Origin of the sequence: Aeromicrobium sp. (assembly GCF_047606445.1) — a bacterium.
Classification (GTDB): Bacteria; Actinomycetota; Actinomycetes; order Propionibacteriales; family Nocardioidaceae; genus Aeromicrobium.
Window position 1 is genome coordinate 1 of sequence record NZ_JASGEK010000063.1, and the last position, 56,174, is coordinate 56,174.

General features: G+C 70.1%; 58 protein-coding genes and 1 tRNA gene (1 of these 59 running past the window's edge). 25 read left to right on the top strand and 34 right to left on the bottom strand.

The genetic code is table 11. The features are described from left to right. Window positions 1-78: 78 nt before the first annotated feature. Window positions 79-810, bottom strand: coding sequence for a hypothetical protein (locus tag QM621_RS11865; RefSeq protein WP_414990596.1), 732 nt, complete (start codon window positions 808-810; stop codon window positions 79-81). Between the two features lie 136 nt (window positions 811-946). On the opposite strand from QM621_RS11865, the gene QM621_RS11870 reads away from it, so the two are divergent. Together QM621_RS11870 and QM621_RS11875 are read left to right on the top strand one after the other, a co-directional pair. Further along, window positions 947-1,357, top strand: a complete 411-nt coding sequence (locus QM621_RS11870; RefSeq protein WP_414990597.1) for a hypothetical protein — start codon at window positions 947-949, stop codon at window positions 1,355-1,357. A gap of 24 nt (window positions 1,358-1,381) precedes the next feature. Beyond that, complete coding sequence (locus tag QM621_RS11875; protein WP_414990598.1) at window positions 1,382-1,963, top strand: hypothetical protein; 582 nt, start codon at window positions 1,382-1,384, stop codon at window positions 1,961-1,963. Between the two features lie 39 nt (window positions 1,964-2,002). Here QM621_RS11875 and QM621_RS11880 read toward each other — a convergent pair whose 3' ends face one another. The 3 genes from QM621_RS11880 to QM621_RS11890 are packed head-to-tail and all read right to left on the bottom strand — an operon-like array spanning window position 2,003 to window position 4,217. Next, on the bottom strand, window positions 2,003-2,827 hold the full coding sequence (locus tag QM621_RS11880) for a metallophosphoesterase (protein WP_414990599.1): 825 nt from the start codon (window positions 2,825-2,827) through the stop codon (window positions 2,003-2,005). After that, window positions 2,824-3,591: a histidine phosphatase family protein gene (locus tag QM621_RS11885; RefSeq protein ID WP_414990600.1), complete on the bottom strand. Its 768-nt coding sequence runs from the start codon at window positions 3,589-3,591 to the stop codon at window positions 2,824-2,826. Before QM621_RS11885 ends, QM621_RS11880 begins: the two co-directional genes overlap by 4 nt. After that, on the bottom strand, window positions 3,588-4,217 hold the full coding sequence (locus QM621_RS11890; protein WP_414990601.1) for a hypothetical protein: 630 nt from the start codon (window positions 4,215-4,217) through the stop codon (window positions 3,588-3,590). Before QM621_RS11890 ends, QM621_RS11885 begins: the two co-directional genes overlap by 4 nt. A gap of 111 nt (window positions 4,218-4,328) precedes the next feature. Here QM621_RS11890 and QM621_RS11895 point away from each other — a divergent pair, with 111 nt between their 5' ends. Together QM621_RS11895 and QM621_RS11900 are read left to right on the top strand one after the other, a co-directional pair. Then, entirely contained in the window at window positions 4,329-4,757 is a 429-nt protein-coding gene (locus QM621_RS11895) for a hypothetical protein (protein ID WP_414990602.1), read from the top strand. An 82-nt stretch (window positions 4,758-4,839) separates the two neighbouring features. Next, entirely contained in the window at window positions 4,840-5,052 is a 213-nt protein-coding gene (locus QM621_RS11900) for a hypothetical protein (RefSeq protein ID WP_414990603.1), read from the top strand. Between the two features lie 90 nt (window positions 5,053-5,142). Here QM621_RS11900 and QM621_RS11905 read toward each other — a convergent pair whose 3' ends face one another. The 4 genes from QM621_RS11905 to QM621_RS11920 are packed head-to-tail and all read right to left on the bottom strand — an operon-like array spanning window position 5,143 to window position 8,892. After that, window positions 5,143-6,036, bottom strand: a complete 894-nt coding sequence (locus tag QM621_RS11905; RefSeq protein WP_414990604.1) for a formylglycine-generating enzyme family protein — start codon at window positions 6,034-6,036, stop codon at window positions 5,143-5,145. Further along, on the bottom strand, window positions 6,033-6,962 hold the full coding sequence (locus tag QM621_RS11910) for an ABC transporter permease (RefSeq protein WP_414990605.1): 930 nt from the start codon (window positions 6,960-6,962) through the stop codon (window positions 6,033-6,035). The genes QM621_RS11905 and QM621_RS11910 overlap by 4 nt, the downstream gene beginning before the upstream one ends. Beyond that, window positions 6,959-7,951 carry a betaine/proline/choline family ABC transporter ATP-binding protein gene (locus tag QM621_RS11915; protein WP_414990606.1) on the bottom strand — a complete coding sequence of 331 codons (993 nt, stop codon included), beginning with the start codon at window positions 7,949-7,951 and terminating at the stop codon, window positions 6,959-6,961. The genes QM621_RS11910 and QM621_RS11915 overlap by 4 nt, the downstream gene beginning before the upstream one ends. Then, window positions 7,939-8,892 carry a glycine betaine ABC transporter substrate-binding protein gene (locus QM621_RS11920; protein WP_414990607.1) on the bottom strand — a complete coding sequence of 318 codons (954 nt, stop codon included), beginning with the start codon at window positions 8,890-8,892 and terminating at the stop codon, window positions 7,939-7,941. Before QM621_RS11920 ends, QM621_RS11915 begins: the two co-directional genes overlap by 13 nt. 130 nt (window positions 8,893-9,022) lie before the next feature. Between QM621_RS11920 and QM621_RS11925 the strand changes: the two genes are divergently transcribed. Beyond that, window positions 9,023-9,760, top strand: a complete 738-nt coding sequence (locus tag QM621_RS11925; protein WP_414990608.1) for an IclR family transcriptional regulator — start codon at window positions 9,023-9,025, stop codon at window positions 9,758-9,760. Further along, window positions 9,757-11,265, top strand: a complete 1,509-nt coding sequence (betC, locus tag QM621_RS11930; protein WP_414990609.1) for a choline-sulfatase — start codon at window positions 9,757-9,759, stop codon at window positions 11,263-11,265. The genes QM621_RS11925 and betC overlap by 4 nt, the downstream gene beginning before the upstream one ends. A gap of 59 nt (window positions 11,266-11,324) precedes the next feature. Here betC and QM621_RS11935 read toward each other — a convergent pair whose 3' ends face one another. From QM621_RS11935 to QM621_RS11950, 4 genes are read right to left on the bottom strand one after another with little or no spacing between them, the layout of a single operon-like run. Next, the gene (locus QM621_RS11935) at window positions 11,325-12,125 is read right to left on the bottom strand and encodes a metallophosphoesterase (protein WP_414990610.1); all 801 of its coding nucleotides are present in this window, start codon (window positions 12,123-12,125) and stop codon (window positions 11,325-11,327) included. A gap of 20 nt (window positions 12,126-12,145) precedes the next feature. Beyond that, window positions 12,146-12,697 carry a hypothetical protein gene (locus QM621_RS11940; RefSeq protein WP_414990611.1) on the bottom strand — a complete coding sequence of 184 codons (552 nt, stop codon included), beginning with the start codon at window positions 12,695-12,697 and terminating at the stop codon, window positions 12,146-12,148. 10 nt (window positions 12,698-12,707) lie between these two features. Next, complete coding sequence (locus QM621_RS11945; RefSeq protein ID WP_414990612.1) at window positions 12,708-14,981, bottom strand: DNA internalization-related competence protein ComEC/Rec2; 2,274 nt, start codon at window positions 14,979-14,981, stop codon at window positions 12,708-12,710. Window positions 14,982-14,989: 8 nt separating this feature from the next. Next, complete coding sequence (locus QM621_RS11950; protein WP_414990679.1) at window positions 14,990-15,508, bottom strand: helix-hairpin-helix domain-containing protein; 519 nt, start codon at window positions 15,506-15,508, stop codon at window positions 14,990-14,992. Window positions 15,509-15,876: 368 nt separating this feature from the next. On the opposite strand from QM621_RS11950, the gene QM621_RS11955 reads away from it, so the two are divergent. Together QM621_RS11955 and QM621_RS11960 are read left to right on the top strand one after the other, a co-directional pair. Continuing rightward, entirely contained in the window at window positions 15,877-16,446 is a 570-nt protein-coding gene (locus tag QM621_RS11955; protein WP_414990613.1) for a hypothetical protein, read from the top strand. A 77-nt stretch (window positions 16,447-16,523) separates the two neighbouring features. Beyond that, window positions 16,524-16,676, top strand: coding sequence for a hypothetical protein (locus QM621_RS11960; protein ID WP_414990614.1), 153 nt, complete (start codon window positions 16,524-16,526; stop codon window positions 16,674-16,676). Between the two features lies 1 nt (window position 16,677). Here the strand turns inward: QM621_RS11960 and QM621_RS11965 are convergent, their stop codons facing one another. Genes QM621_RS11965 through glf form a run of 3 tightly spaced genes read right to left on the bottom strand, consistent with a single transcriptional unit; the run spans window position 16,678 to window position 21,436 of the window. Next, window positions 16,678-17,550: a DegV family protein gene (locus QM621_RS11965; RefSeq protein WP_414990615.1), complete on the bottom strand. Its 873-nt coding sequence runs from the start codon at window positions 17,548-17,550 to the stop codon at window positions 16,678-16,680. Window positions 17,551-17,579: 29 nt separating this feature from the next. After that, window positions 17,580-20,273: a leucine--tRNA ligase gene (gene leuS, locus QM621_RS11970; protein ID WP_414990616.1), complete on the bottom strand. Its 2,694-nt coding sequence runs from the start codon at window positions 20,271-20,273 to the stop codon at window positions 17,580-17,582. Further along, complete coding sequence (glf, locus tag QM621_RS11975) at window positions 20,270-21,436, bottom strand: UDP-galactopyranose mutase (protein ID WP_414990680.1); 1,167 nt, start codon at window positions 21,434-21,436, stop codon at window positions 20,270-20,272. Before glf ends, leuS begins: the two co-directional genes overlap by 4 nt. A gap of 154 nt (window positions 21,437-21,590) precedes the next feature. Here glf and QM621_RS11980 point away from each other — a divergent pair, with 154 nt between their 5' ends. Together QM621_RS11980 and QM621_RS11985 are read left to right on the top strand one after the other, a co-directional pair. Then, a complete protein-coding gene (locus QM621_RS11980; RefSeq protein WP_414990617.1) occupies window positions 21,591-22,457 on the top strand; it encodes an ABC transporter permease in 867 nt (288 codons plus the stop codon). Next, a complete protein-coding gene (locus QM621_RS11985; protein WP_414990618.1) occupies window positions 22,441-23,772 on the top strand; it encodes an ATP-binding cassette domain-containing protein in 1,332 nt (443 codons plus the stop codon). The genes QM621_RS11980 and QM621_RS11985 overlap by 17 nt, the downstream gene beginning before the upstream one ends. A gap of 117 nt (window positions 23,773-23,889) precedes the next feature. On the opposite strand, the gene QM621_RS11990 is transcribed toward QM621_RS11985, so the two are convergent. Next, entirely contained in the window at window positions 23,890-24,672 is a 783-nt protein-coding gene (locus QM621_RS11990) for a phosphotransferase (RefSeq protein ID WP_414990619.1), read from the bottom strand. 9 nt (window positions 24,673-24,681) lie between these two features. Here QM621_RS11990 and QM621_RS11995 point away from each other — a divergent pair, with 9 nt between their 5' ends. Together QM621_RS11995 and QM621_RS12000 are read left to right on the top strand one after the other, a co-directional pair. Then, entirely contained in the window at window positions 24,682-25,923 is a 1,242-nt protein-coding gene (locus QM621_RS11995) for a YibE/F family protein (RefSeq protein ID WP_414990620.1), read from the top strand. Window positions 25,924-25,932: 9 nt separating this feature from the next. Further along, the gene (locus QM621_RS12000; protein ID WP_414990621.1) at window positions 25,933-26,244 is read left to right on the top strand and encodes a hypothetical protein; all 312 of its coding nucleotides are present in this window, start codon (window positions 25,933-25,935) and stop codon (window positions 26,242-26,244) included. A gap of 3 nt (window positions 26,245-26,247) precedes the next feature. On the opposite strand, the gene QM621_RS12005 is transcribed toward QM621_RS12000, so the two are convergent. After that, window positions 26,248-26,769, bottom strand: coding sequence for a hypothetical protein (locus QM621_RS12005; RefSeq protein ID WP_414990622.1), 522 nt, complete (start codon window positions 26,767-26,769; stop codon window positions 26,248-26,250). A 279-nt stretch (window positions 26,770-27,048) separates the two neighbouring features. Between QM621_RS12005 and QM621_RS12010 the strand changes: the two genes are divergently transcribed. After that, window positions 27,049-27,288 carry a hypothetical protein gene (locus tag QM621_RS12010; protein ID WP_414990623.1) on the top strand — a complete coding sequence of 80 codons (240 nt, stop codon included), beginning with the start codon at window positions 27,049-27,051 and terminating at the stop codon, window positions 27,286-27,288. Window positions 27,289-27,546: 258 nt separating this feature from the next. On the opposite strand, the gene QM621_RS12015 is transcribed toward QM621_RS12010, so the two are convergent. The 6 genes from QM621_RS12015 to QM621_RS12040 all read right to left on the bottom strand — a co-directional run bounded on the left by QM621_RS12015 (window position 27,547) and on the right by QM621_RS12040 (window position 35,196). Continuing rightward, window positions 27,547-27,903 carry a zinc ribbon domain-containing protein YjdM gene (locus QM621_RS12015; protein WP_414990624.1) on the bottom strand — a complete coding sequence of 119 codons (357 nt, stop codon included), beginning with the start codon at window positions 27,901-27,903 and terminating at the stop codon, window positions 27,547-27,549. A 255-nt stretch (window positions 27,904-28,158) separates the two neighbouring features. Continuing rightward, window positions 28,159-29,877 (bottom strand): choice-of-anchor G family protein, encoded by a 1,719-nt coding sequence (locus QM621_RS12020; RefSeq protein WP_414990625.1) that lies wholly within the window; start codon window positions 29,875-29,877, stop codon window positions 28,159-28,161. 137 nt (window positions 29,878-30,014) lie between these two features. Then, on the bottom strand, window positions 30,015-31,010 hold the full coding sequence (locus QM621_RS12025; RefSeq protein WP_414990626.1) for an HTTM domain-containing protein: 996 nt from the start codon (window positions 31,008-31,010) through the stop codon (window positions 30,015-30,017). Further along, window positions 31,007-31,777 (bottom strand): DUF5819 family protein, encoded by a 771-nt coding sequence (locus QM621_RS12030; protein ID WP_414990627.1) that lies wholly within the window; start codon window positions 31,775-31,777, stop codon window positions 31,007-31,009. The genes QM621_RS12025 and QM621_RS12030 overlap by 4 nt, the downstream gene beginning before the upstream one ends. A 47-nt stretch (window positions 31,778-31,824) precedes the next feature. Next, complete coding sequence (locus QM621_RS12035) at window positions 31,825-33,048, bottom strand: ATP-binding protein (protein WP_414990628.1); 1,224 nt, start codon at window positions 33,046-33,048, stop codon at window positions 31,825-31,827. 147 nt (window positions 33,049-33,195) lie between these two features. Further along, the gene (locus tag QM621_RS12040) at window positions 33,196-35,196 is read right to left on the bottom strand and encodes a TIGR03767 family metallophosphoesterase (protein WP_414990629.1); all 2,001 of its coding nucleotides are present in this window, start codon (window positions 35,194-35,196) and stop codon (window positions 33,196-33,198) included. 353 nt (window positions 35,197-35,549) lie between these two features. On the opposite strand from QM621_RS12040, the gene QM621_RS12045 reads away from it, so the two are divergent. Together QM621_RS12045 and QM621_RS12050 are read left to right on the top strand one after the other, a co-directional pair. Continuing rightward, window positions 35,550-36,146: a hypothetical protein gene (locus QM621_RS12045; RefSeq protein WP_414990630.1), complete on the top strand. Its 597-nt coding sequence runs from the start codon at window positions 35,550-35,552 to the stop codon at window positions 36,144-36,146. Window positions 36,147-36,284: 138 nt separating this feature from the next. Next, window positions 36,285-37,886 (top strand): ABC-F family ATP-binding cassette domain-containing protein, encoded by a 1,602-nt coding sequence (locus tag QM621_RS12050; RefSeq protein ID WP_414990631.1) that lies wholly within the window; start codon window positions 36,285-36,287, stop codon window positions 37,884-37,886. A gap of 5 nt (window positions 37,887-37,891) precedes the next feature. Here QM621_RS12050 and QM621_RS12055 read toward each other — a convergent pair whose 3' ends face one another. Both QM621_RS12055 and QM621_RS12060 read right to left on the bottom strand, forming a co-directional pair. Beyond that, entirely contained in the window at window positions 37,892-38,185 is a 294-nt protein-coding gene (locus QM621_RS12055; protein ID WP_414990632.1) for a ribbon-helix-helix protein, CopG family, read from the bottom strand. Beyond that, window positions 38,182-38,472 (bottom strand): hypothetical protein, encoded by a 291-nt coding sequence (locus tag QM621_RS12060; RefSeq protein ID WP_414990633.1) that lies wholly within the window; start codon window positions 38,470-38,472, stop codon window positions 38,182-38,184. The genes QM621_RS12055 and QM621_RS12060 overlap by 4 nt, the downstream gene beginning before the upstream one ends. A 103-nt stretch (window positions 38,473-38,575) precedes the next feature. Between QM621_RS12060 and nemA the strand changes: the two genes are divergently transcribed. After that, on the top strand, window positions 38,576-39,664 hold the full coding sequence (gene nemA / locus QM621_RS12065) for an N-ethylmaleimide reductase (RefSeq protein WP_414990634.1): 1,089 nt from the start codon (window positions 38,576-38,578) through the stop codon (window positions 39,662-39,664). Between the two features lie 67 nt (window positions 39,665-39,731). On the opposite strand, the gene katG is transcribed toward nemA, so the two are convergent. From katG to QM621_RS12085, 4 genes are all read right to left on the bottom strand, one after another. Beyond that, window positions 39,732-41,969 carry a catalase/peroxidase HPI gene (gene katG, locus QM621_RS12070; protein ID WP_414990635.1) on the bottom strand — a complete coding sequence of 746 codons (2,238 nt, stop codon included), beginning with the start codon at window positions 41,967-41,969 and terminating at the stop codon, window positions 39,732-39,734. 35 nt (window positions 41,970-42,004) lie between these two features. After that, on the bottom strand, window positions 42,005-42,427 hold the full coding sequence (locus tag QM621_RS12075; protein WP_414990681.1) for a Fur family transcriptional regulator: 423 nt from the start codon (window positions 42,425-42,427) through the stop codon (window positions 42,005-42,007). A gap of 77 nt (window positions 42,428-42,504) precedes the next feature. After that, window positions 42,505-43,404 carry a diacylglycerol/lipid kinase family protein gene (locus QM621_RS12080; RefSeq protein ID WP_414990636.1) on the bottom strand — a complete coding sequence of 300 codons (900 nt, stop codon included), beginning with the start codon at window positions 43,402-43,404 and terminating at the stop codon, window positions 42,505-42,507. Further along, entirely contained in the window at window positions 43,401-44,969 is a 1,569-nt protein-coding gene (locus tag QM621_RS12085; RefSeq protein WP_414990637.1) for an FAD-binding oxidoreductase, read from the bottom strand. The genes QM621_RS12080 and QM621_RS12085 overlap by 4 nt, the downstream gene beginning before the upstream one ends. A gap of 17 nt (window positions 44,970-44,986) precedes the next feature. On the opposite strand from QM621_RS12085, the gene QM621_RS12090 reads away from it, so the two are divergent. The 3 genes from QM621_RS12090 to QM621_RS12100 all read left to right on the top strand — a co-directional run bounded on the left by QM621_RS12090 (window position 44,987) and on the right by QM621_RS12100 (window position 49,214). Next, complete coding sequence (locus QM621_RS12090; protein ID WP_414990638.1) at window positions 44,987-46,522, top strand: glycerol-3-phosphate dehydrogenase/oxidase; 1,536 nt, start codon at window positions 44,987-44,989, stop codon at window positions 46,520-46,522. Between the two features lie 63 nt (window positions 46,523-46,585). Beyond that, a complete protein-coding gene (locus QM621_RS12095; RefSeq protein ID WP_414990639.1) occupies window positions 46,586-49,102 on the top strand; it encodes a hypothetical protein in 2,517 nt (838 codons plus the stop codon). Window positions 49,103-49,141: 39 nt separating this feature from the next. After that, window positions 49,142-49,214, top strand: a tRNA-Lys gene (locus QM621_RS12100). On the opposite strand, the gene QM621_RS12105 is transcribed toward QM621_RS12100, so the two are convergent. After that, on the bottom strand, window positions 49,176-49,553 hold the full coding sequence (locus QM621_RS12105) for a helix-turn-helix domain-containing protein (protein ID WP_414990682.1): 378 nt from the start codon (window positions 49,551-49,553) through the stop codon (window positions 49,176-49,178). The two genes, QM621_RS12100 and QM621_RS12105, sit on opposite strands and share 39 nt — an antisense overlap. Window positions 49,554-49,601: 48 nt before the next feature. Here QM621_RS12105 and QM621_RS12110 point away from each other — a divergent pair, with 48 nt between their 5' ends. Next, on the top strand, window positions 49,602-49,772 hold the full coding sequence (locus QM621_RS12110; RefSeq protein WP_414990640.1) for a helix-turn-helix domain-containing protein: 171 nt from the start codon (window positions 49,602-49,604) through the stop codon (window positions 49,770-49,772). Window positions 49,773-49,853: 81 nt separating this feature from the next. On the opposite strand, the gene QM621_RS12115 is transcribed toward QM621_RS12110, so the two are convergent. Beyond that, on the bottom strand, window positions 49,854-50,066 hold the full coding sequence (locus QM621_RS12115) for a type II toxin-antitoxin system prevent-host-death family antitoxin (RefSeq protein WP_414990641.1): 213 nt from the start codon (window positions 50,064-50,066) through the stop codon (window positions 49,854-49,856). Between the two features lie 529 nt (window positions 50,067-50,595). Between QM621_RS12115 and QM621_RS12120 the strand changes: the two genes are divergently transcribed. Together QM621_RS12120 and QM621_RS12125 are read left to right on the top strand one after the other, a co-directional pair. Next, entirely contained in the window at window positions 50,596-52,083 is a 1,488-nt protein-coding gene (locus tag QM621_RS12120) for an ABC transporter permease (RefSeq protein WP_414990642.1), read from the top strand. Window positions 52,084-52,094: 11 nt separating this feature from the next. Further along, a complete protein-coding gene (locus QM621_RS12125) occupies window positions 52,095-52,778 on the top strand; it encodes an ABC transporter ATP-binding protein (protein WP_414990643.1) in 684 nt (227 codons plus the stop codon). A gap of 95 nt (window positions 52,779-52,873) precedes the next feature. Here QM621_RS12125 and QM621_RS12130 read toward each other — a convergent pair whose 3' ends face one another. Continuing rightward, window positions 52,874-53,284 carry a CoA-binding protein gene (locus QM621_RS12130; protein WP_414990644.1) on the bottom strand — a complete coding sequence of 137 codons (411 nt, stop codon included), beginning with the start codon at window positions 53,282-53,284 and terminating at the stop codon, window positions 52,874-52,876. 73 nt (window positions 53,285-53,357) lie between these two features. On the opposite strand from QM621_RS12130, the gene QM621_RS12135 reads away from it, so the two are divergent. Continuing rightward, window positions 53,358-53,642: a zf-TFIIB domain-containing protein gene (locus tag QM621_RS12135; RefSeq protein WP_414990645.1), complete on the top strand. Its 285-nt coding sequence runs from the start codon at window positions 53,358-53,360 to the stop codon at window positions 53,640-53,642. 33 nt (window positions 53,643-53,675) lie between these two features. Next, complete coding sequence (guaA, locus tag QM621_RS12140) at window positions 53,676-55,253, top strand: glutamine-hydrolyzing GMP synthase (protein WP_414990646.1); 1,578 nt, start codon at window positions 53,676-53,678, stop codon at window positions 55,251-55,253. A gap of 10 nt (window positions 55,254-55,263) precedes the next feature. Here the strand turns inward: guaA and QM621_RS12145 are convergent, their stop codons facing one another. Next, window positions 55,264-55,596, bottom strand: a complete 333-nt coding sequence (locus QM621_RS12145) for an ArsR/SmtB family transcription factor (protein ID WP_414990647.1) — start codon at window positions 55,594-55,596, stop codon at window positions 55,264-55,266. A 37-nt stretch (window positions 55,597-55,633) separates the two neighbouring features. Next, window positions 55,634-55,930: a hypothetical protein gene (locus QM621_RS12150; protein ID WP_414990648.1), complete on the bottom strand. Its 297-nt coding sequence runs from the start codon at window positions 55,928-55,930 to the stop codon at window positions 55,634-55,636. A gap of 113 nt (window positions 55,931-56,043) precedes the next feature. Between QM621_RS12150 and QM621_RS12155 the strand changes: the two genes are divergently transcribed. After that, window positions 56,044-56,174, top strand: the 5' end (the start) of a protein-coding gene (locus tag QM621_RS12155; RefSeq protein ID WP_414990649.1) for a class I SAM-dependent methyltransferase. Its footprint extends 199 nt past the window's final position; the window shows 131 of its 330 coding nt (coding positions 1-131); the start codon lies at window positions 56,044-56,046; the stop codon falls past the right edge of the window.

Sequence of the window (56,174 nt, forward strand, 5' to 3'; positions counted from 1 at the left end):
CCCCGTCGGGGGGCTCCTGGGCCGCGGTCTCCCGGGGGGGGCCCCCCCCCCCGGGGGGGTGTCCACCCCCCCCGACGCTCAACCGCGCAGGTCCGAGGAGTAGACCATCTTGCCGCCCCGACGAGCGGAACGTGGAACAAGCCGCATTCCTTTGACACCACGGGGATCGTCTTGCTCCGGGTCACACAGCGGGAAAACGTCACCATCGGGGCCGTAACTCCCCGCTGGATCGACGTCCCAATCGCCCAAGATGACGTCCGATCCGGAGAGAACCGCGATCAATCGCGTGATCCGGGGCTGCTTGGCGGTGCCGACGCTCCACCACTGACGAGCGCGCTCCGAGAAACTCGCGGCCGACACTCCACCGTAGGGAGCGGGTCGGTCGTCCATCGACTCCGACTTGATCGTGACGATGGCCGTGCCCCGCAGGTCGCTGTAGTCGACCTCGCCTTCACGCAAGAACACCGCCGGGCCCAGCTCCTTCGTGCTCTCGACACCCGCTCGGTTGACCGTGAAGACCGCCCCTTCCTCGCTGATCTCCGAGGACGCGCGCCCCTCGTCGTCCTCCACGATGACCGTCTTGCCCATGCGGGCCGCGATATGGATGGCGATGGCCTCCGCCTTGCGCGCGTCTGCCCGCTTCGAGAACGGCGTGACCGTCTGCAGGATCGTGGTTCCCGGCACGTCCCGCAGCGCCTCGGCCTCCGGATTGTGCGACTGCCAGACGCGGTCCATCGAGTCCCCGATCCCGATGTAGACCTTGTTCAACTCCAGGTTGTCGTACAGGTACAAGTACGTCTCTTGTGCCATTTCTGCTCCTTCATTCTCGGTGTTCAACGTCGTCGATCACTCTACGGACCTCATCTTGCACTTTGTAAAGATAGACCCATTGAGCACTATCTGCTAGTCTCCCCAGAGAGATAGATCGCCACGGAGAAGGAGAGCAATGGTCGACGCGAGCACTGTCTACGCCCTGCGCCTCATGCGGGGCTTCGGCGTTCCCGACGCCAAGGAACAAGACCCGTATGAGGACGACGCTCCCGTACGAGCGCTCATCCTGGGCGACTACGCGCCCTACCCCGACTGCGGCGTCACCGAAGACGGCCAGGTGATCCACGGCGAACCCGCCCTCCCCTTCACCGAAGCCCGATTTCTCGTGGGAGCCACGTCACCCAACGGTTTCGTCCATGGCTTTTTGAACATCGATCCGCCATGGCGCAGCGAGATCGGCACTATCCATCTCGAACACATCCGTAAGCCCGGCAGCATCCTCCCCGTGTCGACCACCGCGCGTGAGGCGGTGAAGGCCATGCGCCTCGACGGACACGACTTTCGCGAATGGTTCCACCAGCATTGAGAGCCCATCGGCTAGAAAGGTGCGGTGGAGTTCTCTGAGCTGATGCGCCCTCCCGACACCCTTTACTCGATTCGCGAGGTGGCGGACCGGCTCGGCATGTCCAAGATGAGCGCGGCCCTGCTCGTCGTGTCCGGCGTCGGAGGCCCCTGCTTCCATCGCCACGACCGGCGTGACATCGAGTCCGTGCTGACACCGTCGGCGACCCTCGAGAAGCTCGCGAACACGCCATGGCTCACCGAACACCCCGAAGCGCTCGTCGTGCGCGTCCGCCCCGCCCGCCGCGACCCGAACGACGCCGAACGCAGCCACATGGGTTGGCTCCCTGGAGCCAGCTGGGAGGACCACGAAGCCGCCGTCGGCCGTTGGTGGCGGATCAAGGACCCCGACCAGTGGCACGGCAAGACCCTGGTGGCGGCGGTCGTCGGCTATGTCGCGCACGTCGCCACAATCACCGACCACGAGACGACCCCCGGCGGGGCCGTCGCCTTCCAGTTGACACCACCGGAAGATCGCACGCTCGCCGCCTTCGAGGGCCGACGCATGACGATCACACAGGGCGGCGTCACCCTCCACCTTCCAGCCAGTCCCGACTGGAACGCCGCCTGAGAACTACTGCGGCAAGGAGTCGAGGGGGGTCATATCGACTCACTTTCCCTCATGACGCGGCACGGGCGCGACCGTCAGCGCCTCGACGTCGAGCAGCATGAGGTTGCCGGGACGGCCTTCACAGTCGAGGGAGACGTAAAGCGTCTGGCCTCGCTGTTCGACGTCGTGGACGTGGTAGTGGCCGTGGGCGTAGAACTTCGGTCTGACCTCGGCGCAGACCCGGTTCAGCTGGGCCCGGCCTGCGGCGGCGTAGGTCAGGCCCTTCCTCGACCAGCCGGACGGGCGGGCGATGATGTGCCGGACCGCCGCCGTGGAGTCGTCGGGCGCGTCGTGGGCCAGCAGCACGTCGACGGACCCGCCCGTGACGGCGCGGTCGACATCCTCGTCGGTGATGGCCTCGCCCGGCCACCAGTCGGCGCCTTCCACCCGTAGGTCGAGGTCGATGCTCGGCGCGCCGCCGACCGACAACACGCTCCGCGTCGCCCCCGACGACGTCGTCACGTCGAACCGGTAGCCCGGCGGCAGGAAGGCGATCCGCGGACGCACCATGACGGGCTCGGCGTAGTCCGAGGCGGCGAAGGCCTCCCGCAAGAACGCCCACCACTCGTGGTTGCCGGGCGTGACCAGCAGGCCGAGGCCGTGTCGCTCCAACGCCTCGTCGATCACGTTCAGATAGCGCGCCCCGACGTTCCCCGGCCACAGACCGAAGTCGCCCAGGTGGCAGATCCAGCGAAGCCCCCACGAGCGTTCCTCGCTCAACCTGGCCAGGCGCTCGATGGCGACGACCGCCTTCGTCGTCGCGCCATGCCAGTCTCCGGCCAGCGCGAGGACGTCGGCGTCCAGCACCGCCCGAGGCTCGCTCACAGCTCCGCCAGGCGCGCGAGGTCGGCGTTGCTGTAGGTCGTCAGCTCGAACGACGTCACCTCGCCGACCTCGACCTCCCAGCCGTCCTCGACCTGCTGCGGCCGAGCGCTCTGGAACGTGTCGAGGAAGCGTCCGCCGTCGCTGATCGAGTAGACCCATGCCTCCGCGTTCGACGGGAACCGTCGCTGCTCCACGAGCGAGACGATCTCCTGGTCCGCCAGTCGCTCCAGCACGCACTTGGTCCCGAACATGAAGTAGCCGTGCGACACCGCGAGCACCTGCTGTCCGGCGCACTCGCGGTGCAACGTGTCGAGGAAGTTGCGCACCCGATGCTCCATCACGTCGGCCAGCGACTCGGCGTTGGGCAGCGCTCCATAGAGGCCGTCGTAGTGTCCGCCACGCTGACGCACGGCCTCCTCGCGCTTGGCCGGACTCAACGCCGACAGCGGACCGAACTCGCGCTCACGGAGCGAGCGGTTGAGCCGCCAGCGGGCGTCGGGCAGGTCCAACGCGACCGCCGTCTGCAAGGTGCGCCGGTACGGCGAGACGTAGTAGCGGTCGAAACCATCGAAATGCTCGGCCAGCCACACGCCCGTCGCCCGCGCCTGCTCACGCCCCAGCTCGGTCAGCGACCAGTTGCGATCGTGCGACGAGGCGAACTCCTCGGTGTAGTGCGACTCGTCGCCCTCGTGATAGGCGGCCTTGGCCGCGGCGTTGCCCTCCGACTCGCCGTGGCGCACCAGGACCAAGGTCTTCGGCATCATGACTCTTCTCCTCCGTGTCGGTCGTCGGCGCCCAGCGCGCCCTCGCCGGCGGCGAAGTAGCGGATGGCGCCACCGCGCGGCGAGGCGATCCGGCGGCCCCAGAAGTCCCGCGTGATCCGCGCGTCGGAGGTGTCGAGCGCATAGGCGACCTGTCCACGGTCCTCGTGGACATCCTCGATGCGCCCGCAATGGACGATGAAACCGCTCACCGAGGCGACGAAAACCCGCCCCACCGGATCGTCTTTGGGCACCGGCCACCAGCGCGTGACGGCGAGCTCGACCTCCTCGGGCGTGAGTCGCGCGTGCCATCCCATGTACGAGCGGTCGGAGTCGTCCACCGCGCGCACCGAGCGCACACGAGCACAGACCAGCGGCTCGTGATCGGCCGGAATCGACGGGGCGACCCTCAACCGGTCGAGCCCCTCCTGCGAGACGACGAGCGAGTCACGACGGTTGACGAAGGTCGTCGCGTCCCCGTCGCCCAACGCCGCCGCCACATCGGCAGCCAAGAGATTCTCCGTCGCCCGCCAGGACAATCCCAGCGCATCGGCCACCACCGCAGGGGGCGCGGGCTCAGGGAACGGCTGGGGCGCGAAGCGCTCCTCGAACTCAGAGATGTCGGCCATGCGGATCATCATAAACCCCACCCACCAAAAGCAATCCCTCACCCCACTTAAATGATGAGTCACTTCTCATATGCTATGGTTTCTTCACCGCACTACGGAAGGAAGCCCGCCATGTACTCCATCCACCTCGCCGCCGAGCAGGCCACGAACCCCGTCCAGACCCAGCGCGCCCTCGACCAGGTCCGCGCCACGCTGCCCGTCTACTTCGGCGAGCGCTACCTCTCGACCATCCTCGGCGCCGACCCCACGGTCTCGCTGCCGAGCGTCACGACCTCGATCACTCTCGCCGACACCGAGCAGGCCACGACGGAGACCTTCACCGCCGAGATCACCGCGACCGCCTGGATGCGGACCAGCGGTCACGAGACCCTCCTCGTCCTGCCGGCCAACCCCGACGACCAGGACATGCCGATCAGCCGTGACGAGGAGCCGGCTCTCCTCGCGGCCGCGCTCCGCTTGCGCGCCATGCCCTGCTACGCCGTCGTGAGCCGATGCGGCACACGTGTCACGATCCACCCAGTGCCTCGCAAGAAGAAGTAACGACAACCGTGAGGGTGGGGCTCCTCACTGACCGGGCCCCACCCTCACCTCGTCACCATCCACCACACAGAAAGGCCTCCCCATGGCCCATCAGCCCGGAACCCGCATCATCAGGACCATCAACCTCTACTGCGACACCTGCCAGCGGACCACCGACTTCCCTCCAGGACGACTGACCGAGGACGGCACCGGCGAGATCCGCCAGTGCGACGAGTGCGGGAACGAGACAGTCGACACGACGTGGTACTACGCTCGTCCGAGCGAGGCAGACCTTCCGAGCGACGGATTCCGCTGACGTCCGACGGCCTCGGTCGGCCGACCCGGCGACCTCCACCGCCGGGTCGTCACCGCCTGTGCACGGCGGGAAGCCCCAACCAGGCGAAATTCACACCGAGCGCGCTAGGCGGAAACCGGTGTGAGACAGGGACGAGTCAGGGGTGTTGGCGATGCGGGCGGAGACGCGGTAGCGGCGGCAGTAGGAGTCGTGGCACAGGAAAGATCCGCCGCGCAGCACCGGCTGCGGGTCGCGGGCGCTGAACGGGCTCGACGTCCACTCCCACACGTTGCCGGTCATGTTGAACAGACCGTAGCCGTTCGGGGCGAAGGAGCGGGCCGGCGTCGTGCCGACCGGACGCGACGGGGCCGAGGGGAAACGTCCCTCGAAGGTGTTCATCCGGCGCTCGCCGTCCGGCTCGCGCTCGCCGCCCCACGGGTACGGCTGCTGGACGAGTCCGCCGCGCGCCGCGAACTCCCACTCCCGCTCGGTCGGCAACCGACCGCCGACCCACCGCGCATAGGCCAGCGCGTCGCGCTGCGACACATGCGTCACCGGATGGTCGGCCCGGTCCTCGACCGTCGACCCCGGCCCCTCGGGAGCCCGCCAGGAGGCGCCGGGGACCACTCGCCACCACTGGGTCGAGGCGATGGCCCGCGTGGGTGGCGCGTCGTCGGGCAGCGACCCGACGAAGACGAGCGAGTCGCCGAACCGCTCGGCGTCGCTCACATGCCCGGTCGCCTCCACGAACTGGGCGAACTCGGCCACCGTCACGGTGGTCGCGCCGATCTCGAAGGGCTCCACCGTCACCTCGCGCACCGGCCCCTCGCCGTCGCCGGGATAGGCGAGCGCGTCGTCGGCGCCCATCAGGAACGTCCCGCCGTCGAGCCGGACCCACCCCGACGGCTCCCCTCGCGCGCCGCCGCACGCGACCTCGACGACCGGCGCCGCCGCGGACCGGCCGTCGGCGGCCGGTCCGCAGCAGCACTCCTTCTCCTGCGTCACGCGGCGACCAACCGCAACCCCGGCTCCTCGTCGGCGGCAGGCGCCTTCCCCGACGAACGGCCGACGAGACGCCGCCAGATCGGCCGGGGCTCCACGAGCGCCGCCGTCACCCGGTCGAGATAGATCGCGAGGATCACCACCGCGAGACCGCCTTGGATACCCGAGGCGACGTCGAGCTGGGTGACCGCCCGCGTGACGATCGCGCCGAGCCCCCCGGCCCCGGCCAGCCCCGCGACGACCACCATCGACAGCGACAGCATGATCACCTGGTTGACGCCCGCCGCGATGGTCGGCAGCGCCAGCGGCAGCTGCACCTCGCGCAACAGCTGGCCCGGCCGGGCGCCGAAGGCGTGCGCGGCCTCCACCACCTCCGTGTCGACCTGTTTGATGCCCAGCTCGGTGAGCCGCACCGCCGGGGCGATGGCGAACACCAGCGTCGCGACGACCCCCGGCACCACGCCGACGCCGAAGAAGAACACCGCCGGGATGAGGTAGACGAACGCCGGCGTGGTCTGCGCCAGGTCGAGCAGCGGTCGCACGACCACCGACACCGCCCGCCGCCGCGCCGCCCAGATGCCGAGCGGCACCCCGACGAGCGTCGCGACGACCGTCGCCACCAGCACCACGGCCAGCGACTCGACCGTCTGCTCCCACAGCCCCATCGCGTCGACCACCGACAGGGCGACCAGCGCGAAGGCGGCCACGCCCCACCGCTGCAACAACACCGGCAGCGCCGCGAAGATCAGCACCGCCACCCAGGACGGCGGCAGCAGCAGGAGGTCGGTCAGGCCGTCGATGAAGACCTCGAACGCCTCGCCGACCGCGTCGAAGGCGTCGCCGAAGTGGACCAGCAGCCAGTCGATCGCGTCGGCGGCGGGCGTGCCCAGGTCGAGGTCGGGCAGGACCGCCGCGCCCACCCGGCTCATGCCACCCTCCCCTCGACGTGCGCGACCGCCGACAGCACCGACTCGGTCGACACGTAGCCGAGCAGCGACCCGTTCTCGGTCACCGCCGCCCCGTGCGACCGACCGAGCCTCGCCGCGACCTGCGCCAGCGTGTGACCGGGGTCGACCGTCACCTCCGGGACCGCCTGGTCCCACTGGGCGGTCGGCACCAGCACATCGGAGGCCTTCAACGCCCGCGCCCGGTCGACCTCGCCGACGAAGCGCCGCACATAGTCGTCGGCCGGACTCGTCAGGATGTCGACCGCCGTGCCGGTCTGCGCGACCCGACCCTGCGCGAGCAGCGTGATGTGGGTGCCCAACTGGGTCGCCTCGTTGAGGTCGTGCGTCACCACGACGACGGTCCGGCCGAGCTCGTGGGCGAGCTTGACCAGGAGGTCTTGCATCTCGGTGCGGATCAACGGGTCGAGCGCGGAGAACGGCTCGTCCATCAAGATCACGTCGGCGTCGGTGGTCAGCGCGCGGGCCAAGCCCACCCGCTGCTTCATGCCGCCGGACAGCTCGCTCGGCTTGGCGTCGCCCCAGTCGGCGAGCCCGACGATCGACAGCGCCTCGTCGGCTTTGTCCCACGCCCGCGCCTTGTCGACGCCGCGCAGCCGCAGCCCGTACGCGGCGTTCTCCCGGACCGTCCGGTGCGGGAACAGCGCGAAGTGCTGGAAGACCATGCTGATCCGCCGGTTGCGGACCTCGCGCAACTGCTTCGGCGTCAAGTCCGACAAGTCCTGGCCGTCCAGCTCGACCGTGCCCGTCGTCGGGTCGATCAGCCGGTTCAGCATGCGCAGCACCGTCGACTTGCCCGAGCCGGACAGGCCGATCAGCACGTAGATGTCGCCGCGGTGGATGTCGAGGTCGACGCCCTGCACCGCGACCTTCCTGCGCGCGCCCCGCCCGAAGGACTTCGACAGGCCGCGGGCGACGAGCAGCGGCTCCCCCGCACGGGTCACGGCAGCCATGACTCGACCAGGTCGGCGTTCTCGTCGAGCCACTGCGTCGCCAAGTCCTCCGGGGTCAGCGAGGAGTCGGCGTTCGCGGCGGCCAGCAGCGCCTCGACGTCCTCCAGCGGAATCTCCACGTTCTTCAAGAACTCGACGAACTCCGGCGCGCGGTCCTGGAGGTCCTTGCGGGCGGCGATGTTGGCGGCGAGCGTCGGGATCGCGACGTCGGTCGGGCCGCCGTCGGTGAAGGCGCCCTCGACGTACGGGTTCGGCTCCTCCAGCTGCACGAGGTCGTACTCGTCGAACACCCAGTGCGGGCGGTAGAGGTAGACGAGGATCGGCTCCTCGTCGTCGTAGGCGCGCTTCAGCTCGGCCAGCTCGGCGGCCTCGCTCGACGGGTTGTGCTCGATTTCCAGACCGAAGCCCTCGATGCGGGCGGCGTTCTGCTCGGTGGTCACCCAGCCCGGGTCGGCGTCGTACAGCACCCCGCCGACGGCGTCGGCGTACTTCTCCTCGGCGAGCTGGTCGACGCTCGTCAGGCCCTCGGCCGCGCCGCCCTCCTCGACGAGATACGCCGGGACGAACCAGCCCTGGACCGCGCCGCCGTAGGTCTCGCTGACCAGCTCGGTGGTCTCGGCCGCCTCGTCGGCGAACTGCTGCTGGTTGGGCAGGTTGACCTCGACGAGCACGTCGACGTCGCCCTTGTCGATGCCCGCCCAGCCGACCGCCGGATCGACGTTCTGCTGGACGATCTCCGAGACACCCAGCTCGGGGTGCTCCTCGGCGACCTGGGACAGGATCTCGGCCTGCACGCCGGCGGCCGTCCAGGAGAAGACGCCGACGACGATCTCCTCGCCGTCACCGGAGCCGGACGAGCCGCAGGCGGCCAATCCGGTGAGCGCCAACGTGGTCAGGGCGGCGGCCGTTCGGACGCGCCAAGGGGTGGGGCGAGTTCTCATGATGAACCTCACGATCGTTGTGAATAGTGCAACTGCCGCTGATTGTTCAACTGAAAATCTCGAAATCTTCCGGTGTCTCATATCGCAGACAAAACCGTCGGAGCAGTTCGGCGACTGTTATCAACGTCGGGTGAGCCCCTCCCAGCCGACCCGTTCCGGCGGCATCCAGAGCGTCGAGCGCGCCGCCCGCGTCCTGCGCGCCGTCGCCGACCACCAGCAGATGACGATCACCGACATCGCCGCGGCGCTCGAGGTGCACAAGAGCACCGCCTCGCGCCTCGTCGCGACCCTCGTGGCCGAGGGCCTGCTCGACGGCGGCGGCTCCGGGCCGATCCGGCTCGGCCCGGAGCTGCGCCGCCTCGGCCGTGCGGCGGCGGGCGAGGCGGATCTCGCCGAGATCGCCCGGGGGCCGTTGGAAAGGCTGTCGGAGGCCACCGGCGAGACCGCGACCCTGGCCGTCCGCGACGGGGACTACGCGGTCACCGTCGCCCAGTCCGGCGGCACCCATCGCGTCGGCGTGCGGTCGTGGGTGGGGGCGCGGACGCCGCTCGCGCTCACCGCCGACGGCAAGGCGCTGCTGGCCTTCGGCGACGAGCAGCCGCCCTCGCTCCCGACGTCGCTGCGCGCCGAGCTGGACCGCGTGCGGACCCGCGAGCGGGCCTTCGCGCGTGGCGAGCTGGAGGAGAACCTGTACGGGGTGGCCGTGCCGGTGGTCGAGAAGTCCGGGCGATGTCTCGGCGCGGTCTGCGTCTCCGGCCCCTCGTACCGGGTCACGACCGAACGCTTCGAGCCGCTGGCCGACCGATGTCGCGCCACGGCCTACGAGATCCTCGACCTCCGCCGCCAGCACAGGGAGCACACCCCATGACCCGCCGTCCGAACATCGTCCTGATCCAGGCCGACCAGCTCGCCGCCCAGGCCCTCGGCGCCTACGGCAACAGCGTGGTGATCTCGCCCCGTCTCGACCGGATCGCCGACGAGGGCGTCGTCTTCGACCGCGCCTACTGCAACTCGCCGCTGTGCGCGCCGTCGCGGGCCTCGATGATGACCGGGCTGCTGCCCTCCGAGATCGGCGCCTACGACAACGGCGCCGACTTCGCCAGCTCCGTCCCGACCTTCGCGCACGTGCTGCGCGGCGCCGGCTACCGCACCGCGCTCATCGGCCGCATGCACTTCATCGGCCCCGACCAGCTGCACGGCTTCGAGCAGCGGCTCACCACCGACGTCTACCCGGCCGGACTCGACATGGTGCCGGACTGGGAGCTGCCGCCCGCCGAGCGCCTGCCGTGGTACCACGAGGCGAGCAGCGTGTTCTCCGCCGGCGCGAGCGTGGCGACCGTGCAGCGCGACTTCGACGACGAGGTGGTCTTCCGCACGCTGCGCCACCTCAACGACCTCGCCCGCGACCCCGGCGACGACCCCTTCCTCGTCGTGGCCTCCTTCATCCATCCGCACGACCCGTACGAGCCGCCCGCCGAGCACTGGGCGCTCTACGACGACGTCGAGATCGACGACCCGCGCGTGGCCCCGGTCGACTTCGACGACCTCGACCCGCACAGCCAGCGGTTACAGCAGATGTCGGGCTTCGACCAGAAAGTCCCCGACGTCGAGGAGACGCGACGGGCCCGGCGGGCGTACTACGCGTCGGTCAGCTACGTCGACGAGAACGTCGGGAGGATCCTCGACCGGCTCGACGCGCTCGGGCTGCGCGAGGACACCGTCGTCATCGTCACCTCCGACCACGGCGACCTGCTCGGCGAGCGTGGCCTCTGGTACAAGATGTCGCCCTTCGAACAGTCGTCGCGGGTGCCGCTCATCGTGCACGCGCCCGAGCGTTTCGCCGCCCGTCGGGTCGACGCTCCCGTGTCGCTGATCGACCTGCTGCCGACGCTGGCCGACCTCGCCGGGGCCGACGCGCCCGAGACGTCGGGACGCAGTCTCACCGAGATGCTCGTCGGCGAGAACACCGAGCCCGAGGACGTGGTGATCGAGTATCTGGCCGAGGGCGTCACCGCGCCGCATCTGACGGTGGTGCGCGGGCCGTACAAGTTCGTGCGCTGCCCCGGCGACCCCGACCAGCTCTTCGACGTGGCCGCCGACCCCGACGAGCTGGCCGACCTCGCCGACGACCCGGCGTACCGGGAGGTGGCCGACGGGCTGCGGGCCGTGCTGGCCGAGCGTTACGACCTCGACGCGCTGCGGGCCGACGTCCGGCGCAGCCAGCGTCGGCGTCAGGCGGTCCAGCGGGCGCTGTCCACCGGACAACCGCACGCGTGGGACCACGCGCCGGCCGCGCGCGGCGACGACTATGTGCGCGGCGACTTCTGGGCCGCCCTGGAGCACGGCCGCCTCCCGGCACCGGAGAACGTCTAAGGCCGTCCTCGGCCTCGGCAGGACCACGAACGCACGGAGCCCTGCACGCCTCCGGACCGTCAGAGCGACGCGACCGACAACTCCTCGACGTCGAGCAGCATCAGATTGCCCGGACGACCCTGGCAGTCCAGCGAGGCGAACAACGTCTCACCTCGCTGTTCCACGTCGTGGACGTGATAGTGGCCGTGCGCGTACACCGACGGGCGCACCGCCGCGCAGACTCGATTGAGCTGCTCTCGGCCACGCCGGGCGCGCTCCAACGCCTCCGCCGGCCACGGCGACGGCCCCTCGACGATCTGGCGGACCGCGCTCGTCGAATCGTCCGGCGCGTCATGGGCCAGCAGCACGTCCGCGCGACCGCCGTTCACCGCGCGGTCGACGTCCGCGTCGGTGACCGCCTCCCCGCGCCACCATGTCTTACCCTCGACGCGCTGACCAGAATCGACGCTCGGCGCGCCGCCGACGGACAAGACCCGACGTGTCACTCCGGAGCTCGTCACCAGGTCGAAGCGATACCCGGGCGGCAGGAAGACCAGCCGTGGCCGCCCTTCGACCGGCTCACGGTATCCGCCCTGCGCGAAGGCCTTCTCCAACTCGTTCCAGTCCTCATGGTTGCCCGGGGTGACCGCCATGAACAAGTCGGCGCGCGCCAGCGCCTCGGCGACCCGGTTCAGATAGCGCACGCCCATCGCATTCGGCCACAAGCCGAAATCGCCGAGATGGAAAATCCAGCGCACCTCCGGGCCGCCCTCGGCGCCGAGCCGCGCGAACCGGCCGATCGCGGCGACGGCATGACGGGCCGACCCGTGCCAGTCGCCGGCCAGTCCCACGGCGTCGGCCTGGATCACCGAGCAGTCCACTTGTCTTCCTCCGTCGTATGTCAGGAGTCGAGCTGGCCGTGCTCGGCCAGCAACGCCGCCAGAGCCTCGGCGTTGCCGAGCGCGTCGTTGACGGGTGTGTGGTCGTGCGGGGTGACCCGGAGCCGCTTCCAGTCGCTCGTCCGCCGCCAGTCGCCCGCGAGTCCCGCCGCCAGGTCGCCGATGCGGCGCGAGCTGTGGCCGAAGGGATCGGGCAGGCCGTGCCGGTCGAAACCGTCGGCCATCCACATCACGTCATATCCGGGGTTGTCGCTGACGAGCACCGGGCGCGCGTCGGAGGCGATCAGTTCGACGAAGACCTGCGCCGCGTCGGCGGCCTCGACCCGTTCGGGGTCCTCCCGCCTCGGATCGAGGGCGGTCGTCGCGGACCAGCCGGGGTTCTCCCGCGTGGGCACGGGAAGCGCCGGAACGTCCGGATGCGGGTGAAAGTCCCACAGACGCCCGTGGAACCAGGCGCGTGTCTCGAAATCGACGACGCCGAACTCCGTCATCACGCCCCGGAACGGTGTCCGAGCGCTCGCTTCGACATCGACGAGGAAAAGCCGTTGACCCATGAGACGGACCCTAGTCCACTCCGCGCGCCACCACGCCGAAACGGCCGTCCTCGACCACCACAGCGAGGTCTCCCTGCTCGTCGGTGCGCCACCAGGCCGTGCCGAGGTCGCCGAGCAGGGTGAGGACGGACGGGGCGGGGTGGCCGTAGTCGTTGTCGCGTCCGGCGCTGAGCAGCGCGGCCTGGGCGCCGACGGCGGCGATGAACTCCTCGTCCTGATGCTTGCTGCCGTGGTGCGGGACTTTGAGCACGTCGGCCCGCACGTCGACCCCCGAGCGCAGGAGCGCGCGCTGCGCCTCCGGTCCGATATCGCCCGTCAGCAGCGTGGTCACGCCGCCGGCCCGCAGGCGCAGCACCAGGCTGACGTCGTTGCGGTCGTCGCCGGGTTCGGCCTCGCGGTCCCTCGGCCACAGCACTTCGAGGGTCGCCTCGCCCGCCTCGATCACGTCGCCGGCCGCCGCCTGCTCGACCGGCAGGCCGGAGAGGTCGTCCGGTCCGCCCGACGGACCCACCACCACCCGCTCCACCTGCCGCCCGCGCGCCACGCCCCGCCAACCGGCGACGTGGTCGGCGTCGGCGTGCGTCAGCACCAGCGCCGTCACCTGGTCCACGCCGAGTCGTCGCAGGCAACGGTCGACGGGCTCGGGGTCCATGCCGGTGTCGACGACCACCGCCCGCCCCTCGCCCGCGTCGACCACCAGTCCGTCGCCCTGCCCGACGTCGCAGGCGACCAGCGTCCAGCCCTCGGGCGGCCAGCCGGGGTCGGGCGGGCGCCAGATCACGATCATCAGGCCGATGGCGACGCCGACGGCGAGACCAGGCCGTCGCAACAGCCACCACAGCGCCGCCACCACGACCGGCAGGGCGATCACGCTCAGCCACCAGGGGCCGCCCCAGCGCACCGACGCGCCGTCGAAGTCACCAGCGATCTCACCAATGAGGATGATCCAGCGGGCGCACCACCCGGCGACCGTCCCGAACACCATGCCCGCCCACGGCCAGACCAGATAGGCAAGGCCGCCGGCCAGCCCCGCCACCGTCGTCGGCGCGACCGCGGGGGCCACCAGCAGATTCGCGAACACCGCCACCAGCGACACCTCGCCGCTCAACGCCACGAGCGCGGGCGTGCAGGCGAGTTGCGCCGCCAACGGCACGGCGAGGGAGACCGCGAGCCACCGCGGGCACCAGCTCAACCGTTCGGCGAAGGGCCGCGCCCACAGGACGATGCCCGCCGTGGCGCACACCGACAACACGAATCCGGGCGACCTCGACAGCCACGGGTCGACGACGAGCAGCGCCACCACCGCGACCGCGAGCGACCGGACGCCCGCCGCCCGTCCGACGCCGAGCCCGACCAACCCGACCACGCCCATCGCCGCAGCGCGCAGCACGCTCGGCTCCGGGCGCGCCACGACCACGAAGCCGACCACCGACAGCAGGCCGAGCACCGCCCACCACCGTCGTCCGACCCCCATCGCCCGAACGGCGCCGAGCACAGCCGCCACGATGATCACCAAATTCGCCCCGGACACCGCGGTCAAATGCGTCAGACCGCTGCGCCGGAAGTCCTCCTCCAGCTCCTCCGGCAGCGCCGAGACGTCGCCGTCGACCAGGGCGGGCACCAGGCCTCGCGGGGCGGCGGGCTGTCCGGCGACCGCGCCGCGCACGCCCTCGCGGACCCGCTCGCCGCCCGCCCACCACCAGGGCGTCCCGGGCAACGGCTCCACCGCGTGGGCGCGCGCCGCCGCCACCTCGTTCGTCGCGTCGGACGGCGTGAGCTGTGCTCTCAACGCGACCTGTCGCCCGACGACCAGGTCGTGCTCGGAGATCCCCGAGCCGTCCACGAACACCGTCGCGTCGCCGCCGTCGCGCACCACGCCGAGGCGCGACACGACGCGGTCGAGGGAGACGCCGAGCACGATCCCCTCCCCGCCGAGCGACTCGTACGACCGCGCGTCGAGCGTGACCGTCGCGACGACGTCGGCCACCACCTCCTCCTCGGCCCACGCCCGCACCGGCGATCCTTCGACCTCGGCGATCCGCCAGGCGCAGGAGGCTGCGACGAGCGCGATCAGGCACGCCGAGACCGCCGTCCACGGGCGCGCTCGTGCGACGGCCGCGACGAGCAGTCCCCCGACCGCCGCGCCCACCGCGACCCACGACGGCTGCGTCACCCACCACGCCGCGCCGCCCCACGCCAGCAGCGCGCCGGGGACCAGCCGGAGGTCGTGACGGGCGGCGGTCGTCTCCTCCGTGACGGCGGTCGTGGCGACGCTGGCCGACATCGGCGGGCTCAGACCGTGACGAGGTCGCGCAGCTTGGCGAGCGTCGCCTCGCCGATGCCGGAGACCTCCAGCAAATCGTCGACGCTGCGGAACGGGCCGTTGTCGGCGCGCCAGTCGATGATGGCCTGCGCGGTGACCGGTCCCACGCCCGGCAGTTCGTCGAGCGCTGCCAGGTCGGCCTGGTTGAGGTTGACCGCTCCCGCCCCGGTCGCCGCGCCGCCGCCTCCGCCGCCCGCGGGCGCGACCGGTGCGACGCCCACGAGGATCTGCTCGCCGTCGACCAGCCGCCGGGCGAGGTTGAGGCTGGTCGTGTCGACCTCGCCGGCCAGCCCGCCCGCCGCGTCGATGGCCTCGTGCACCCGCGACCCGGCCGGGAGCGTGACGACGCCGGGCCGCTGCACCTTGCCGGCCACGTCGACGACGATCTCCCCGCCCTCCTCCACCGCCTCGTCCGAGGACTCGCCCGTCTGCGACGCGAAGCCCGCCGGCTCGGCCTCGGGTCGCCCGGAGAGCACCTGCCAGGCCACCAGCACCGCGACGGCAGCGCCCGCCGCCGCCACGACCCGCAGGTGGGTCGGCGTGAGCCGGCTCCGCGCCGTCTCCCACAGGCTGCCCCGCCGACCCGCCACCACCGTGTCCTCGGGCTCGCCGGGCTCCTCCACCACCGGATCGACGTCCGGCACATGCTCGTCCTCGAACGACGCCACCAGTTGCGCCAGGCGGCGACGGGCGATCGCCGCGCGCGTCTCTTCTGTGTCCATAGCGCGACGCTAAGCCGCTGTCCGCCGCCCCGTCACCTGCCAAATCACGACCTGTGGACAGTGTGACGACACCTGACAAGCCCCCTGTGGATAAGTCGATCCGCGTGTCGGCTCCTCGTGGAAAGCTGCCACCCATGAGATCAGCCGAACAGTTCGACGCTGACTTCCGTGAGTGGAGAAGCTCCCTCACGCCCTCCGAACGCGCCGCCATCGCCGCCTGGCAAGGTGTCGACCGGCGTTACCAGCGGATCCAGGCCGTCATCAGCGGTTCAGCCGACGCCTCACCCGCTGACGCGAAAGTCGCCCGCGACCTCCTATCGGCTATTCGCAAAGGCGCCATCCGTCGACCCACCGTGCTCTGGCGCGGAGTCCGATCGAGCACCAGCGCCTTCGGTCTGCCAGCCAGCGAACTCGGGAATCTCGCGGGAGCCAGACGGCGCGTGGATCGATTCTTCGCCGCGTCGCTCTCACGTCAGGTCGCCACCACGGAGTTCACCGCACCGCCGCTGCTCGGCGGCCCGGCCCTCATGCGTGTCACCGTCGCGCCTGGCTCTCGCGCGGCATGGATCGCAGGAGCGGGCGAGACGTCGCTCCGCGATCAATTCGAAGTACTACTCCGCCCTCGGCTCGTCCTTCATCTCACAAGAGTGGAGTACCCTGACGGTGGACTTCCCGTCCTGCATGTGGAGGCGACTGACTCATGAACACGTTCGGTGATCGTTTATGGAACGACCTTCGCCTAGCCGAGGTCGATCAGCCCTTCGTCCCTCACACGTCCTTCATGCTGCTCGATTATCTAGACGTCTGGGACGTCTCGCACGTCACGCAGGTCACGGCGATCCGCGATTGGCTCGCCGCGAACACCCCCAGTCCCGCTCTCGTGAGGAGCCTGCGTCAGGACGGTTACGCGGAGGCCCTCGACGCCGCCGCCTGACTCACACCGGGCGGGGGGTGACGGTCACGGCGACGGTGCCGGGGCCGACGTGGGCGCCGATGACCGCGCCGACCTCGTCGACGGGGACCGTCTCGCGCTCCAGCCGCTTGGCCAGACGCTCGGCCAGCTGGGTCGCGACGGGCTCGTTGGCCAGGTGCTGCACGCCGATGTCGTAGGACGCGTGCTGCTCGGCGGCCTCGGCCGCCAGCGTCTCCATGCGGGCGATGGCCTTGCCTGCGGTGCGCACCTTCTCCAACGGGACCACGAGTCCGTCGCGGATGGTCAGCAGCGGTTTGACCGCCAGGGCCGAGCCGATGAGCGCGGCCGCCGCGCCCACCCGGCCGCCGCGGCGCAGATACTCCAGCGTGTCGACGTAGATGAGGGTGGTCGAGGCCTCGCCGGCCTCGCGGGCGAGCGTCGCGACCTTGCCGGCCTTGACCTTCGAGCCGCGCGCACGGGCGGCGATGCCGGTGGCGAAACCGGTGGCGACGCCCACTTGGCGGGAGTCGACCACCGTCACCGGGACCGACACGTCGCGGCCGGCCAGGATCGCAGCGTCGACCGTGCCCGACATCCGGCTCGACAGGTGTACCGACACGATGGCCTTCGCGCCCTCGTCGACGAGCCGCCGGTAGACCTGCGCGAACTCCTCGGGGTTCGGCCGCGAGGTGCTGACCGGGACGAAGTCGCGCAGCGCCGACGCGATGAGGTCGGCGTCGGCGTCGACGCCCTCGACCAGGGTGTCCGCGCCGACGATCACCGACAGCGGCACGACCTCGACGCCCTCGTCCTCGGCGTCCTGAGGCGACAGCGACGCCGTGGAGTCGGTGACGACCGCCACCCCGCCGGGGAACCTCGTGCGCCGCTTCGCCATAGCTGGATTCTAGTGGGTCGCTCCGTGACTCACACCACGATGTTGACCAGCTTGGGGGCGCGGACGATGATCTTGCGGATCTCGCGGCCGTCGATGGTCTTCTGGACGTTGGCCTCGGCGAGGGCGAGCTCGGTGAGCTGGTCGTCGGTGGCCGAGGCGGGGGCCTCGATCTTCGCCCGGACCTTGCCCTGCACCTGCACCACGCAGGTGACCGTGTCCTCGACCAGATACGCCTCGTCGGCGACCGGGTACGGGGCCCGCGCCAGCGACTCCTCATGACCCAGCCGGGACCAGATCTCCTCGGCCAGGTGCGGCGCGAACGGCGCGAGCATGAGCGTCAGCGGCTCGACCGCTGCCCGGGCGCGCACGCCCGCCTTGGTGAGGTGGTTGGTCAGCTCGATCAGCTTGGCGATGGCGGTGTTGAAGCGCAGGTGCTCCATATCGGCCGACACCCCGTCGATGGTCTTGTGCAGCGCCCGCAGCGTGGCGTCGTCCAAGTCCTCGTCGGTGACGACCAGTTCGCCGCTCTCCTCGTCGACGACCAGACGCCAGACCCGCTGCAGGAACCGCTGCGACCCGACGACCGCGCGCGTCTCCCACGGACGCGACATGTCGAGCGGACCCATGCTCATCTCGTAGACCCGGAAGGTGTCGGCGCCGTACGCGTCGTACATCTCGTCGGGCGTGACGACGTTCTTGAGGCTCTTGCCCATCTTCCCGTACTCGCGGAACGCCGGCTCGCCGTTCCAGGTGAACGTCTCGTCGTCGTTCTCGACCACCTCGTCGGCCGGGACGTACGCGCCGCGCTCGTCGGTGTAGGCGTAGGCCTGGATGTAGCCCTGGTTGAACAGGCGCTGGAAGGGCTCCTCGCTGGAGATGTGCCCCAGGTCGAACAGGACCTTGTGCCAGAACCGCGCGTACAGCAGGTGCAGCACCGCGTGCTCGACGCCGCCGACGTACAGGTCGACGCCGCCGACGCCACCTGCCTCACGGGGGCCGAGCCAGTAGCGCTCGTTCTCCGGATCGCAGACGAGCTCGTCGTTGTCCGGGTCGGTGTAGCGCAACTCGTACCAGCTCGACCCGGCCCAGTTGGGCATCGTGTTGGTCTCGCGGCGGTACTGCTTCGGCCCGTCGCCCAGGTCGAGGGTGACGTCCACCCACTCGGCGACGCGGCCCAGCGGCGGCTCCGGCTCGCTGGTGACGTCGTCGGGCTCGAAGGTGCGCGGGCTGTAGTCGGGCACCTCGGGCAGCTCGACCGGCAGCATCGACTTCGGCAGCGCGATCGGCTGGTCGTGCTCGTCGTAGACGATGGGGAACGGCTCGCCCCAGTACCGCTGACGGCTGAACAGCCAGTCGCGCAGCCGGTAGGTGGTCTTCGCCGTGCCGAGACCCTTCGACTCCAGCCACGCGATGATCCGCGCCTTCGCGTCGGCCACCGACAGACCGTCGAGCGACACCTCGTCGTTGGCCGAGTTGACGATCGTGCCCTCGCCCGCGTAGGCGTGGTCGAGGCCCTCCTGCTCGGCCAGCGTCGGCACGATCGGCAGGCCGTGCGCGGTGGCGAACTCGAAGTCGCGCTGGTCGCCCGACGGCACCGCCATGATCGCGCCGGTGCCGTAGCCCATGAGCACGTAGTCGGCGATGAACACGGGGATCTGCTCGCCGTTGACCGGGTTGGTCGCGGTGGCGCCCAGCGGCACGCCCGACTTGTCGCGGCTCTCCTGACGGTCGGCGTCGGTCTTCGCGGCGGCCTCGGCGCGATACGCGGCGACGGCGCCGGCCTGCTCGGCCGTGGTGAGCGCGTCGACCAGCGGATGCTCCGGCGACAGCACCATGAAGGTCGCGCCGAACAGCGTGTCGGGGCGCGTGGTGAACACCCGGATCGGACCCGCGTCCGTCGCGAAGTCGACCTCGGCGCCGTGCGAGCGGCCGATCCAGTTGCGCTGCATGAGCTTGACCGGCTCGGGCCAGTCGACCCGCTCCAGGTCGTCGATCAACCGGTCGGCGTACGCGGTGATGCGCATGTTCCACTGCCGCAGGTTGCGCGTGAAGACGGGGAAGTTGCCGCGCTCGGAGCGTCCCTCGGCGGTGACCTCCTCATTGGCCAGCACCGTGCCCAGGCCCGGGCACCAGTTGACCGGCGAGTCGCTGACATAGGCCAGGCGGTGCTCGTCGATCACCGCCGGGTCGTCGGTGCCCAGCTGCTCGACCAGCTCGGCGATGGGCCGGGCCTTGTTCTGCTCGGTGTCGTACCAGGAGTTGAACAACTGCAGGAAGATCCACTGCGTCCACTTGACGTAGCCCGGGTCGATCGTCGCGAAGGAGCGACGGTCGTCGTGGCCCAGGCCGAGGCGGCGCAGCTGACGGCGCATGTTGGCGATGTTCGCCAGCGTGTTGTCGCGCGGGTGCTCGCCGGTGCTGATGGCGTGCAGCTCGGCGGGCAGGCCGTAGGCGTCGTAGCCGAGCGCGTGCAGCACGTTCTTGCCGAGCATGCGCTGGTGGCGGCCGACCACGTCGGTGGCGATGTAGCCCAGCGGGTGCCCGACGTGCAGGCCCGCGCCCGAGGGGTACGGGAACATGTCCATCAGGAAGTACTTCTCGCCCGAGGCGTCCCCGGCGAGGTCGCCCGTCGGGTTCGCCGCGTGGAAGGTGCCCTCGGACTCCCAGCGGTCCTGCCAGCGCGCCTCGATCTCGGCGGCCAGCTCGGCGGTGTACCGGCTCATTCGGCTTCTTTCAGAGCCGGGATCAGCTCGGGCAGCTGGTTGTCGAACATCGACAGCGCCGAGCCGATCGCCATGTGCATGTCGAGGTACTGGTAGGTGCCCAGACGCCCGCCGAACAGCACCTTCGGCTCGCCCTCGGCGCGCTGGCGGTAGGCCAGCAGCATCTCGCGGTCCTCGGGGGTGTTGACCGGGTAGTACGGCTCGTCGTCGCCCTCGGCGAAGCGCGAGAACTCGCGCATGATGACGGTCTTGTCGCTCGGCGAGGTGCGCTCGGGGTGGAAGTGCTTGAACTCGTGGATGCGCGTGTAGGGCGCGTCGGCGTCGGCGTAGTTCATGACCGAGGTGCCCTGGTAGTCGCCGACCGGCAGCACCTCCTCCTCGAAGTCGAGGGTGCGCCACGACAGGCGCCCCTCGGCGTAGTCGAAGTAGCGGTCGACCGGGCCGGTGTAGACGACGGGGATCTGGCCGAGCACCTTGTCCTTGCTGGCCTCGTGGGAGTCGTCGAAGAAGTCGGTGTCCAGCCGGACCTCGATGTTCGGGTGGTCGGCCATGCGCTCCAGCCACGCGGTGTAGCCGTCGGTGGGCAGGCCCTCGTGGGTGTCGTTGAAGTACCGGTTGTCGTAGGTGTAGCGGACCGGGAGTCGGCTGATGATCTCCGGCGGCAGCTCGGTCGGCGAGGTCTGCCACTGCTTGGCGGTGTAGTCGCGGATGAACGCCTCGTAGAGCGGGCGGCCGATCAGGCTGATGCCCTTCTCCTCCAGGTTCGTGGCCTTGGCCGACTCGAACTCGCCGGCCTGCTCGGCCAGCAGCGCCTTGGCCTCGTCGGGCGAGTGCGCCGAGCGGAAGAACTGGTTGACGGTGCCGAGGTTGATCGGCAGCGGGAAGACCTCGCCCTTGTGCACGGTGTAGACGCGGTGCACGTAGTTGGTGAAGGTGGTGAAGCGGTTGACGTACTCCCACACCCGCTCGTTGGAGGTGTGGAACAGGTGGGCGCCGTAGCGGTGCACCTCGATTCCGGTCTCCGGCTCGAACTCGCTGTAGGCGTTGCCGCCCAGGTGCGAGCGACGGTCGATGACGAGCACCTTCAGACCGTGCTCAGCGGCCCGCTCGGCGATAGTGAGACCGAAGAAACCCGAACCGACGACCAACAGATCAGCGTTCACCACGAGAAATCCTTGCTTAGGAGACGACGAGGGCGCGCGTGCCCGCGCCCCGCGCGCGACGCCGCGCGCATCCCCCCACGTTACCGGAGCCCGCCGGGCTAGACTCACTGCGACTATCAGGACGTCCTCGACGTCTGACCCCTGAGGAGGGAACGTGTCGGCTCGCACCGGTGATCCGGTTCCGGAGATGGTCGATCCCGGACGCGGATCCGGCTTGGCCGACGTCGCCCGCCGCCGCTATCTCCTGCAGCTGCTGACCCGCAAAGACGTGCAGGTCCGTTATCGCGGGTCGGTGCTCGGCTGGGCCTGGTCGTTCGTCAAGCCCGCGACGCAGTTCCTGGTCTACTTCCTGGCCCTCGGCGTGTTCCTCCAGCTGAACCGGTCGATCGAGCATTTCCCGATCTACCTGTTCTCCGGGCTCATCCTGGTGACGTTCTTCTGCGAAGGGTTCGCCAACTCGACCCGTTCGCTCGTCGACAACGGGGCGTTGATCAAGAAGATCTACTTGCCGCGCGAGCTGTTCCCCGTCGCCACCATCTATGTCGCTCTCGTCAACTTCCTGCCGCAGATGGCGATTCTGTTGATCGCCTGTCTGACCGTCGGGTGGACGCCGACGGTGTCGCAGATCGCCGGCGTCCTTCTCGCCACGCTGATCGTGATGGTCTTCGCGTTGGGCCTCGGCATGCTGTTCGGCGCGGCGAACGTCTCCGTCCGCGACTCGCAGAACTTCGTCGACTTGATTGTCATGGTCGCGCCGTGGACCTCGCCGGTGCTCTACCAGTGGGGCATGGTCCGCGACGTCATGCCGGACTGGTTGTTCACCGTCTACCAGTTGAACCCCATCACCGCCGCGGTCAACCTCATGCACCAAGGCTTCTGGTATCCCACCACCGAGTCAGCCGGGATCTCCCCGGACACCTGGCTGTTCGCCGGGATCGGCCTGGCGACCTCGCTGGCCGTGCTCGCCGCCGGACAGTACGTCTTCCGTCGTCTGGAGGGACGCTTTGCCCAAGACCTCTAAGGCCCCGACGGTCACGCCGACGACCGCGATCGCCGTCTCGGACGTGCGCAAGACCTTTCATCTGCGGCACACGCACTCGTTGAAGGAGACGGTCGTCGCGCTGACGCGCCGCAAGAAGCTCTCGTCGAGTTTCGACGCCTTGCGCGGTGTCGACTTCACGATCGAGCAGGGCGAGTCGGTGGCGTTGCTCGGCTTCAACGGCTCGGGCAAGTCGACGATGCTCAAGATGATCTCCGGCGTGCTGCGTCCCGACGGCGGCACGGTCCGCACCCGGGGCCGCATCGCAGGACTGATCGAGGTGGGAGCGGGCTTCCATCCGGATCTGTCGGGCCGCGAGAACGTGTACTTGAACGCGGCGATCCTCGGCATGACCAAGGAGGAGACCGACGCCCGCTTCGACGAGATCGTCGAGTTCAGCGAGATCAAGAAGTTCATCGACACCGAGGTGAAGCACTACTCGTCGGGCATGTTCTTGCGGCTGGCGTTCTCGGTGGCGATCCACACCGAGGTCGACATCTTGCTGGTCGACGAGATTCTGTCGGTGGGCGACGAGCCGTTCCAGAGGAAGTGCCTGGCGCGGATCCGTGAGTTGCAGGAGCAGGGAACGACGCTGGTGGTGGTCAGCCATGACCTCGACATGGTCGCCGATCTGTGCGACCGCGGCATCCTGCTCGGCAATGGCGAGGTGTTGCACGACGGTCCGGCGAAGGAGACGGTCGAACAGTTGCGGTCGTTGTACGACGTGCCGAACGACCATCCGTTCGGCCATGAGATGACGTGGGTGACGCTGAACGGCATCTCGATGGGTCGCGACAATGAGGACGGCACGCGGCGTTTCGCGCCGAAGGAGCCGGTGACGCGTGAGGAGTTGGCGGTGTTCTTGCACCGTCTGTCGGGCTCGCCGGAGGTCGCGGACCTGCCGAAGCGGTCGCCGTTCGCCGACCTCTCTGACGAGCACGCGCACTATGAGGCGGTCGTCTGGACGGCGGGCCAAGGTTTGGTGACGTCGGTCGAGGCGGGCGACGAGCGGCGTTTCGACCCGGAGGGCTCGATCTCGCGTGCAGAGCTGGCGGTGATTTTGACACGTCTGGCCGGTGTCGAGGACGAACTCGCCGCCCCGGAGGCCTCCGCCTTCGACGACCTCCCCGCAGATCATCCGCAGGCCCCCCATATCGCCTGGATGGCCGACCACGACATCACCCAGGGCTACGAGATCCCCGACGGCACCTACGAGTTCCGCCCCGACGAGCTGGTCCTGCGCGAGCAGATGGCGGTGTTCCTCTACCGCTACGCCCACCTCGACGAGGCTTCCTGAGGCGTCCGAGGTCGACACCGACGGCTCCACAGTCGACCAAGAAAAGAGCACCCCCGTCCCACAAATCCCGTCCCCATTGATGAGGGCACCCAGTCGGAAGGACGCTCCCTCGACGTCTCAGGACAGGCTCGCCTCGACCGACCGGCGGCGGGCGCGGAAGTCGGCGAGGCGGGCGCGGGTGCGCTGCGGCTCGCCGCGCGTGGCGAGGTGCAGCATGCCGGGGTCGCCGCGCTCGATCCCGGCCGCGATGCGCTCGGTCGCGGTCGTCATGCGGCGCTCGACCGCGTCGAGCAACGTCATAGGACCCCACTCGGCGTACGTGTCGGCCACGAGGTCGAGGCGCCGGGCGGCCTCGACTGAGCCGATGTCTCGCGAGAGCGGGATCGCGGTCCAGCACAGGAACGCGAGGTCGTCGATCGGCTCGCCCGGACCGGCGAGGTCCCAGTCGATCATCGCGACGAACCGGCCGCTCTGGATGATCCAGTTGTAGACGCCGGGGTCGTTGTGGCAGACGATCTGCCCCGGCTCCAGGGCCACCGGATCGTCGCCGGTCTGCCGCCAGACGCGCGGGCCGTCGGGACGGTACGACTCGGCGAGGTCGTGGTACTCGCGAAGCCACGCGACCGCGTCGACGAGCACCGTGTCCAGCACGATCTCGTCGGCCGGGACGCCGCGCCCCTCGATGTAGGAGACGATCTCGCGGCCGTCCTCGTCGATCCCGCCGACGTGCGGCACGCCGCCGAGCCCCTCGTCCGCGAGCCAGCCGAGCAACTCGTGGACGGCCGGGGTCCACGGGCCGGTCGGACGGCGCACGGTGCGCCCCACCTTCCACACCCCGCCGGAGCCTCCCGGCAGGTGTTCCGGCGTGGTCTCGTCGGGCTGTCGCGTCTCACGTGGCACGCTGTCATCGTGTCACACAGCCATGGTCATGGAACCCCCGAAAGCGGACCGCCGCGTCCCGAGCTCGCCCGCGTGCTGTTCGGCGTGGTGGCCGCCATCGCGGTCGTCACCGCCGTCGCGATGGTCGTGCTGTGGCCGTCGAGCGACGACGTGCCGCACGCGACCGGCCCCTACTCCGGCGAGGGCGTCACCACGGTCGACGCCACGGTCACCTCGGTCACGCCCTGGGACTGCGGCGCCGACGGCGGTTTCGGGATCGACGACCAGCCCACGGCGGCCGGCGACTGCCGTACCGTCACCGCGACGGTCGACGAGGGCGGCGAGAAGGCGAGTTTCGAGCTCGACCCGACCCGCCACCGCGCCGTCGAGCTCGAGGAGGGCGACGACATCCGTCTGATGCGTTTCCAGCCGACCGACGCCGACGAGCCGTCTTTCGAGTTCCGCGATTTCCAGCGCGGCTTCCCGCTGTTGGCGCTGGCGCTGGCCTTCGCGGTCCTCGTGGCGGTCGTCGGGCGGCTGCGCGGCGCGCTGGCCATCGTCGGCATCGGGGTCACCGTGTTCGCACTGATGAAATTCGTGCTGCCGGCGATCCTCGCGGGCGAGTCGCCGCTGCTCGTCGCGATCGTCGGGTCCACCGGCATCATGATCGCGGTGCTCTATCTCGCCCACGGCGTCTCGATCCGCACCACCTCGGCCCTCTTCGGCACGCTCTTCGGCATCGCCTTCACCGCGCTGCTCGGGGTGGTCGGCACGCACTGGGCCCAGCTGACCGGCGTCTCCTCCGAGGACGACCTCTACCTCATCGGCACCGTCCCCGACCTGAGATTCCAGGGAATCGTGGCCGCCAGCATGGTGATCGCCGGACTCGGCGTGCTCAACGACGTCACCGTCACCCAGGCGAGCGCCGTGTGGGAGATGCGGGCGCTGCAACCGATCGTCGGCCGATGGGAGCTGTTCCGCTCGGCCATGCGCATCGGCCGCGACCACATCGCCTCCAGCGTCTACACCCTCGTGTTCGCGTACGCCGGATCGGCGATGACCGTCATGCTGCTGATCACCGCCTACCAGCAGGGGCTCTTGGAGGTGCTGACCGCCGAGCAGATCGCCAACGAGGTCGTCCGCACCCTCGTCGGCGCCATCGGACTGGTGCTCGCGGTGCCCGTCACCACGGCCTTCGCGGTCTGGCTCGCGCCGCCCGCAGTCGAGGGTCCGCTTTCAGACGATTCACAGAAAGTCGTCCCGAAGGCGTAGGCTCGGGGCATGTCTTGGTTGGAACCTGTCCTCGTCATCGGCACGATCCTGGTGGTCGGCTTCGGAGCGACGTGGATGTTCCAGCGCTCGCTCGACCAACCGGGCGGCCGTGACGGCCTCGGCACGGGCGGCAACGGCATGGGCATGGTCGAGAACGTGTTCAGCCCGACCCGCGGCGACGCGCGTGAGGAGTTGGAGCGTCAGAAGAAGGTCGGCGCGGTGCTGCCCTCGACCGACGACTCGCCGCCGGAGACGAACGCCGAGTTCGACGCTGACGGCACGCTGCGCAGCGTCACCTTCCACCGTCCGACCGACGCCTGAGCCTCAGTCCCAGTCGATACCCCGTTCGGCGAGCGCCTCGCCGAGCAGCCGGACCGCCTTCGGGCCGACGCCGTGCAGCGCGGCGATCTCGGCTTGAGGCCGTGCGGCGACCTCGTCGAGCGTGGTGATCCCGGCCGCGTGGAGCGCCGAGGTGGCGGGACGGCCGATGGCGCGCGGCAGGTCGCCGTCGGCGGCTGACGCCGGAGCCTTCGTGAGCCGCTTCGGCGCACGGAAGGCCCAGGACCGACCGATGACCGCATTGGCCTGCATGCCGTTCATCGCCGCGAGCGGAATCTCGACGCCTAGGGTCGTCTCGGCGCGCGTGACGCGCGTCGCGCCGGGGATGTCGACGAGCACCCGCTCGGCGTCGTCGGCGGGCAGGCGCAGCCGGACGGCGTCGCGCTCCTTCGTGACGGTGAGGAAGCCCTGACCGGCCACCGACCACGACTCCCTGCCGACGTGCGTGCCCTGCTCGACCTCCGCGAGCCGCCGCACAGCGGTGCGCACGTGGGCGAGCGTGGTCATCGCGTCAGCTCCGCTGCGGCGACGCGGACACGCAGGCTCGGGGCGACGGCGGTCATGCGCCCACTCTAAGCCGTCGCGCGGGCGGGCGGCTATCACCCTCGTCCGGCTCAGGAGTCGGCCTGTCCCACGGGGAAAACGCGGCCCGTCACCGAGCACACCGTGCAGATCGCGCTCAAGAAGGTCCGCAAGAAGCACATCCGCCGTGCACGCGGCGACGAGCGCGGTCAAACCCCCGCTCGGCCCGTCGACCCCCCTGAGCCGCCTCGGTAGGTTCCGCATATGGGTTTCTCGCTGATCTTCATGCGTTGCCACGGTGACGATCAACTCGACGCCGACTGCGACGGGCTCGCGCGTTTCCTCGACGGGCGACGGCTGCGCCTCGCGCCGAGCGACGACGGCGTCCACCACCTCACCGGTCCCGACGGCGATCTCGCGTTCGACGGCCGCTGGTCCGATTCCACCTCGACGCCCTCGACCAGGAGTGCCCGGTCGGCGGCGGCATCTGGCACGCCTCGCTGAGCGACGCCGAGGCGCCTTCGTCTACGACCTCTGCGGGGCCGGGAGGTTCTTGGCGCTCAACCCGCAAGGCCCGCCGGTCGCCGTCATCCCGGCCGGCACCCACCGCCCCGACGACCTGCCCGACTTCGTCGAGCCCGAGGACGTCGCCTGGGTCGACAGCCCCGAGGAGTTCGCCGAGGCGCTGACCGGCGGCTTCGAGCGTTTCACCGCGTTCCCTCTGACCCATCATGTGCGCTCCCCGTCTCACAGCGTGATGTCTCAGGCTCGCTTGACCACGCTCGACTTGAGCTTCATCTTGCCGAAGCCGGGGACCTTCGCGTCGATGTCGTGGCCGTCGCCGGAGTCCTGGGTGAGCCGGATGCCGGTGACCTTCGTGCCGACCTTGATCGAGCCGCCGCCCCCGCCGGACACCTTGACCGTCTTGACCAGGGTCACCGTGTCGCCGTCGTTCAGCACATTGCCCACCGAGTCCCGCACGAGAGCCGCCGCCTCCGCCTCGGCCGCCTCCTGAGGCGACCACTCCAGCCCGCACATCGGGCAGACGAGCAACGCGCCCTGCTCGTAGGCGTACTCGCTCGCGCAGTCGGGACACGGAGGCAGTGCGGAGGATTCCATAGTCGGTATTCAACAGGAGGCGAGGCCGACAGGCCAGTGGTGCCCTATGCGAGTCAGAAGCGACATGGGCAGACGAGCTGGCGGGTGCGCGGTGTGCAAGACGTGTTGCCTGCACGTGGCACGGGACGACCGTCGCCCGGGCAAAGACGGAGTGGTGGGACTCGGGGACTTCACCCCCCAGATCATTTGGATGGGGGAAATGGCGGATGCCGGTGACCCCCTCGGGGCCACCGGCATCCGTCAGCGATCAGGTGGTCAGCTCACCGTGAGCAGTCCTGCCTCGCGGCGCTTCTCGTTGATCATGGCCGCGGTGCCGAGGGCGACCAGCAGCAGACCGAGGAGCCAGAACGGCCAGAGGTTCGAGGCACCCGTGCTGGGCAGGGTGTCGACCGCCTGGTCAGCCAGACCGCCGTTGGCGTTCAGGTTGACGTCCGCGTCGGCGTCGGCATCAGCGTCGGCGTCCGCATCAGCGTCGGTGTCCGCATCGGCGTCGGCGTTCGTGTTGTCGTCGTACGCGTAGAGCCAGTTGTAACCGGCCAGCGAGTTGGCCAGGTTCAGGCTCAACAACGGGGAGTCACCGGCCGCAGCCAGGAGCACCACGCGCAGTGCGGTGATCGAGAACACACCCTCGGTGCCCGTGCGATCAGCCGTCGTGGTCGTCACGTAGTTGCCCTCGTCGGCGTCGTCGGCCGTGCCGTAGTGCTGCACGTTGACGTTCAGGCTGAGCACGTCCGCGATGGCGTCGGTGACGGTGGCGAGGTTGTCGCCCACCGCAGCCAGCGGCTCGTCCAACTGCGCCAGGATCGTGTCGAGCGCATCCTGCAGCGGCGACAGCAGAGCGGAGTACAGCTGGTTGCCGAGATCGATCTCCACCGGCTCACCGAGCGGCGGGGTCAGCGTGAGGCCGACCGCACCAATCGCGGTGGTGAGGTTGTCGGTCAGGTTCGCGAGGAAGGTGTCCACCTGGCCCAACAGGCCCGGCGTGCCGTTGCAGCCAGCCTCGACGAGCTCCGGGACGTCGTCGCAGCCGGCCAGGATCACGTGCAGCAGGTCGGTGTTGCGCGGCAGCGAGTTGATGTCGAGACCCATCTCGTTCAACAGCGCCGGGACGTCGACGGAGATCAGGCCCGCGTCGTCGCCGATGATGTTGATGTCGACCGCTCCGCCGGTGCTGTTCGTCAGGGCGCTGGTGATGTCGTCGATACCGGACACGCTGATGCTGCCCAGCGCGCCGCCGTCGATGGTGGTCAGCGTGTCGAGGATGCTGATCTGGTCGTTGATGGCGCTACCGAGCGTCTGCAGGGCGTTGAGCTCGATGTCCAGCCCGCCACCGGTGATGCCGTAATCGAGCACGGCCTCGTCGGCGCTGTCGGGCTTGGTCTTGTCGTAACCGGTCAACTCGGCCGAAGAAGCAGCGGCACCGAGGTCGACCGTGACGTTCGCGAGGGCGTTGAGCGGCTCCAGCGGCATGCCCGAACCGGTCAGCGACAGGGTCGCATTGGCCGGCTCGTCGGCGCTCGCGCTGTCGACGTTGACCGCGCCCTCGTTCGTCACGAGGCCCGAGGCGCCGTGCGAGTAGTTCTGGTTCGCGTAAGCGTAGCTGCCGATGACGCCGACGCCCGTGGAGCCGAGGGCGTCGCCGAGCGGACCGGTCAGAGCGGCGAGCTCGTTCAGCGCGCCCGAGGCCCAGTAGGGGCCCGAGGTCTCCTCGGTGCCGTTCTCGGTGTCGACCAGAGCCCAGGCGCCGGTCGTGGCGTCGGCGCCGCCGTTGTCGGCCTCGCCCTCCGCCAGCGTGTCGACCAGCGGGTCGGTCAGGTTGTCGCCGAGCAGCGATCCGGAACCGCTGATGTACTGCGCCTCCGTGTAGGACCTGTAGTCAGTCACGGTGGCGGCACCAGCGTTCATGCTGGCGACGCCAGTGACCAACAGCGTCGCGACGCCGACGCCGATCACCTTCTTGCCGATGTTCTTCATCCGAGAAGACTCCTCATTCATGCATTGCGGGCGGGACAGGATGACTCTCCCGCCCCTGCGTGGACTACCCAGACAACACCGTTGTGCGGCGATGCCCTGGAACATCTTAACCACAATCTCAGGGTCACTCCGACATCTCACGGGTTAGACGGCGGGTGATTGTCGGGTGATCCGCCGTCAGTTCCCTGAGATTCCAGCCTTTTCCACCACTTCCTCACCGTCTCACGTGACGTACGCCACGACGTGTCGCTGATGAGGACCGCGTCGGCGGCGATCATCGCCAGTGAGAAGTACATGAGGCCCATCAGCACGCCGATGCCGATATGGGTCGCCGTGACCAGCACGAAGCCGACGATCCGGGTCCGACGGGTCAGCAGCATGAGCGGGAAGGCGATCTGGACGAGCATCGCCGTCCAGGTCGCCCCCATCACGAACACCGGCCAGCTGTACAGCCAGCCCAGCTCGTGGACCCACGGCGAGTACTGGCTCACCTGCAACGGGTAGTAGACCGCCGTGCCGTCGAGCCACACATCGCTGGCGAACTTCCACAACGCTCCGCCGACGTAGATCATCACGATCTGATGCGCGATGAGGACCACGGCGAGGTTGTTGAACAGGATGGACAGCCACTCGCCTCGGCGCTCCGGCGCCTCGGCCTTCCGACGCCTGCGGGCGTCGAGGGACCAGGCACGGCCGCTGTCGGCGAACATCAGGTAGAAGAGGATGAGCCGCACCACGTCCTCGCCGCCGGACCGCAAGATCGGCGAGGCGTCCATCGTCACCCCCCAGAGCGCCACCATCAGCACCACCGTGACGCGGGTGCGCCAGCCGAGCATCATCGCGACCGCCGCGACGATCATCGCGGCCACCACCGCCACCGCCGCCCACGCCGGATACTGCGGCAGCCAGGGCGCCCACCCGACCACCCCCTGGCGCGTGTGCGTGGTCTCAGCCCACCGCTGTCCGACGCCCCAGGTGTACTGCAGCTCCGGCAAGCCCGAGAGCGTCTGCAGGAGGATCGTCGCGGCCAGGGTGACGCGCGTGGCCGCAAGCCCGAAGGTCGACCAGCGCTTCTCCGTCACACGGTCGACCAGCCAGTCCACCGACTCGCCGACGGCCATCCGCGCGCTCACCGGTGACGCTCCAGGTAGGAGGCGACGCTCTCCCGGCGCTGCCGGTCGTCCTCCGCCGGGACACGCCAGGGACCCGCCGTCGGCGGAATGCTCGTCGGGGTCATCTCGTCACGAAGGTTCCAGCGCGGGACCGTCGTCGCCTGCACCCCGTACCGCACCGCCACCAACTCACGGCCGGGGTTCAACGCCCGTAGCGCGTCGGTCGTATAGGTCATGGCCGCCACGTCGAAATCCACCACCAGAGCGATCCGGTCCGCCGCCACCTCGTCGTCCTCCAGCCGCGTCCGCAACGCGTCGGTGCTCAGCGGGGACTCAGGAGTGGTCTCCTGCGCGACCTCGGCCCGAATCTCACGCGTGACATTGCGCCACCCCGCGTCGATCGTCCCAGCGATCCGGCCCGTCAGATAGGCCGCCCGCGGCGCGCCGACGTGGTGGCGCACCACAGAATTGTCGATGGCCGTCAGATCGATCCACTCCCCCTCGACCACCGTCTCGCCGTCCTTCCACGCCGCCTGCACCATGAGCGAGCGGTCGACGGAGATGGGGTTCGGCGCGAAGAGCTTCCACTCCTCCTCGAAATACGACGGGGTGACCGCGTAGGCGAGATCGCGCAAGAGCTTCGGGGCCGCGTCGGCCGGCAGCGAGGTGATCGTCACCCCGTACAGCTGCACCCCCACCACCGCCGTGACGAGCAGCACGACGACAGACTTGACCTTCGATCTGGGAACGGCCTGCTCCGCGTCGATCTTCGCACTGTCCTCAGTCACAGCGTTCACTGTATGCGTGCCCCGCCTCAGCCCGACCGGCGCTTCATCTACGGCCCCAACAACGCGGCAGGCACCACAGCGACGCCGTCGTCGCGCCGGTACGCCTCGGTCCCGGTCGTGACCACCACCGCGTCGAGAAGCTGGCTCCCGACCCGGTTTCTCAACCAGGCGAGATGTTTGACGTCATCGTCCGCGACAGTCGCGGAGAGTTTGACCTCCACCGCCACCATGCCGCCATCCGGGCCGATGACGACGAAGTCGACCTCATGTCCACCCCGTTGAGTGCGCAGATGACGCACCTCAGCCTCGGCAGCCTGCGCGTAGACACGCAGATTCAACGCGATGAGACTCTCGAACAGCGCCCCCAGGAACGTGTCGTCGCGGGGGACGGCAGGCTCGGGCTCGTCACCCCCCAGCAACTTTCGCGGCGTCATCTGCAGGAGTCGCGCCGCCAGCACGGGGTCGGCGAGGTGATGTTTGTCCGACGAGGACAGCTCTCTCAGCTTGTTATGCGAAGGAACCCACGCCCGCACAGGGTCCAGAATCCACAGCCTGGTCAGAAGATCGCGCCACGGCAAAGTCGTGCTGGCCGACGGCTTGTTCCCGACACCCGGCGTGGCGGCGTCACGGATGGTCTCAAAGGAGGCCGTGGTGGACGTGGCCGCAGCGTACGCCCGCATCCACGCCCGCAGCGTGTCGGGTCGCCGGAGTGTCACCCCTTGCTCGGGGAAGTCCCGATCAATGACCCTCTCCAGGTAGCCGTCGAGCGCCGCACGGATCTGACGGTCCGTCCGTCCTCGCATCCCAGGAAACCCACCGCCGAGAATCTCGGCGACATAGTCGTCGAGCGTGACCGACGTGGCGCCAGAAATACTCGGACGTGAGCCCGTCAACAACTCGGCGAGACTCACTGAGGCGGAAAAGCCGCGCTCGGCCAACGACAACGGACGCATACGGATAGGAACGATCCGCCCGGCGCCCGAGTGCGTGTCGGCCCCGCTCGGCGCGGCGGAACCGGTGAGCAGGAAGCGTCCCGGCGCGGGGTTCTCATCGACGGCCCGCCGGATCATGTCCCAACTCGGCGTCCATTTCTGCCATTCGTCAACGAGGATCGGCGGCTGTCCCCGCGTCAGGCGATCGGGGCTCGCTTCGATGATCTGGCGCTGTCGAACGTCATCGAGCGCGTAGACCGTGGCGGCACGGGTCAGAGCCGTAGCCGTCTTGCCCACCGCTTTCGGCCCCTCGATACTGATCGCCGCCAGGCCCGGCATCAACGCGTCCAGGTCGTCGTCAATGATGCGGCGTTGGTACCTCATCGGCTCCGCGACAGTCTCCGTCATGCGTCCACTCTACCGCCCCGAGCGTTCTACACTTCGATTTCGGGACGTTCTACACTTCGATTTCGGGACAGAAAAATCCTACGGTTTCAGTGATTCTTCCTCGTTTGCCGTCCACTTCGCGTGCTTGCGGACCGTCTCTCCGACGCTCGCCGCGGCCAGACCCGCGGCCGCTGTGCCGAGCAACAGCGCCGGGGCGCCGGTGTCGGGCAGCGAGCCGTCGCCGCCGACCGTGCCGCCGCCGGAGCCGAGGCCGCCGGTCGCCGTCGGCGTGGACGTGGACGTCGGGACATCGCCCGGCACCTCGATCTCGACCGTCGGGACGCCCGGAGGCGCGGCGATCAACAACTCGACGTTGCGCTCGCCGTCGGCGCCCCGGTGGACGTCACGGTCGGTGTGCGGGTCGTTGGCCGAGAGCTCCCGCGCCAACGCCGCGAGCGACAACGGGTTGTCGAGGTCGCCGTCGAAAGCGGCGGGCGCGGCGTGGTCGAGCAGGGTGGCGAAGATCGACCACGTGCCGTCGAGGTTGTCGGCGACCTCGATCACCCGCGACTGCTGCGGGAAGTCGACGTGCGCGGCGGTGTTGACCTCCCAGAAACCGCCCGAGTCGCCCGTGCCCTCGTGGGCGAACACCCGGTTCTTGTGGGTGTGGCCGTTCACCCAGGCGATCACGCGCGGCTGGCTCTTCAAGTAAGCCACCAGATCGTCGCCGGAGACTCGCTGGCTGACGTCGCCGCCGGTCGCCACCAACAGATTGCCCATCGAGTCGGACGTGTGATGGCTGAACAGCATGATCGCCTTGTCCGTCGTGGACTCGACCGTCTGCTGAAGCCAGGCGAACTGGTCGGCGTCGAGTGAGCCGTCGGCGTAGCCGTTCACATTGACCGAGTCCATCACGACCATGCGGACGTCGCCGACGTCGAAGAAGTAGTAGGCCGTGCCCTGCGTCCGGTTCTCGTCGGTGAACCCGTGGCCGACGGGCTCGCCGGTGGTGGTGAAATGCTCCTCGACCAGCCCCTGACGGTCGAGCATCCTGCGCTCCGGGTCGGCCGTGACCAGCCGCACGCCCGGCAGGCTGAGCAGGTCGCCGCCGAGCAGATCGGCCAGGCCCTGCGGATCGCCGCTGGTCAGGGCGTCCGCCACATCGGCCGGGGCGACGCCCGCCGGCAGCGAGACGATCTTGACGTTCCCGGTGGCCAGCGCGCCCATCGGCAGCGTGGTCGGCGGGAACAGGCCCGACATGAGCGCGTCGTGGTTGCCGTAGACGCTGTACCAGGGCATCGTCAGGCCCTCGGCCTGGAAGGTCGCGCGCGCGGCGTCGAGCAGGCCCGGCACCGTCGGGAACCCGTGGTCCGTCCGGTAGTGGTCGTCGCCTTTGAGCGTTCCGGAAGGCGTGCCGTCGGGGTGCCAGTAGTGCTCGTCGTAGTAGATCGCGTCCTGATCCATGACGCCCTCGTACCGGTCGGTCGCGCCGCTGTCGGGGGTGACCGACTCGCCGTCGAGGATGTCGATGTTCCAGCGGATCTCGTTGCGCTGGGCGTTGTCGGAGTTGTCGCCGGTCTGGATCGCGAACTGCAGCGGCTGACCCAGGATCGGGCCGCCGTCGAGGGCGTTGATCGCCCGCACCATGGCGTCGGCCACCTGCGCGGTGAGCATCTCCTGCGGGCGGTAGGCCGAGGTGAAGACGCCGATGCTCGGGATGTCCGTCGTGCCCGGATCGTCGAACCGGTCGAAGTACTCCAGCCGCGCGGGCGACTGATGGTCGATGACGTGCACGTCGGTCAGATGGACGAACGTGGCCTTGTGCGTGCGCGTGGTGACTCGCCCCTCGCCCGCCTGCGCGCCGAGGTCGGTGCGGACGATATGCGGGTCCGGCGGGGCGACGGTGACCTTGCGGTAGCCGCCTGCGTCCGGCTCGGTGACGGTGAAGGTCGACAGGCTCGTGCTCCGCGCGGCCAGCCGGGCGTTGACCCGCGCCGGGGACACCGCCTGCGCCGACTTCGGCCCGAGCACCTGGCTCCCGACCACCACCGCTGCCCCCAGCAAACCCCCACGAATCACCGCACGACGAGTCAGATCCACGTTTGTGTTGAACGATCCAGCGCGGGACAGGTCACGCGGAGGCCAGCTGACACATTTCCTGGACATCGACTCGACGATCTGCTGGTCTGGGAAGGGACCCGCCGGCACGAGGAGAGAACCGTGAGAATCGTCAGCCTTCCCGTTGAACGTCGCCGCCGATGCGTGTAGCGTGGTCGGCACTGGGTTGGCCGCAAGGTCTTGGCCCACCTGATGCCGGGGGAATTCCCCCGGCACTTCAGTTCTCACGGTACGAAGTATGTGGGAGTTGAGCATCTTCGTCGACAAGTCGGGCGACTTCGGCTCGAAGCTCGTCGGGCTACTACGTCCTCTCGCTCGTCTTCCACCAGCAAGACGTGAGCATCACGGCTCAGATAGACCGCCTCGACCAGTCGCTGAGCGACGTCGGGTTCGAGCGCAGTCATACGGTTCACACCGGGGCGCTGATCCGCAACGAGGAGGAATATCGGGGACTCCCTGTCGAGTTGCGCAAAGCCGTATTCACTCGGATCTACGCCTTCTCCGTCAAAGCCCCCATCAGCTACACGTCGTTCTGCCTGCGCAGGAGGGAGCACCCCGAACCCCAGACGCTCATCGCGGCGCTGTCCCGAGCGCTCGCCGAGTTCTTGCGAGAGAACGCCACCTACTTCTTATCCTTCGACCGCGTGGTCGTCTACTACGACAACGGTCAACACCAGATCACCGAGGTGCTGAACACGGTGCTCAACTCCTTCTTCTTCCGCCCGCAATTCAAGAACGTCCAACCCGCGCAGTACCGCTTGTTCCAAACCGCTGACTTCTTCTGCGCTCTGGAACTGTTGAGAGCCAAATCGGCCGACAACGCCTTGTCACGTTCCGACCTCTACTTCTTCCGCACCACACAGCGTCTGCGCAAGGACTACCTCCGCAAAATCGAGACGCGACGCTTTCCGCGTCGACCGCCCATGCCGTAGCCTGAGCATGGCCCATCGCCTCACGAAGGATCTCCCGGTGAAGAACTCGCCTCGACTTCTCGCACAATCCGTGCGCTGATTCGGCGACCCCGGGAAGGGGCTCACAGCGGTCAGCGCGCCTGATTCACCGGGAGCCTCATGCCTGCCTCGATCCACCCCGCCGTCGTCCTCGACGGCCTCTGTCTCTCCTGGCCCGACGGCACGGGCGCGCTCGATCACGTCAGCGGCGTGTTCAGCCACGGCCGCACCGGGCTCGTCGGCGCGAACGGCGTCGGCAAATCGACGCTGTCGCGCCTGATCGTCGGCGAGCTCGCCCCGACCGACGGGTCGGTGAGCGTCGACGGCGACATCGCCTATCTTGATCAGGCCGTCCATCGTCTCCCCGGGGCGACCCTCGCCGACCTGCTCGGCGTGCGCGACGTCGTGGAGGCCCTGGCCGCCATCGAAGACGGGAGCACCGACCCGGCTTGCTTCGACGCCGTCGGCGACGACTGGGACGTCCATGAGCGCTGCGCGGCCGAGCTCGCCGCCGTCGGGCTGGACGGGCTCGACCTCGACCGGCCGGTCGCCCAGATGAGCGGCGGCGAGGTCGTGCTCGCCGCGCTCACCGGCCTGCGCGCGCGACGGGCCTCGGTGACCGTCCTCGACGAGCCGACCAACAACCTCGACCGCGACACGCGGCGGCGCGTCCACGAGCAGATCGCCACCTGGCCGGGCACGTTGATCGTCGTCAGCCACGACGTCGCCCTGCTCGACCTGATGGACGCGACCGCGGAACTGCACGCGGGCGGCCTGACCGTCTTCGGCGGCGGCTACCACGCGTGGCGCGAGCACCTGGCGGTCGAGCAGGAGGCCGCCGAGCGAACGTTGCGGACTGCCGAGCAACGGCTGCGCGCCGAGAAGCGCCAGCGCGTCGAGCTGGAGACCCGGCTCGCGCACCGGCAGAAGCAGGGGGCGAAGGCCGGTCGGGAGAAGCGGGTGCCGAAGATCCTCGCGAACACCCGCAAGTTCCAGGCCGAGAACAGCGCCGCCCGAGTGCGCGGCGTCGCCGAGGACCGGCTGGACGACGCCCGTCAGGCCGCCCGGTCGGCCGCCGAGGCGATCCGCGACGACCGGACGATCCGCGTCGACCTGCCCGATCCCGGGCTGTCGCCGCGCCGACGACTGGCCGAGTTCTCCGATGGCGATCTCGTCGTGGAGTCGCGCGGCGACGAGCGCATCGCCCTGACCGGCGCGAACGGGATCGGCAAGACCCGGCTGTTGCGCGAGCTGATGGGCCGCGGCCTGCGTCCCGGGTCGGCGCGGGCGCTCGCCCACACCGACCGGATCGGTTATCTCGACCAGCGGCTCGGCGACCTCGACGACGCCGTCAGCGCGTTGGAGGCCGTGCGTTCGGCCTGCCCGGACGCCCCTGTCGGCCAGGTGCGCGCCCAATTAGCGCGCTTCCTGCTGCGCGGGGAGGAGGTGGGGCGCCGCGTCGGCGACCTGTCCGGCGGCGAACGGTTCCGGGTCGCGCTGGCGCGGCTGCTGCTGGCCGAGCCCGCCCATCACCTGCTGGTGCTCGACGAGCCGACCAACCACCTCGACCTCGACTCCGTCGACGCGCTCGTCTCAGCCCTGTCCTCCAACCGCTCCGGCCTCATCGTGGTCAGCCATGACGACGACTTCCTGGAAAGACTCGACATCGACGTCTGGCTGGAACTCACCGAGGAAGGGTTGCGGCAGGCAGTCCAGCCGTGATTCCGTCAAGCGGTCGCGTGCGCCCACTCCGCGAGCGCGGCGCGGATCGCCTCCGAGCGAGTGCGCTGCTCCCTCTCAGCGCGGGCCATCACCGCAGCGAGCTCGGACTCGCTCAGACGTACCGTCACCGCTTTCGTCTGCTCACCAGAACGCGACGGACGCCCTGGCGAACGGAACGCCGCGCCAGGGAATCCGTCCTCTGCGTTCTTGGCGAGGCGGGCGATCACCTCCTCGGTGATCTCCACACCGTCGATCACACCATAGGAACCGTTCACCGGCTTCGCGATCTTGTCACTCATCTCGACCTCCTCTGCATCTTGGCCACCACTGCCCGACGGGCGGGCATCGCATGGATCACGAGGTAGCGCGAGCCGTTCCCGAAACTCAACGCCGCCAACTCCCAGGGTCGGGCCGCGCTGTCGAACGCAAGACGCATATATCGCGGCGGCTCATCATCGTCGATCACCGTCTCCTCAGTGCCTTCCGTCCACATACGGACCACTTCGTCGGCGTCCAAGCCATGTTTGAGCGCCGACTCGTGTACCTGCACATCCAACAGAAACACCCCCCAACCTGTTTCGTACACAAAAATAGCATAATTTTGTGTACGAAACTAGGCTAGTTAAAGCCTGCCCATCACAGCGTAGGAGACTCTGGAATAGCTGCCTCACTTCGCGGTTGAGCCTCACGTGAGCACTCTCTTCGAACCTGTGACCCTCGGCGCGGTGGCGCTGCCGCATCGCGTCGTGATGGCGCCCCTGACCCGCATGCGCGCCACGCCGCCGGGCGACACGGCGAGCGAGCTGTCGCGCGAGTACTACGTCCAGCGCGCCTCCGCGGGACTGATCGTGTCGGAGGGAACGCAGGTCTCGACGTGGGGCAAGGGCTACATGGACACCCCCGGCATCCATACCCTCGAGCAAGTCGCGGCGTGGCGGGAGGTGACCGATGCGGTGCACGCGGCGGGCGGACGGATCGCGGCGCAGCTGTGGCACGTCGGACGGGTGTCGCACGAGTCCTTCCACGACGGCGAGCCGCCCGTGTCGGCGTCCGCCCTGCCCTACCGCAACCGCACGACCGTGCGCGGCGAGGACGGCCGGCCCCAGCGCGTCAACTGCCCGACGCCGCAGGCGCTCACCGCCCGCGGCATCGCGCAGACGGTCGAGGACTACCGCCGAGCGACCGTCAACGCGCGCGAGGCGGGCTTCGACCTCGTCGAGATCCACGCCGCCCACGGCTATCTGCTGCACCAGTTCCTCAGCCCCGTCAGCAACCACCGCGACGACGCGTACGGCGGCTCGGTCGAGAACCGCGAGCGGCTGACCCTGGAGGTCGTCGACGCGGTGACGGACGCGTGGTCCGCCGACCGCGTCGGCATCCGCGTCTCCCCCGTCGGAAAGTTCAACGGGCTGGAGGACCTGGGGGGCGGCGAGGCCGGACTCCACCTCGCCGGAGAACTGGCGCGGCGCGACCTGGCCTATCTGCACCTGTCGGAACCGGACTGGGCCGGCGGCCCCGCCCTCGACGACGACTTCCGCGCCCGGTTGCGCGCAGCCTTCCCCGGCCCGATCATCGGCGCGGGCGCGTACACGGCCGAGAAGGCCGAACGGCTGCTCGGCGCGGGCCTGATCGACGCGGTCGCCTTCGGCCGGGCGTTCATCGCCAACCCCGACCTGCCCGCGCGCCTGCGCTCCGGCGGCCCGTTCAACGAGCCGGACCCGGCGACCTTCTACGGCGGCGGCGCCGAGGGGTACGTCGACTACCCGGCGCTGGGCTGAGCCAGACACGACAAGAGGGGCGCTCCACGAACGGAGCGCCCCTCACTCGTCGGTCAGACGACCGGACTCAGACCAGGTCGAAGCGGTCGGCCTCCATGACCTTCGTCCAGGCGCCGACGAAGTCCGCGACGAACTTCTCCTTCGCGTCGTCGCTGGCGTAGACCTCGGCCAGCGCCCGCAGCTCGGAGTTCGAGCCGAAGACGAGGTCGGCGCGGCTGCCGGTCCAGCGGACCTCGCCCGAGGCGTCGCGCGCCTCGAAGGTCGTGCTGTCGGCGCCCGTCGGCTTCCACTCGACGCCCATGTCGAGCAGGTTGACGAAGAAGTCGTTCGTCAGCGTGCCCGGAGCGTCGGTCAGGACGCCCAGCGAGGAGCGGTCGTAGGTGGCGCCGAGAACCCGCAGACCGCCGACCAGCACGGTCATCTCCGGCGCGCTCAGGCCCAGCAGGTTGGCCTTGTCGACCAGCAGGTACTCGGCCGGGAGACGGTTGCCCTTGCCGTAGTAGTTGCGGAATCCGTCGGCCTTCGGCTCCAGCCACGCGAAGGAGTCGACATCGGTCTGCTCCTGCACCGCGTCGACCCGGCCGGGCGTGAACGGCACGGTGATGTCGTGTCCGGCCGCCTTCGCCGCCTGCTCGACGCCCACGCCGCCGGCGAGCACGACGACGTCGGCCAGCGACACCTGCGCGCCGCCCTTCCCGTTGAAGTCGGCCTGGACGCCCTCCAGGACCTCCAGCACGCGACGCAACTCACCGGGGTTGTTGGCCTCCCAACCGATCTGGGGTTCCAGGCGCACCCGAGCGCCGTTGGCGCCGCCGCGCATGTCGCTGTTGCGGAACGACGAGGCCGAGGCCCACGCGGTGCTCACGAGGTCGGCGACGCTCAGGCCGGTCGCGGCGATGGCCTCCTTGAGCGCGGCGACGTCGGCCTCGCCGATCGGGTCGCCCTCAGCCGCCGGCAGCGGGTCCTGCCACGGCAGCGCCTCGGCCGGCACCTCCGGACCCAGGTAGCGCGCCACCGGCCCCATGTCGCGGTGCGTCAGCTTGAACCAGGCCCGCGCGAAAGCGTCGGAGAACGCCTGCTGGTCGTCCTTGAAACGCTGGGAGATCTCGGCGTAGACCGGGTCGAAGCGCAAGGCGAGGTCGGACGTCAGCATGCGCGGTTCCTGGCTGCCGGCGCCGTGCGCGGCGGGCACCATGTCGCTGCCCGCACCGTCCTTCGGACGCCACTGCTTCGCCCCGGCCGGCGACTCGGTCAGCTCCCACTCGTAGGCGTACAGGATGTGGAAGAACTCGTTGTCCCAGCGGGTCGGGTGGTAGGTCCAGGTGACCTCCAGGCCCGAGGTGATGGCGTCGGCGCCCTTGCCGGTGCCGTGGCTCGACTTCCAGCCGAAGCCCTGCTCTTCGATCGACGCACCCTCCGGCTCGGCACCGACCAACTCGGCCGGGCCGGCGCCGTGGGTCTTGCCGAAGGTGTGACCGCCGGCGATCAGCGCGACGGTCTCCTCGTCGTTCATGCCCATACGGCCGAAGGTGTCGCGGATGTCGCGCGCCGAGGCGAGCGGGTCGGGGACACCCTCGGGGCCCTCGGGGTTGACGTAGATGAGACCCATCTGCACCGCCGCGAGCGGGTTCTCCAGGTCACGTTCGCCGGAGTAGCGCTGCTTGCCGCCCTCCTCGCCGCCGAGCCACTCGGTCTCCGGACCCCAGTAGACGTCCTCGTCGGGCTCCCAGACGTCCTCGCGGCCGCCGGCGAAGCCGAAGGTCTCGAAGCCCATGTTCTCCAGCGCGACATTGCCGGCCAGGATCATCAGGTCGGCCCACGAGATCGACTGACCGTACTTCTTCTTGACCGGCCACAGCAGGCGGCGGGCCTTGTCGAGGTTGCCGTTGTCGGGCCAGCTGTTGAGCGGGGCGAAGCGCTGCTGGCCCGTGCCGCCGCCGCCGCGGCCGTCCTGCACGCGGTAGGTGCCCGCGCTGTGCCAGGCCATGCGGATCATGAACGGGCCGTAGTTGCCGAAGTCGGCCGGCCACCAGTCCTGCGAGTCGGTCAGCACCGCGTCGATGTCGGCCTTGACGGCGGCGAGGTCGAGCGCCTCGAAGGCGGCCTTGTAGTCGAAGTCGTCGTCGAGCGGGTTGGCGACGTCGGGGTTCTTCGCGAGGATCTTCAAGTTGAGCCGCTGCGGCCACCAGCTCTGGTTGCCGCTGCGGCTCTCGGTCGGGTGCGCCGCGGCGCCGTGGGCGACGGGGCAGCCGCCGCTCTTGCTCGACTCGTTGACGTCGGCCAACTCGGTGTCGTTCTCAGCCATGTCCGGTCCTCTCAGGTGGGTGTGGTGCGGGGAAATCAGGGGGTGGTCGCGGAAGCGCAGCCGGGGCACAGGCCCCAGTAGACGACCTCGGCCTCGTCGACGACGTAGCCGTGGTCGTGCGACGGGGTCAGGCAGGGCGCGAGGCCGACGGCGCAGTCGACGTCGGCGATCGAGCCGCAGGCACGGCAGACCAGGTGGTGGTGGTTGTCGCCGACGCGCGACTCGTAGCGCGCGACGAGGCCGCTGGGCTGGATGCGGCGGACGAGTCCGGCCTCGGTCAGCGCGGCCAGGGAGTCGTAGACCGCCTGGTGGGACACCTCGGGCAGCTCCTCGCGCGCGGCGGTGATGACCGTGTCGGTGTCGGCGTGCGGATGGCCCTCGACGGCGGCCATGACGGCCAGCCGCGGACGGGTGACGCGCAGCCCGACGTCGCGCAGCATGCGCTCCGCGCCGGACATCGTCGTCATGACCACCACTGTAGCCCTTTTCTTGAATCAATCAAGAAAGGTGAGCCTTGGCTGAGGTCGCCGGGCGCTCAGAACAGGACGTTGAGCGCCCCCGGGAGCACCGACACGACCGCCGGATCGTCGGCCGAGGTCGGCAGCATGCCGAGCGGCTCCCCGTCGCCGCCCATCGGCAGCGACGGCGTGCCGCTGAGCCGGACTGCTTTCCCGCGCAGCTCGGTGACCTGGTCGAGCTCGACGTGCGACCCGTCGTAGACCTTCGGCATCGCCTTGATCATGCCGCGCCGCTGCGCCGCCTCGACCACGATCACGTCGAGCAGGCCGTCGTCGACCACCGCGTTCGGCGCGATCCTCATGCCCTTGCCGTAGTAGCCGGAGTTCGCCACGACGACCGTCGCGGCCACATAGGAGCTGGCCACCCCGTCGACCTCGACGGTCAGCTCGGTCGGCACGTAGGTGGCGAGCGCGTGCACGCTGGCGTAGGGGTACTGCAGCTTCGAGGGCATCCAGCGCACCCGGTCGACGATCTCCGAGGCGCGCGAGTCGACCCCCGAGTAGACCGACCCGGCGACCCGCTGCGGCGCCAGGCCGGGCAGCGTCGCCTCGATCAGGTCGACCGGTCGCTCCTCGCCGTCGAGCAGGACCGCGGCCACCTCGCCCGCGTCCTTCGACAGCCCCAGCATGCGGGCGAAGTCGTTGCCGCGACCGGCCGGCAGCAGCCCCAGGACGCCCTCGTGCCGCGCGACCTCCCCGGCGATGGAGGAGACCATGCCGTCGCCGCCGACCGCGACGACCACGTCGCCCCGGTCGGCGGCGGCGGACACGAGGTCGACCGTGCCCTCCGGCCCCGTCGTATAGGTGACCTCGACCTGGGCGCCGGCCTCGCGCAGCAACTTGGTGACCGGGATGACCGCCTCCGGGGCGCCGCCGCCACCGGAGATCGGGTTGATCAGGAACGAGAAGGACCTCACGGAATCAGAACTCCGGGGTTGAGGACGCCCGCAGGGTCGACGCTCGCCTTCAGGCCCTTGAGCATGGCCACCCCGACCGGGCCGATCTCGCGGGCCAGCCACGCCTTGTGGTCGGTGCCGACCGCGTGGTGGTGGGTGATCGTGGCGCCGCAGTCCATCATCGCGTCGCAGGCGGCCGCCTTCGCCGCCAGCCAGCGCGACAGCGGGTCGTCGCCCTGCTTCGCGGCGACGGTGAAGTAGAGCGAGCAGCCGGTCTCGTAGACGTGCGAGACGTGGCAGAGCACGACCGTGCCCTCGCCGAGGCTCGACTCCAACGCCGTCTTGACCGCGCCGTGCAGCCGCTCGGTGTTCGACCAGAAGGTCGCGGTCTCCAACGTCTCGACCAGCACGCCGACGTCGAGCAGCGAGTCACGCAGGTAGGGCGCGTGGAAGCGGCCCTCGACCCAGGACTGTCCGCGGTCCTCGCCGAGCGCCGTGCCGCCGAGGGCGGTCAGCTCCTCGGCGACCCGCGCGACCTGCGGCGCGATCCGGTCGCCCTCGTGGCCGACGATCATCAGGCAGCCGGTCAGCGCCTCGCCGCCGACGTCGGTCTGGCTGGCCAGGTTGATGGCCGTCTCGGCCTCGTCGGAGAGCCGGATGATGGTGGGCAGCAGCTGGCGCTGGGCGAGGTGGCGCATGGCCGCCTGGCCCGCCGCGAAGGACTCGAACTGCCACGCCTCGTAGCGCGTCTCGGTCGCGACGGCGCGCACCCGCACGGTGACCTCGGTGATGACGCCGAGCGTGCCCTCGGAGCCGAGGACGATCTGGCGGATGTCGGGGCCGGCGGCGTTCAGCGGCGAGGAGCCGACCTCGAGGTCGCCGATGGGCGTGGCCACCTTCAAGGCGACGACCATCTGGTCGAAGCGGCCGAAGCCGGCGCTGTTCTGGCCGCTGCTGCGGGTGGCCGCGAAGCCGCCGATCGTGGCGAACTCGAAGGACTGCGGGTGGTGGCCCAGGCGCAGGCCGTGGGCGGCGAGCAGCTCCTCGGCTGCGGGGCCGCGCACTCCGGGCTGAAAGGTGGCGGTCATCGCGACGGGGTCGACCGAGAGCAGCCGGTCCATGTCGGCGAGGTCGAGGCTGACGACGCCGGCGAAGCCGTCACGGGCGGCGACGAGCCCGCCGGTGACCGCCGTGCCGCCGCCGAAGGGCACGACCGCGACGCGGTGCTCGGCGGCCCAGGCGACGACGGCGGCGACCTCCTCGTGGGTGGTCGGCCGGACGACGACGTCGGGCGCGTCGGACAGGTCGCCGACGCGCGCCTTGAGCAGGTCGGGCGTCGACTTGCCGCGCGTGCGCAGACGGCGCGTCTCGTCGTCGGCGAGGACCTGGTCGGGCGAGGCGAACAGCGCGGCCAGCGAGTCCAGCAGCTCCGGCGCCAGCTGGGAGGCGGGCACCTCGACCGAGGCGGCTCCGGGCGTGTCGTTCGCCCCGAAGATCAGGTCGACCAATTCCTTGGACGAGTCCGGGAGCGGGGTGGCATGGGCGGGGTCTCCCCAACGCTGGGGATGCATCTCACGGTGGGTCACGGTCTAGAGTGTGTCACGTGTCACAGGATTCCAACAGTCATGCGCCCGCGAGTGTCGCCCGCATCGTCCCCGGCCTGGCGGACGCGCCGACCGAGGTCGACGTCCTGGTGGTCGGTCTCGGCGTCACCGGGGCGGGTGTGGCACTCGACGCGGCCGCGCGCGGCCTGTCGGTGCTCGCCGTCGACGCCCACGACGTCGCCTTCGGCACCTCGCGGTGGTCGAGCAAGCTGGTCCACGGCGGACTGCGCTATCTCGCGCACGGCCAGGTGGGCGTGGCGCACGAGAGCGCCGTCGAGCGCGGCGTGCTGATGGAGACGACCGCCCCGCACCTGACCCGGCCGATGCCGATGCTGCTGCCGCTGACCGGCGGGGTGTCGTTCACCCAGGCCACGCTCGCCTCGGCGGGCTTCCGGGCCGGCGACGCGCTGCGGATCGCCGCTGGCACGAGCGTGCGGACCCTCCCCCATCCGCGTCGGGTGTCGGTGGTCGAGACGCTGCGCATGGCGCCGTCGCTGCGCCGCTCCGGGCTGCGCGGCGGACTGCTGAGCTGGGACGGGCAGCTGGAGGACGACGCGCGGCTCGTCACCTGTCTGGCCCGCACCGCCGCCTCGCACGGAGCCGCCGTGCGCACCCACGCGCGGGCGGTGTCGGCCTCCGGCACGCAGGCGCGGCTCCGCGACGAGCTGACCGGTCAGACCCACGACGTGCGCGCGCGGGCGGTGGTCAACGCGACCGGCGTGTGGGCGGGGTCGCTGGTCGAGAACGTGACGCTCAAGCCGTCGCGCGGCACCCATCTCGTGCTGCGCGCCGAGACGCTGCCCGGACTGTCGGCGGCGCTGACCGTGCCGATCCCCGGCACGACCAGCCGTTTCGTCTTCGCGCTGCCGCAGCCCGACGGCACGGTCTACGCAGGCCTGACCGACGAGGAGATCGAGGGCGAGATCCCCGACGTGCCGGAGGCGCCGGAGTCCGACATCGGCTTCCTGATGGACGTCGTCAACCTGGCGTTGGAGCGCCACATCCGGCGCGAGGACGTCGTCGGCGCGTACGCCGGCCTGCGGCCGCTGCTCGACGCGGGCGGCGCGACCTCCGACCTGTCGCGCACTCACGCGGTGCTGACCTCCGAAAGCGGCGTGGTCACGGTGGTCGGCGGCAAGCTCACCACCTACCGGCGCATGGCCGAGGACGCCGTCGACGCGACGGGCGTGACCGCCGAGTCGTCTCAGACCCGCTCGCTGCCGCTGCTCGGCGCGGCCTCCCGCGAGGCGCTCGCGTCGCTGTCCGAGCCCGAACGGCTCGTGCGCCGCTTCGGCACGGAGGCGTCGCTGGTGCTCGACACGGCCCGCGAGGCCAGCGGCCTGAGCGACGACGAGCTGCTCACGCCCGGACCGCGCGGCGTGACGCTGGCCGAGTTGATCTTCGGCGTCACCCACGAGGGCGCCGCCGACGCGAGCGACCTGCTCGACCGCCGCACCCGCCTCGGCCTCGTCCCCGCCGACCGCGAGGCGGCCCTCCCCCTCGCCGAGCGCGCCCTGGCCGTCGCCAACGGTTGAGGCGGTGTCGCCACCGCTCGCACGCCCATGGGAGAAGTCGCACGTTCGTACTACTATGCCCCCATGCCTGTGACTCCCGCCACAGTTCGCCGCGCACTCGCCCTCACCGTCGCCGTCGCCCTGGTCGCGATCCCCGCCGCCGCGACGGCTCTGGAGCCCGTGGGCCCGCTCGGACCCGACCAGCAGCGCCAGGAGTCCGACCCGACGCTCGTCTCCCTGCCGTCGGAGCGGACCTACGACGAGATCCCCGACGACCGCTACGCGATGGCCGGAGGCTGCTACACGCTCCGGGCGCCCGACGGCGCCTGGGTCGCCAAGGACGGGACCGCCTACACGGCCGCCGACGACGAGGCGGACGCCGAGCCCTTCCACTTCCAGGCCACCGAACTCGGCCGCTATCTGCTGTTCGACTCCGAGGAGAAGTTCGTCTCGCGCGCGGGCGGGATCACGGCGGACGACGAGCCGAGCGTGGACGCCGAGTGGACCGTCGAGCAGTCCGGCGACGGCTTCGTCTTCACCGAGGGGCTCGCCGTCGGCGGCGACGGCTCCGGGGCGTTCGCGCTGCGCCTGGCCGAGGGCTGCGCCCACTGGGACGAGGTCGAGGTGAACGTCGAGGGTCCGGTGTTCGGCGGCACCACGCCGATCCAGGAGGTGCGCGGCTACCTCGACGACCACATCCACCACATGGCCTTCGGCTTCCTCGGCGGCGGCATCCACTGCGGCCGTCCCTGGCACCCCTACGGCGTGAAGTACGCGCTCGCCGACTGTCCCGACGCCGAGACGGCCCTGCCCGAGGCGGTCCTCAACGGCGGCGTCAGCTCCGAGCCGGGCGGCTGGCCGACCTTCGCCGGATGGCCCGCCCACGCCGACCTCATCCACGAGGGCACCTACTACAAGTGGGTCGAGCGCGCGTGGCGCGGCGGACAGCGGCTGTGGGTCAACCTGCTCGTCGAGAACACGGTCCTCTGCTCGATCTACCCGGGGCCGAACAAGACCTGCACCGACATGGACTCGATCCGCACCCAGGCCGCGCAGGCCCGCGAGTTCCAGGACTACGTCGACGCCCAGTGGGGCGGCCCCGGCCAGGGCTGGTACCGCATCGTCGGCACGCCCTCGGAGGCGCGCGCGGTCATCAACCAGGGCAAGCTCGCGGTGGTGCTCGGCACCGAGACCAGCAATCTGTTCGGCTGCAGCATGATCCTCGACAGCGCCGCTCCTCAGTGCACCGAGGAGGCCATCGTCGAGGGCCTCGACGAGCTGCACGCGCTCGGCGTGCGTCAGATGGTGCCGACGCACAAGTTCGACAACGCCTTCGCCGGGGCCAAGGGCGACGAGGGCTTCAACGGCATCGCCACCAATCTGGGCAACTTCCTCCAGAACGGCACCTTCTTCGACATGGAGACCTGCCAGGAGGGCCAGACCGCCGACCACACGCAGCTCAACCCGGACTCGATCCCGGAGGAGCAGCTGTCCGCCGGGCTGGGATCGCTGCTCGGAGCGGTCTCCTCCGCCAGCCCGCTGCCGGTGGCGCTCCCCGCCTACGGGCCGGGGCCGCACTGCAACCAGAAGCACCTGACCGACCTCGGGCGCTTCATGCTGGACCAGATGGTCGCGCGGAACATCATCTACGACGTCGACCACATGAACGCCTTCAGCCGCTCCGAGGCGCTCGACGAGCTCGAACGCCTCGGCTACTCCGGCGTCATCTCCAGCCACTCCTGGTCCGACCCGACCGCCTATCCGCGCATCTACGCCCTCGGCGGCATGGTGAACCCGTACGCGGGGCACAGCGAGGGCTTCGCGAGCGAGTGGCAGGGCCACCAGGCCAGCGTCGACGGCCGCTTCTACTACGGCGTCGGCTACGGGGCCGACACCAACGGGCTCGGCCCGCAGGGCGGCCCGCGCAACCCGACCGACGACCCGGTCGTCTACCCCTTCACCGGGCCGGGCGGCGTCCAGATCGACCAGCAGGTCTCCGGCCAGCGCACCTACGACGTCAACACAGACGGCGTGGCCCACTACGGCCTGTACCCGGACTGGATCCAGGACCTGCAGATGGTCGCCGGACGCGACATCAACACCGACCTGCTGCGCGGCCCCGAGGCGTACCTGCTGATGTGGGAGCGCGCCAACGGCATCACGAACGACGCCTGCCGCCAGCCGGAGCTGCGCCGTCAGGTCGACGAGTTCGCCACCATCGCCGCGGGCACGGGCGCCGACGACGTGCTGGCCGGCTTCGGCCAGCCGCACCTGCGCCGCGACGACACGTACCAGTACTGCGCCCTGAACGGCGACGCCGCCGCCACCGTGACGGTGACCTTCGACGGCGTCCAGACGACCGGCGTGACGAGCGACGCGACCGGCGACGCGCCGACCGATCCCGACGGCGCGCAGACCGTCGCCACGAACGAACTCGGCTCCGGCGGCGGCGTCCTCGGCGACGCCGAGGACGGACTTCCCGGCGCCGGCGGCCCCGGCCTCGACACGCTGATCGCGGGACTGCTCGCCCTGGCCTTCGGCGGCGCCATGCTCACCGCCACCGGCCGCCTCCGCGCCGACCGAGGCGGTCCGACCCCCTGACACCGGACGCGGGCGACCGTGGTAGCGTTCTTCTCCGTCGCACCCCTAGCTCAATTGGCAGAGCAGCTGACTCTTAATCAGCGGGTTCACGGTTCGAGTCCGTGGGGGTGTACGAACCGCCAGGCCCCCGACCATCACGGTCGGGGGCCTGGCCCGTCTCCAGCCACTCCAGGCTGACCCCCGTCACAGCGGCCCACGCCATCAGCATGGGCCGCTTCGGCGTTCCGTGACCGTTCTCATAGCGCCGGATCGTCCCGGCACTGATGCCCAGTCGCTCAGAGAGTTCCGGCTGCGTCATGCCGGCATGTCGCCGCGCCAGTTCCAGCCGAAGCGCCGCGTCAAGGGCCGGCACCACGCCCGTATCAGTGATCGTCATGTGAGGAAGTTTAATCACATTTGCGTCGGTTCCGCACAAAAACATCGCGACACGCCGAGTCGGTTGCTTCCTCATGTGCTTGGTTCAGAACATGATCGACGCATACGACGAGTTCACGAGCTGTTGACGACTGCTGAGGCGGCGGAGCTGCTGGGCGTCAGCGTGCCCGCAGTGCTCCGCATGGCCAAGTACGGCCGCATCGCCCCGTTCCACAAGATCCCGGGGCGCACCGACCCCCACACGTTCCACCGCGACGAGGTGACGCGCGTGCTCGCCGAGAGGAATCTGTCATGAGTGATCGAGTCCAAGCGGATCGACGAGCTGGAGCCGGGTGCCCGGGTGATGCTGCCGGTTATGTCGACGGCGGCGGCCGGCTTACGCCGCAGCCTCGACGGGACCGTCGAACGCCTCGTCGAGCGAGACGTACTCGTCGTCCGGCTCATGGAGGCTGAGACGGTCCTCCAAGTCGTCGATACGCTCCTGCACCGCCTCATAGGCCTCGACCGAGACGAGGACGCCGACGGGGCGGCCAGGACGCAGGAGGAACACCTCGTGCTCGGCGGCCTCGTCCACGAGGTCGCCGAGCACGGCACGGGCCTCGCTTGCGATCCATCGCGATCAGAGCTCCTTGTAGACGGACTGGCGGGTGCCGACGTACGTCACGCTGACGACGGACACCTTGTCGTCGATCCGGAAGCCACGCGGTAGTCACCGACGCGGACCCGGTAACCGGGGTGGCTGGTCGGCTTCTCCGACCCGACAGGCCGGGGCTCGGTCGCGAGGCCGTCCATACGCTCACGGATCCTCACCCGCTGCAGCGCGTCGATCTTCCGCGACGCCTTGACGACGCGACGGGCGACGACCACTCGGTGAGCCATGACAAAAAATGTCACTAAAGTTTGTACAAAAGCCAACAGGTGCGGCCGTACCCCATCTGCGCAGCCTGGCGTCTGCTGCCGAGCCCCCGGCCGATATCGGCCCACGACTCACCGCGGGCGCAGGCCAGCAGGCGGCGCGATCCCGTCTGACAGGACGCCCACAGGCATGTCCCAGCCCGCGCCGATCCGGGCTCCCTAACGTCGCTCTCGACCCCACCAGTCGAAGCGAGAGGGACCCCATGTTCACCACGTATCTGAGACGAGAGCTGAGCGGGCGGCGCAAGCAGACCGCGATCGTCGCGGTCGGCCTCGCCGTCGCGATCATGCTCGTCATCGTCGTCAACGCCTTCGCCGGCGGCGTGCGCCAGGCCCAAGCCGACGTGCTGTCGTCGGTCTACGGCGTCGGCACCGACGTCACCGTCACCCAGGCCCCCGAGCCAGGATCGGGCGGACCGCCCGACGGCGGCCAGTTCGACTTCGCCGAGGGCGAGGGCGAGAGCACCGAGGAGGGCTCCACCACGCTGTCGCAGGAGCAGCTCGGCACGGCGAGGGGCCAGACCGCCTACGCCGCCGACGCGGTCGCCACGATCACCGGACTCGACGGGGTCAGCGCCGCCGTCGGCACGCTCAGCCTCGAGAACAACAGCTTCAGCGGCGAGATCCCGCAGATGTCCGGCACCGACGACAGCGGCACGGGGGGCGGCGGCGGACCGCCGGAGGGTGGCAGCGGCGGCGGTAGCGGCGGCCCCAGCTCGTTCTCGGTCGACCGGTTCAGCGTGACCGGCGTGGACGCCTCCGTCGACGCGCTCGGCCCGCTCACCACGCTGGAGATCACCGACGGCGAGGGACTGTCGTCGGCGGGCGAGTCCGACCCGGTCGCAGTGCTCGACGCGGTCTACGCCGCCGAGGTCGGCCTCGCCGTCGGAGACACGCTGTCCGTCGGCGGCGCCGAGGTGACCGTCATCGGCCTCGCGTCCTCCACCAGCGGCGAGGACGTCGCCACCGAGTCGAACGTCTACGTGCCGTTGGCACTCGCGCAGTCGCTGTCGGGGCTCGAAGGCCAGGTCTCGACGATCTACGTGCAGGCCGAGTCCGCCGACGCGGTCGAGGACGTGGCCGCGGCCATCTCCGAGGCGCTGCCGGACCTGTCGGTGGAGACGCAGGAGGATCTGGCGTCGTCGGTGTCCGGCTCGCTGTCGAGCGCGGCCGACCTGGCCTCGTCGCTGGGACGTTGGCTGTCGTTGGCGGTGCTCGCGGCGGCCTTCGCGGTCGCGGTCCTGTTCACCGTCTCCGGCGTCACCCGCCGCACCCGCGAGCTGGGCACGCTGCGCGCCATCGGCTGGTCCCGGCGCAAGGTCGTCGGGCAGATCGCCGGGGAGTCGCTGGCCCAGGCCCTCGTCGGCGGCGTGCTCGGCGCGCTGGCCGGACTGCTCGCCATCGGGGCGCTGAACCTCGCGAACATCACCTTGACCGCCGCGCAGGCCGCTCAAGGCGGACCCGGCGGGGGCGGACCGGGAGGCGGGCCCGGCGGCGGACCCGGCGGCTCCTCCGACGCGGCGCAGGCCGCCTCGTCCGCGGTCGACGTCGTCTTGCACGCGCCGGTCAGCTTCCAGATCGTCGCCATCGCCCTCGGCGTCGCCATCGCCGGAGGCCTGCTCGCCGGAGCCGTCGGCGGCTGGCGCGCCGCCCGCCTGAGCCCCGCCGTCGCCCTGCGCTCCATCGCCTGAAAGGACTGACCATGTACTCCATCACCGGACTGACCAAGACCTACGAGACCCGCGACCGCGGCACGATCCAGGCGCTCGCCGGGATCGACGTGGAGATCGACGACGGCGAGCTCGTCTCGATCCAGGGGCCGACCGGCGGCGGCAAGTCGACGCTGCTGCAGATGCTCGGCGCGCTCGACCAGCCGACCGACGGGACGATCAAGGCCTTCGACCACGACCTCGCCCAGCTCGGCCACGCCGAGCTGACCGAGATCCGCGCGCGGGAGATCGGCTTCGTGTTCCAGCACTACAACCTGATCGCGACGCTCAGCGCGACCGAGAACGTCGAGGCGGCGATCCTGCCGACGAAGGCGGAGAAGGTCACGGCGGCGCAGCGGCGCGAGCTGGCGCTGGAGGCGCTGGACCAGGTGGGCCTGGCCGACCGCGCCGACCACCGCCCGTCGGAGCTGTCCGGCGGCCAGCAGCAGCGGGTGGCCATCGCCCGGGCGCTCGTCAAGCGTCCGTCGGTGCTGCTGGCCGACGAGCCGACCGGCAACCTCGACGAGCACACCCGCGACGAGATCTGGACGGTGGTCGAGGGCCTGTGGCGGACCCAGGGTCTGACGGTGGTCGTGGTCACCCACGACTCGGCCCTCGCCCGCCGCACCCCGCGCCGCCTCCGCATCGCCGACGGCCGCCTCACCGAGCTCGACTAGCTCCCGGGTCGCCGTCCCGCCGGATGTGCGCCGAGTTCAACCGTTTCGCGTGATGTTTTGGTTTTACCTGGGCGCACATCTGGGAAGAGCGGGATCTAGCGGAGGCGCCACTGGATCGCGGGGCAGGTGTCCATGACCATGGGGAGGCCGACCGCCTGGGCGCGGGCGAAGGCGTCGTGGTCGATCACGCCGAGTTGCAGCCAGACGCCGCCCGCGCCGACCTCGATCGCCTCGTCGACGAACTGCCCGGCCGCCTCGGAGCGGCGGAACACGTCGACCACGTCGAGGTCGAACGGGACGTCGGCCAGGCGGGCGTAGCCCTGCTCGCCCAGCACCGTCGGCGCGTCGGGGTGGACCGGGACGATCCGCTTGCCCCGGCTCTGCAACAGCGAGGCGATCTCATAGGACGTGCGCGACGGGTCGCCGGACAGGCCGACCACCGCCCACGTCTCGGAACCGTCCAACATCCGGCGGATCACCCCAGGGTCCTGCCATGCGACCGCCATCACCCCACCGTACGCCCCACCGGTTGACGCGGCGTCGTTCAATAGTCCCCACCACCACACGAAGGAGCCCCCTATGAAGTGCCCCATCGACGAGGCCACCTTGGTCATGAGCGAGCGGGCGGGCGTCGAGATCGACTACTGCCCGACCTGCCGCGGCGTCTGGCTCGACCGCGGCGAGCTCGACAAGATCATCGACCGCGCCGTCGGCGAGGCGAAGCCGTCGCCCGCGCCGACCCCCGCCCCGCAGGCCGCGCCCGTCTACCGCGAGGAGCGCCGCTACGACCAAGGCGACCGCTACGACCCGCGCTACCGCAAGAAGAAGAAAAAGGAGCACTGGCTCATGGAGATCTTCGACTGAGCCACGCCGAGCGCGCCGTATAGGATCGCCCGGGTGAGCGACGCACAGCAGAGCCAGGCCCCGCACGACACCGTCCTGGTGGTCGACTTCGGCGCGCAGTACGCCCAGTTGATCGCCCGTCGGGTGCGCGAGGCGAAGGTCTACTCCGAGATCGTGCCGAGCACGATGAGCGCGGCCGACCTGCTCGCCAAGAAGCCCGCCGCGATCATCCTGTCCGGCGGGCCGTCGTCGGTCTACGAGCCCGGCGCGCCGCAGCTCGACGCGGGCGTGCTCGACGGCTCGGTCCCGGTCTTCGGCATCTGTTACGGCTTCCAGGCGATGTCGGCGGCGCTCGGCGGCACGGTGGAGCAGACCGGGCTGTCCGAGTACGGCCGCACCGACGTCACGGTGTCGGCGCCCGGCACGCTCTTCGACGGCGTCCCGTCCGAGCACCGCGTCTGGATGAGCCACGGCGACGCCGTCACCGCCGCCCCCGAGGGCGCGTCGGTGCTGGCCACCACGGCGGGCGCTCCCGTGGCCGCCTTCGAGGACGTCGAGCGACGTTTCGCCGGCGTCCAGTGGCACCCCGAGGTGCTGCACAGCGAGCACGGCCAGCGCGTGTTGGAGCGCTTCCTGCTGAACATCGCCGGCTGCCGCCCCACCTGGACCAGCGCGAACATCGCCCTGGAGCAGGTCGCGCTCATCCGTGAGCAGGTCGGCGACGCCCGGGTCATCTCGGCGCTGTCCGGCGGCGTCGACTCGGCGGTCTCCACCGCGCTCGTGCAGCGCGCGATCGGCGACCAGCTGACCGCCGTCTTCGTCGACCACGGCCTGCTGCGCAAAGGCGAGGCCGAGCAGGTCCGCGAGGAGTACGTGGCCGCCACGGGCGTCGATTTGAAGGTGGTCGACGCGAGCGAGCAGTTCCTCGGCCATCTGGCGGGCGTCGGCGACCCCGAGAGCAAGCGCAAGATCATCGGCCGCGAGTTCATCCGCACCTTCGAGGCCGCCGAGCGCGAGATCGTCGAGACGCCCGGCGCGCCGGTGCGCTTCCTCGTGCAGGGCACCCTCTACCCCGACGTCGTGGAGTCCGGCGGCGGCGAGGGCGCGGCGACCATCAAGAGCCACCACAACGTCGGCGGCCTGCCCGACGACCTCGAGTTCAGCCTGATCGAGCCGCTGCGCACGCTGTTCAAGGACGAGGTGCGCGAGGTCGGCCGCCAACTCGGCATCCCCGAGGCCATCGTCGGCCGCCACCCGTTCCCCGGCCCCGGCCTGGCGATCCGCATCGTCGGCGCGGTCGACGCCGAGCGGCTGGCGATCCTGCGCGAGGCCGACGCCATCGTGCGCGAGGAGACCACGGCGGCGGGCCTCGACGGCGACGTCTGGCAGTTCCCGGTGGTGCTGCTGGCCGACGTCCGCTCGGTCGGCGTGCAGGGCGACGGCCGCACCTACGGCCATCCGATCGTGCTGCGGCCGGTCTCCAGCGAGGACGCGATGACGGCCGACTGGAGCCGCCTGCCCTATGAGCTGTTGGAGCGGATCTCGACGCGCATCACCAACGAGGTGCGCGAGGTCAACCGCGTCGTGCTCGACGTGACGAGCAAGCCGCCGGGCACCATCGAGTGGGAGTGAGCCCGCGGGCTCAGTGGCCCTCGGCGCTGTGCTGGTAGGCGTCGAGGAAGATGTGCGCGACGTGGTCGTCGGCGATGCGGTAGAAGACCTGCCGCCCGTCGCGCTGGCCCTCGACGAGGCCCGCGGCGCGTAGTTTTCCCAGGTGTTGGGAGATGAGCGGCTGGGCCGCCCCGGTGAGCTCGACGAGCTCGGCGACGGTGTGGTCGCGCACGGTCAGCCGGTGCACGATCGCGGCGCGCAACGGCGAGGCGAGCGCCGCGAACACCTCGGCGACCGGTCCGTACTGACGGTCGACGGTGTCGCGCTCGCTCGCCTCGCCGGGCGCGTCGTCAGTCGGGCTCACGGGTCCATTGTGGCCTGCGACCCCGCCGACCGGAGCCTCAGTGCTCGTCGTAGTGGTCGCCGTGGGCGGCGTGGCGGTGCTCGCCGTGCAGGTAGTCGACGTGGTCGCCGTGCTCGACGGCCCCGTGGCCGCAGTCAGGGCCGTGCTGGTGGTCGTGCGGCTCGGCGGTGACGTGCGCGTCGATCTCGTGCTCGTCGTAGTGGCCCTCGTGCTGGTGATGCGCGTGGCCGTCGTGCAGATAGTCGACGTGACCCTCGTGCTCGACGGCGACGTGGCCGCAGTCAGGGCCGTGGACGTGCGTGTGGTCGGTGTGGACGTCATGGGTGACGGTCATCGGAGACTCCTCGGGACGGGAAGAAATACATCAATACATTAGCATGTATTGATGTATTAGCAAGTCCCGCACCTGGACGACGAGATAAAAATGAGTCTCGATAGCATCACGCCATGACGACCGCCCCCGACGACCTGGCCGAGCGCCTCGGCGACGGACACGGGCGTCGCGTCCTCCTGCTGGCCGAGGTCGCCGACGACGTCGCGCCCCTCGCCACCCACCTCGCCCGCCGCGCCTGGGCGGT

Coding starts and splice junctions, on each gene's coding strand:
- QM621_RS11865 (WP_414990596.1), bottom strand. CDS start 810: ATGGCACAAGAGACGTACTTGTACCTGTACGACAACCTGGAGTTGAAC.
- QM621_RS11870 (WP_414990597.1), top strand. CDS start 947: ATGGTCGACGCGAGCACTGTCTACGCCCTGCGCCTCATGCGGGGCTTC.
- QM621_RS11885 (WP_414990600.1), bottom strand. CDS start 3,591: ATGATGCCGAAGACCTTGGTCCTGGTGCGCCACGGCGAGTCGGAGGGC.
- QM621_RS11890 (WP_414990601.1), bottom strand. CDS start 4,217: ATGGCCGACATCTCTGAGTTCGAGGAGCGCTTCGCGCCCCAGCCGTTC.
- QM621_RS11895 (WP_414990602.1), top strand. CDS start 4,329: ATGTACTCCATCCACCTCGCCGCCGAGCAGGCCACGAACCCCGTCCAG.
- QM621_RS11900 (WP_414990603.1), top strand. CDS start 4,840: ATGGCCCATCAGCCCGGAACCCGCATCATCAGGACCATCAACCTCTAC.
- QM621_RS11910 (WP_414990605.1), bottom strand. CDS start 6,962: ATGAGCCGGGTGGGCGCGGCGGTCCTGCCCGACCTCGACCTGGGCACG.
- QM621_RS11915 (WP_414990606.1), bottom strand. CDS start 7,951: ATGGCTGCCGTGACCCGTGCGGGGGAGCCGCTGCTCGTCGCCCGCGGC.
- QM621_RS11920 (WP_414990607.1), bottom strand. CDS start 8,892: ATGAGAACTCGCCCCACCCCTTGGCGCGTCCGAACGGCCGCCGCCCTG.
- betC (WP_414990609.1), top strand. CDS start 9,757: ATGACCCGCCGTCCGAACATCGTCCTGATCCAGGCCGACCAGCTCGCC.
- QM621_RS11940 (WP_414990611.1), bottom strand. CDS start 12,697: ATGGGTCAACGGCTTTTCCTCGTCGATGTCGAAGCGAGCGCTCGGACA.
- QM621_RS11945 (WP_414990612.1), bottom strand. CDS start 14,981: ATGTCGGCCAGCGTCGCCACGACCGCCGTCACGGAGGAGACGACCGCC.
- QM621_RS11955 (WP_414990613.1), top strand. CDS start 15,877: ATGAGATCAGCCGAACAGTTCGACGCTGACTTCCGTGAGTGGAGAAGC.
- QM621_RS11960 (WP_414990614.1), top strand. CDS start 16,524: ATGCTGCTCGATTATCTAGACGTCTGGGACGTCTCGCACGTCACGCAG.
- QM621_RS11965 (WP_414990615.1), bottom strand. CDS start 17,550: ATGGCGAAGCGGCGCACGAGGTTCCCCGGCGGGGTGGCGGTCGTCACC.
- leuS (WP_414990616.1), bottom strand. CDS start 20,273: ATGAGCCGGTACACCGCCGAGCTGGCCGCCGAGATCGAGGCGCGCTGG.
- QM621_RS12000 (WP_414990621.1), top strand. CDS start 25,933: ATGTCTTGGTTGGAACCTGTCCTCGTCATCGGCACGATCCTGGTGGTC.
- QM621_RS12005 (WP_414990622.1), bottom strand. CDS start 26,769: ATGACCACGCTCGCCCACGTGCGCACCGCTGTGCGGCGGCTCGCGGAG.
- QM621_RS12010 (WP_414990623.1), top strand. CDS start 27,049: ATGGGTTTCTCGCTGATCTTCATGCGTTGCCACGGTGACGATCAACTC.
- QM621_RS12015 (WP_414990624.1), bottom strand. CDS start 27,903: ATGGAATCCTCCGCACTGCCTCCGTGTCCCGACTGCGCGAGCGAGTAC.
- QM621_RS12020 (WP_414990625.1), bottom strand. CDS start 29,877: ATGAAGAACATCGGCAAGAAGGTGATCGGCGTCGGCGTCGCGACGCTG.
- QM621_RS12035 (WP_414990628.1), bottom strand. CDS start 33,048: ATGCCGGGCCTGGCGGCGATCAGTATCGAGGGGCCGAAAGCGGTGGGC.
- QM621_RS12050 (WP_414990631.1), top strand. CDS start 36,285: ATGCCTGCCTCGATCCACCCCGCCGTCGTCCTCGACGGCCTCTGTCTC.
- QM621_RS12055 (WP_414990632.1), bottom strand. CDS start 38,185: ATGAGTGACAAGATCGCGAAGCCGGTGAACGGTTCCTATGGTGTGATC.
- katG (WP_414990635.1), bottom strand. CDS start 41,969: ATGGCTGAGAACGACACCGAGTTGGCCGACGTCAACGAGTCGAGCAAG.
- QM621_RS12075 (WP_414990681.1), bottom strand. CDS start 42,427: ATGTCCGGCGCGGAGCGCATGCTGCGCGACGTCGGGCTGCGCGTCACC.
- QM621_RS12095 (WP_414990639.1), top strand. CDS start 46,586: ATGCCTGTGACTCCCGCCACAGTTCGCCGCGCACTCGCCCTCACCGTC.
- QM621_RS12105 (WP_414990682.1), bottom strand. CDS start 49,553: ATGAGGAAGCAACCGACTCGGCGTGTCGCGATGTTTTTGTGCGGAACC.
- QM621_RS12120 (WP_414990642.1), top strand. CDS start 50,596: ATGTTCACCACGTATCTGAGACGAGAGCTGAGCGGGCGGCGCAAGCAG.
- QM621_RS12125 (WP_414990643.1), top strand. CDS start 52,095: ATGTACTCCATCACCGGACTGACCAAGACCTACGAGACCCGCGACCGC.
- QM621_RS12130 (WP_414990644.1), bottom strand. CDS start 53,284: ATGGCGGTCGCATGGCAGGACCCTGGGGTGATCCGCCGGATGTTGGAC.
- QM621_RS12135 (WP_414990645.1), top strand. CDS start 53,358: ATGAAGTGCCCCATCGACGAGGCCACCTTGGTCATGAGCGAGCGGGCG.
- QM621_RS12150 (WP_414990648.1), bottom strand. CDS start 55,930: ATGACCGTCACCCATGACGTCCACACCGACCACACGCACGTCCACGGC.